The sequence below is a fragment of the Luteibacter sp. UNC138MFCol5.1 genome, assembly GCF_900110505.1.
Taxonomy (GTDB): Bacteria; Pseudomonadota; Gammaproteobacteria; order Xanthomonadales; family Rhodanobacteraceae; genus Luteibacter.
This window is the reverse complement of the sequence record NZ_FODZ01000006.1, coordinates 1-54,821: the sequence shown is the minus strand read 5'-3', so window position 1 is coordinate 54,821 and position 54,821 is coordinate 1. Positions and strand designations below refer to the sequence as shown.

Annotated in this window: 56 protein-coding genes (1 of these 56 running past the window's edge); 40 read left to right on the top strand and 16 right to left on the bottom strand. The window is 68.0% G+C overall.

Annotated features, from left to right (window positions below):
- Window positions 1-891, top strand: partial view of a potassium channel beta subunit family protein gene (locus BMY69_RS16110; protein WP_090180140.1) — the 3' portion only. 75 nt of this gene lie to the left of the window's left edge; the window shows 891 of its 966 coding nt (coding positions 76-966); the start codon falls outside the window, past its left edge; its stop codon occupies window positions 889-891.
- A 99-nt stretch (window positions 892-990) separates the two neighbouring features.
- On the opposite strand, the gene BMY69_RS16105 is transcribed toward BMY69_RS16110, so the two are convergent.
- Complete coding sequence (locus BMY69_RS16105; protein WP_090180138.1) at window positions 991-1,725, bottom strand: 16S rRNA (uracil(1498)-N(3))-methyltransferase; 735 nt, start codon at window positions 1,723-1,725, stop codon at window positions 991-993.
- 84 nt (window positions 1,726-1,809) lie between these two features.
- Here BMY69_RS16105 and BMY69_RS16100 point away from each other — a divergent pair, with 84 nt between their 5' ends.
- The gene (locus BMY69_RS16100) at window positions 1,810-2,436 is read left to right on the top strand and encodes a 2-hydroxychromene-2-carboxylate isomerase (RefSeq protein ID WP_090180135.1); all 627 of its coding nucleotides are present in this window, start codon (window positions 1,810-1,812) and stop codon (window positions 2,434-2,436) included.
- Here the strand turns inward: BMY69_RS16100 and BMY69_RS16095 are convergent.
- Window positions 2,433-3,803 (bottom strand): adenosylmethionine--8-amino-7-oxononanoate transaminase, encoded by a 1,371-nt coding sequence (locus BMY69_RS16095; RefSeq protein ID WP_090180133.1) that lies wholly within the window; start codon window positions 3,801-3,803, stop codon window positions 2,433-2,435. The two genes, BMY69_RS16100 and BMY69_RS16095, sit on opposite strands and share 4 nt — an antisense overlap.
- A gap of 56 nt (window positions 3,804-3,859) precedes the next feature.
- On the opposite strand from BMY69_RS16095, the gene gspN reads away from it, so the two are divergent.
- From gspN to mazG, 5 genes are read left to right on the top strand one after another with little or no spacing between them, the layout of a single operon-like run.
- The gene (gene gspN, locus BMY69_RS16090; protein WP_090180130.1) at window positions 3,860-4,633 is read left to right on the top strand and encodes a type II secretion system protein N; all 774 of its coding nucleotides are present in this window, start codon (window positions 3,860-3,862) and stop codon (window positions 4,631-4,633) included.
- A complete protein-coding gene (locus tag BMY69_RS16085; RefSeq protein ID WP_090056961.1) occupies window positions 4,630-5,418 on the top strand; it encodes an inositol monophosphatase family protein in 789 nt (262 codons plus the stop codon). The genes gspN and BMY69_RS16085 overlap by 4 nt, the downstream gene beginning before the upstream one ends.
- Window positions 5,415-5,972, top strand: coding sequence for an ADP compounds hydrolase NudE (gene nudE / locus BMY69_RS16080; RefSeq protein WP_090056962.1), 558 nt, complete (start codon window positions 5,415-5,417; stop codon window positions 5,970-5,972). Before BMY69_RS16085 ends, nudE begins: the two co-directional genes overlap by 4 nt.
- A complete protein-coding gene (gene cysQ, locus BMY69_RS16075; protein WP_255364588.1) occupies window positions 5,969-6,787 on the top strand; it encodes a 3'(2'),5'-bisphosphate nucleotidase CysQ in 819 nt (272 codons plus the stop codon). Before nudE ends, cysQ begins: the two co-directional genes overlap by 4 nt.
- Window positions 6,784-7,575, top strand: a complete 792-nt coding sequence (gene mazG, locus BMY69_RS16070; RefSeq protein ID WP_255364587.1) for a nucleoside triphosphate pyrophosphohydrolase — start codon at window positions 6,784-6,786, stop codon at window positions 7,573-7,575. Before cysQ ends, mazG begins: the two co-directional genes overlap by 4 nt.
- Before the next feature lie 80 nt (window positions 7,576-7,655).
- Here the strand turns inward: mazG and BMY69_RS16065 are convergent, their stop codons facing one another.
- Window positions 7,656-8,171 (bottom strand): hypothetical protein, encoded by a 516-nt coding sequence (locus BMY69_RS16065; protein ID WP_090180128.1) that lies wholly within the window; start codon window positions 8,169-8,171, stop codon window positions 7,656-7,658.
- A gap of 167 nt (window positions 8,172-8,338) precedes the next feature.
- On the opposite strand from BMY69_RS16065, the gene BMY69_RS16060 reads away from it, so the two are divergent.
- Together BMY69_RS16060 and BMY69_RS16055 are read left to right on the top strand one after the other, a co-directional pair.
- Entirely contained in the window at window positions 8,339-9,109 is a 771-nt protein-coding gene (locus BMY69_RS16060; protein WP_090056968.1) for a DUF4097 family beta strand repeat-containing protein, read from the top strand.
- A 73-nt stretch (window positions 9,110-9,182) separates the two neighbouring features.
- Window positions 9,183-10,286, top strand: a complete 1,104-nt coding sequence (locus BMY69_RS16055; RefSeq protein WP_090180125.1) for an SLC13 family permease — start codon at window positions 9,183-9,185, stop codon at window positions 10,284-10,286.
- A gap of 6 nt (window positions 10,287-10,292) precedes the next feature.
- Here BMY69_RS16055 and phaZ read toward each other — a convergent pair whose 3' ends face one another.
- From phaZ to BMY69_RS16030, 5 genes are all read right to left on the bottom strand, one after another.
- The gene (gene phaZ, locus BMY69_RS16050; protein WP_090056972.1) at window positions 10,293-11,576 is read right to left on the bottom strand and encodes a polyhydroxyalkanoate depolymerase; all 1,284 of its coding nucleotides are present in this window, start codon (window positions 11,574-11,576) and stop codon (window positions 10,293-10,295) included.
- An 84-nt stretch (window positions 11,577-11,660) separates the two neighbouring features.
- Window positions 11,661-12,425, bottom strand: a complete 765-nt coding sequence (locus tag BMY69_RS16045; protein WP_090180122.1) for a class I SAM-dependent methyltransferase — start codon at window positions 12,423-12,425, stop codon at window positions 11,661-11,663.
- A 26-nt stretch (window positions 12,426-12,451) separates the two neighbouring features.
- Entirely contained in the window at window positions 12,452-14,728 is a 2,277-nt protein-coding gene (locus BMY69_RS16040) for a xanthine dehydrogenase family protein molybdopterin-binding subunit (protein WP_090180120.1), read from the bottom strand.
- On the bottom strand, window positions 14,725-15,276 hold the full coding sequence (locus BMY69_RS16035) for a (2Fe-2S)-binding protein (RefSeq protein ID WP_090180117.1): 552 nt from the start codon (window positions 15,274-15,276) through the stop codon (window positions 14,725-14,727). Before BMY69_RS16035 ends, BMY69_RS16040 begins: the two co-directional genes overlap by 4 nt.
- Before the next feature lie 47 nt (window positions 15,277-15,323).
- On the bottom strand, window positions 15,324-16,637 hold the full coding sequence (locus BMY69_RS16030; protein ID WP_090180114.1) for an APC family permease: 1,314 nt from the start codon (window positions 16,635-16,637) through the stop codon (window positions 15,324-15,326).
- A gap of 375 nt (window positions 16,638-17,012) precedes the next feature.
- Between BMY69_RS16030 and BMY69_RS16025 the strand changes: the two genes are divergently transcribed.
- The 7 genes from BMY69_RS16025 (at window position 17,013) to BMY69_RS15995 (ending at window position 25,907) form a co-directional block, all read left to right on the top strand.
- On the top strand, window positions 17,013-19,625 hold the full coding sequence (locus tag BMY69_RS16025; protein ID WP_255364586.1) for a bifunctional aspartate kinase/diaminopimelate decarboxylase: 2,613 nt from the start codon (window positions 17,013-17,015) through the stop codon (window positions 19,623-19,625).
- Window positions 19,622-20,971, top strand: a complete 1,350-nt coding sequence (gene murL, locus BMY69_RS16020) for a UDP-N-acetyl-alpha-D-muramoyl-L-alanyl-L-glutamate epimerase (protein ID WP_090180112.1) — start codon at window positions 19,622-19,624, stop codon at window positions 20,969-20,971. Before BMY69_RS16025 ends, murL begins: the two co-directional genes overlap by 4 nt.
- Complete coding sequence (gene murD / locus BMY69_RS16015) at window positions 20,958-22,310, top strand: UDP-N-acetylmuramoyl-L-alanine--D-glutamate ligase (protein ID WP_090180110.1); 1,353 nt, start codon at window positions 20,958-20,960, stop codon at window positions 22,308-22,310. The genes murL and murD overlap by 14 nt, the downstream gene beginning before the upstream one ends.
- A 288-nt stretch (window positions 22,311-22,598) precedes the next feature.
- Window positions 22,599-23,855, top strand: coding sequence for a hypothetical protein (locus BMY69_RS16010; protein ID WP_090180107.1), 1,257 nt, complete (start codon window positions 22,599-22,601; stop codon window positions 23,853-23,855).
- Entirely contained in the window at window positions 23,855-24,619 is a 765-nt protein-coding gene (locus BMY69_RS16005) for a hypothetical protein (protein ID WP_143070497.1), read from the top strand. Before BMY69_RS16010 ends, BMY69_RS16005 begins: the two co-directional genes overlap by 1 nt.
- A gap of 326 nt (window positions 24,620-24,945) precedes the next feature.
- Window positions 24,946-25,143 carry a hypothetical protein gene (locus BMY69_RS16000; RefSeq protein ID WP_090180100.1) on the top strand — a complete coding sequence of 66 codons (198 nt, stop codon included), beginning with the start codon at window positions 24,946-24,948 and terminating at the stop codon, window positions 25,141-25,143.
- Window positions 25,140-25,907, top strand: a complete 768-nt coding sequence (locus BMY69_RS15995) for a hypothetical protein (protein WP_143070496.1) — start codon at window positions 25,140-25,142, stop codon at window positions 25,905-25,907. Before BMY69_RS16000 ends, BMY69_RS15995 begins: the two co-directional genes overlap by 4 nt.
- An 85-nt stretch (window positions 25,908-25,992) precedes the next feature.
- On the opposite strand, the gene BMY69_RS15990 is transcribed toward BMY69_RS15995, so the two are convergent.
- Together BMY69_RS15990 and BMY69_RS15985 are read right to left on the bottom strand one after the other, a co-directional pair.
- On the bottom strand, window positions 25,993-26,256 hold the full coding sequence (locus BMY69_RS15990; protein ID WP_090056991.1) for a hypothetical protein: 264 nt from the start codon (window positions 26,254-26,256) through the stop codon (window positions 25,993-25,995).
- Entirely contained in the window at window positions 26,253-27,407 is a 1,155-nt protein-coding gene (locus BMY69_RS15985) for a flagellar hook-length control protein FliK (protein WP_090180094.1), read from the bottom strand. The genes BMY69_RS15990 and BMY69_RS15985 overlap by 4 nt, the downstream gene beginning before the upstream one ends.
- Window positions 27,408-27,563: 156 nt before the next feature.
- On the opposite strand from BMY69_RS15985, the gene tgt reads away from it, so the two are divergent.
- From tgt to secF, 4 genes are all read left to right on the top strand, one after another.
- Window positions 27,564-28,694 carry a tRNA guanosine(34) transglycosylase Tgt gene (gene tgt, locus BMY69_RS15980; protein ID WP_090180092.1) on the top strand — a complete coding sequence of 377 codons (1,131 nt, stop codon included), beginning with the start codon at window positions 27,564-27,566 and terminating at the stop codon, window positions 28,692-28,694.
- 143 nt (window positions 28,695-28,837) lie between these two features.
- Window positions 28,838-29,185, top strand: coding sequence for a preprotein translocase subunit YajC (gene yajC, locus BMY69_RS15975; protein WP_089974384.1), 348 nt, complete (start codon window positions 28,838-28,840; stop codon window positions 29,183-29,185).
- 63 nt (window positions 29,186-29,248) lie between these two features.
- On the top strand, window positions 29,249-31,123 hold the full coding sequence (gene secD / locus BMY69_RS15970; protein WP_090180090.1) for a protein translocase subunit SecD: 1,875 nt from the start codon (window positions 29,249-29,251) through the stop codon (window positions 31,121-31,123).
- A 13-nt stretch (window positions 31,124-31,136) separates the two neighbouring features.
- Complete coding sequence (secF, locus tag BMY69_RS15965) at window positions 31,137-32,099, top strand: protein translocase subunit SecF (RefSeq protein ID WP_090180087.1); 963 nt, start codon at window positions 31,137-31,139, stop codon at window positions 32,097-32,099.
- Between the two features lie 80 nt (window positions 32,100-32,179).
- Here secF and BMY69_RS15960 read toward each other — a convergent pair whose 3' ends face one another.
- Window positions 32,180-32,419: a hypothetical protein gene (locus tag BMY69_RS15960; RefSeq protein ID WP_090057001.1), complete on the bottom strand. Its 240-nt coding sequence runs from the start codon at window positions 32,417-32,419 to the stop codon at window positions 32,180-32,182.
- A 204-nt stretch (window positions 32,420-32,623) separates the two neighbouring features.
- On the opposite strand from BMY69_RS15960, the gene BMY69_RS15955 reads away from it, so the two are divergent.
- From BMY69_RS15955 to BMY69_RS15935, 5 genes are all read left to right on the top strand, one after another.
- Window positions 32,624-32,902 carry a hypothetical protein gene (locus tag BMY69_RS15955; protein WP_090180085.1) on the top strand — a complete coding sequence of 93 codons (279 nt, stop codon included), beginning with the start codon at window positions 32,624-32,626 and terminating at the stop codon, window positions 32,900-32,902.
- Between the two features lie 91 nt (window positions 32,903-32,993).
- A complete protein-coding gene (locus tag BMY69_RS15950) occupies window positions 32,994-34,307 on the top strand; it encodes a two-component system sensor histidine kinase NtrB (protein ID WP_090180083.1) in 1,314 nt (437 codons plus the stop codon).
- Window positions 34,308-34,388: 81 nt separating this feature from the next.
- Window positions 34,389-35,243: a flagellar motor stator protein MotA gene (motA, locus tag BMY69_RS15945; RefSeq protein ID WP_090057007.1), complete on the top strand. Its 855-nt coding sequence runs from the start codon at window positions 34,389-34,391 to the stop codon at window positions 35,241-35,243.
- Window positions 35,244-35,249: 6 nt separating this feature from the next.
- The gene (motB, locus tag BMY69_RS15940; RefSeq protein ID WP_090180080.1) at window positions 35,250-36,260 is read left to right on the top strand and encodes a flagellar motor protein MotB; all 1,011 of its coding nucleotides are present in this window, start codon (window positions 35,250-35,252) and stop codon (window positions 36,258-36,260) included.
- 77 nt (window positions 36,261-36,337) lie between these two features.
- Entirely contained in the window at window positions 36,338-36,565 is a 228-nt protein-coding gene (locus BMY69_RS15935) for a hypothetical protein (protein ID WP_139206110.1), read from the top strand.
- 8 nt (window positions 36,566-36,573) lie between these two features.
- Here BMY69_RS15935 and murU read toward each other — a convergent pair whose 3' ends face one another.
- Both murU and BMY69_RS15925 read right to left on the bottom strand, forming a co-directional pair.
- Entirely contained in the window at window positions 36,574-37,251 is a 678-nt protein-coding gene (gene murU, locus BMY69_RS15930; protein ID WP_090180077.1) for an N-acetylmuramate alpha-1-phosphate uridylyltransferase MurU, read from the bottom strand.
- Window positions 37,248-38,258 (bottom strand): aminoglycoside phosphotransferase family protein, encoded by a 1,011-nt coding sequence (locus BMY69_RS15925; RefSeq protein WP_090057016.1) that lies wholly within the window; start codon window positions 38,256-38,258, stop codon window positions 37,248-37,250. Before BMY69_RS15925 ends, murU begins: the two co-directional genes overlap by 4 nt.
- 253 nt (window positions 38,259-38,511) lie before the next feature.
- On the opposite strand from BMY69_RS15925, the gene BMY69_RS15920 reads away from it, so the two are divergent.
- The 3 genes from BMY69_RS15920 to BMY69_RS15910 are packed head-to-tail and all read left to right on the top strand — an operon-like array spanning window position 38,512 to window position 41,017.
- Window positions 38,512-40,116 carry a flavin monoamine oxidase family protein gene (locus tag BMY69_RS15920; protein WP_090180075.1) on the top strand — a complete coding sequence of 535 codons (1,605 nt, stop codon included), beginning with the start codon at window positions 38,512-38,514 and terminating at the stop codon, window positions 40,114-40,116.
- Window positions 40,113-40,523, top strand: coding sequence for a c-type cytochrome (locus BMY69_RS15915; RefSeq protein ID WP_090180072.1), 411 nt, complete (start codon window positions 40,113-40,115; stop codon window positions 40,521-40,523). Before BMY69_RS15920 ends, BMY69_RS15915 begins: the two co-directional genes overlap by 4 nt.
- Window positions 40,524-40,525: 2 nt before the next feature.
- Entirely contained in the window at window positions 40,526-41,017 is a 492-nt protein-coding gene (locus tag BMY69_RS15910; protein WP_090180070.1) for a RidA family protein, read from the top strand.
- 52 nt (window positions 41,018-41,069) lie between these two features.
- On the opposite strand, the gene BMY69_RS15905 is transcribed toward BMY69_RS15910, so the two are convergent.
- Together BMY69_RS15905 and BMY69_RS15900 are read right to left on the bottom strand one after the other, a co-directional pair.
- Complete coding sequence (locus BMY69_RS15905) at window positions 41,070-42,383, bottom strand: ammonium transporter (protein ID WP_090057024.1); 1,314 nt, start codon at window positions 42,381-42,383, stop codon at window positions 41,070-41,072.
- The gene (locus tag BMY69_RS15900; RefSeq protein WP_090057026.1) at window positions 42,373-42,711 is read right to left on the bottom strand and encodes a P-II family nitrogen regulator; all 339 of its coding nucleotides are present in this window, start codon (window positions 42,709-42,711) and stop codon (window positions 42,373-42,375) included. The genes BMY69_RS15905 and BMY69_RS15900 overlap by 11 nt, the downstream gene beginning before the upstream one ends.
- Window positions 42,712-43,042: 331 nt before the next feature.
- Here BMY69_RS15900 and BMY69_RS15895 point away from each other — a divergent pair, with 331 nt between their 5' ends.
- The 7 genes from BMY69_RS15895 (at window position 43,043) to BMY69_RS15865 (ending at window position 49,326) form a co-directional block, all read left to right on the top strand.
- Complete coding sequence (locus BMY69_RS15895; protein ID WP_090057028.1) at window positions 43,043-43,495, top strand: SUF system Fe-S cluster assembly regulator; 453 nt, start codon at window positions 43,043-43,045, stop codon at window positions 43,493-43,495.
- A gap of 14 nt (window positions 43,496-43,509) precedes the next feature.
- Complete coding sequence (gene sufB, locus BMY69_RS15890) at window positions 43,510-44,970, top strand: Fe-S cluster assembly protein SufB (protein WP_090057137.1); 1,461 nt, start codon at window positions 43,510-43,512, stop codon at window positions 44,968-44,970.
- Between the two features lie 84 nt (window positions 44,971-45,054).
- Complete coding sequence (gene sufC, locus BMY69_RS15885) at window positions 45,055-45,840, top strand: Fe-S cluster assembly ATPase SufC (RefSeq protein WP_090057140.1); 786 nt, start codon at window positions 45,055-45,057, stop codon at window positions 45,838-45,840.
- On the top strand, window positions 45,837-47,162 hold the full coding sequence (gene sufD / locus BMY69_RS15880) for a Fe-S cluster assembly protein SufD (protein WP_090180067.1): 1,326 nt from the start codon (window positions 45,837-45,839) through the stop codon (window positions 47,160-47,162). The genes sufC and sufD overlap by 4 nt, the downstream gene beginning before the upstream one ends.
- A 17-nt stretch (window positions 47,163-47,179) precedes the next feature.
- Window positions 47,180-48,427: an aminotransferase class V-fold PLP-dependent enzyme gene (locus tag BMY69_RS15875; protein WP_090180065.1), complete on the top strand. Its 1,248-nt coding sequence runs from the start codon at window positions 47,180-47,182 to the stop codon at window positions 48,425-48,427.
- Window positions 48,428-48,466: 39 nt separating this feature from the next.
- On the top strand, window positions 48,467-49,015 hold the full coding sequence (locus BMY69_RS15870) for a GNAT family N-acetyltransferase (protein WP_177191203.1): 549 nt from the start codon (window positions 48,467-48,469) through the stop codon (window positions 49,013-49,015).
- A complete protein-coding gene (locus BMY69_RS15865; protein ID WP_090180062.1) occupies window positions 49,012-49,326 on the top strand; it encodes a non-heme iron oxygenase ferredoxin subunit in 315 nt (104 codons plus the stop codon). The genes BMY69_RS15870 and BMY69_RS15865 overlap by 4 nt, the downstream gene beginning before the upstream one ends.
- Window positions 49,327-49,333: 7 nt before the next feature.
- Here the strand turns inward: BMY69_RS15865 and BMY69_RS15860 are convergent, their stop codons facing one another.
- On the bottom strand, window positions 49,334-50,098 hold the full coding sequence (locus BMY69_RS15860) for a MipA/OmpV family protein (protein WP_090180060.1): 765 nt from the start codon (window positions 50,096-50,098) through the stop codon (window positions 49,334-49,336).
- Window positions 50,099-50,232: 134 nt separating this feature from the next.
- Between BMY69_RS15860 and BMY69_RS15855 the strand changes: the two genes are divergently transcribed.
- From BMY69_RS15855 to BMY69_RS15835, 5 genes are all read left to right on the top strand, one after another.
- Window positions 50,233-50,949, top strand: a complete 717-nt coding sequence (locus BMY69_RS15855; RefSeq protein WP_255364585.1) for an MtnX-like HAD-IB family phosphatase — start codon at window positions 50,233-50,235, stop codon at window positions 50,947-50,949.
- On the top strand, window positions 50,946-52,349 hold the full coding sequence (locus tag BMY69_RS15850) for an aspartate aminotransferase family protein (protein ID WP_090180055.1): 1,404 nt from the start codon (window positions 50,946-50,948) through the stop codon (window positions 52,347-52,349). The genes BMY69_RS15855 and BMY69_RS15850 overlap by 4 nt, the downstream gene beginning before the upstream one ends.
- A gap of 17 nt (window positions 52,350-52,366) precedes the next feature.
- The gene (locus BMY69_RS15845) at window positions 52,367-53,431 is read left to right on the top strand and encodes a GNAT family N-acetyltransferase (RefSeq protein WP_090180052.1); all 1,065 of its coding nucleotides are present in this window, start codon (window positions 52,367-52,369) and stop codon (window positions 53,429-53,431) included.
- Window positions 53,409-54,266, top strand: coding sequence for an arginase family protein (locus BMY69_RS15840; RefSeq protein WP_090180049.1), 858 nt, complete (start codon window positions 53,409-53,411; stop codon window positions 54,264-54,266). Before BMY69_RS15845 ends, BMY69_RS15840 begins: the two co-directional genes overlap by 23 nt.
- Before the next feature lie 276 nt (window positions 54,267-54,542).
- The coding region (locus BMY69_RS15835; RefSeq protein ID WP_090180046.1) for a transposase at window positions 54,543-54,821 on the top strand (279 nt) is incomplete at its 3' end.

The window sequence follows — 54,821 nt, the reverse complement described above, 5'->3', positions numbered from 1 at the left end:
CGGCAGGTGGGCCGCTCGGAGGCGCGCGAGCTGATCGCGCTGGCGTACGACCATGGCGTGAACTTCTTCGACAACGCCGAGACGTACAACGCCGGCGACGCCGAGCGGCTGATGGGCGACGTGATCGCCGACCTGCGACTGCCGCGCGACGCTTACAGCGTTTCCAGCAAGGTGTACTTCGGCGCGACGACCGACCCGAAGCCCACGCAGCGGGGGCTGTCGCGCAAGCATGTGTTCGACGCCTGCCATCAGGCGTTGCAGCGACTGCGTGTCGATTACCTCGACATGTATTTCTGTCATCGCGCGGATCCGGAGACGCCGGTCGAAGAGACCGTGCTGGCGATGGACGCGCTCGTGCGCCAGGGCAAGGTGATGTACTGGGGCACGAGCGAGTGGTCGGCCGAGCAGATCGAGGAAGCCCACCGCGTCGCGCGCCAGCGCAACCTGATCGCGCCGTCGATGGAGCAGCCGCAGTACAACCTGCTGCACCGCGAACGCGTCGAGCGCGAATACGCGTCCCTGTACGAAACCTATGGCATGGGCACCACGATCTGGTCGCCGCTGGCCTCGGGCCTGCTCACCGGCAAGTACAACGATGGCGTGCCAGACGATTCGCGGCTGGGTCATCCGGATTACGCGTGGCTGCGCGACGCGTTGCTCGAAAACGATGGCGCGCGCCTGAAGGCCGTGCGGGTGCTGGCGCCTATCGCCGCCGACCTCGGCATCCCCCTTGCCCGCCTCGCACTCGCGTGGTGCCTGAAGAATCCGCACGTCTCCACGGTGATCCTCGGCGCGAGCCGCACCGCCCAGCTCGAGGAAAACCTCAAGGCGCTGGATGCCGTGCCGCTGCTGGACGACGCGGTGATGGCGCGTATCGCCGCGGCGCTCTGAGCTGCCCTGCCTACCGAAGGGTGGGAGCCGATCGCATCGGCGATCCCCGCGCGAGCACCCCGTCGCCGATACGATCGGCTCCCACCCTTCGGTAGCGAGTCAGATATCGCCGTAGATCGCCTGTAGCGCCGCGATCGCCGCGAGTCCGGCCGTTTCGGTGCGCAGGATGCGTGGTCCGAGTCGCAAACCAGTGAACCCGGACGCGTCGAGTGCCGAGCGGTCGCGCTCGCCGAAACCGCCTTCCGGGCCGATGGCGAGGATGGCGGCGTCCACGGTTCCGAGTTTCGACGGTCGCGTCGTGCCTTCCGGCAGGAGGGCGAGGCGCATCGGGCCGCCCTCGTCGAGTGATTTGAGCCACGTCGCCAGCGGGATCGCGGGCTCCACCACCGGTACCGTCGCGCGTCCCGACTGCTCGCACGCGCTGGCGGCCACGGCGCGCCAGTGGATCAGGCGTTTCTCCGCGCGCGCCGCGTCGAGCTTCACTTCCGAGCGCTCGGTGACGATAGGCACGATCCGGGCGATGCCCAGCTCCGTCGCCTTCTGCACGATGAGATCCATCTTCTCGCCGCGCGCCACGCCCTGTGCGAGCGTGAGGCGAAGGGGCGACTCGTTCGTCACTTCACGACCCACGCCGACCGAAGCCACGACCTCGCGCTTGCCGACGCTGGCGAGCGTGGCGTCGTATTCCATGCCGTCGTGTCCGGAGAAAAGCACCACCGGCGCGCCCGCTTCCAGCCGCAGCACGCGTGCGACGTGCTCGCCGGCCTGGGCGGGCAGGGTGATGTCCGCGCCGCTCGCGAGCGGTGCGTCGACGTGGATGCGGATGGTGCGCATGGCGGAACCTTCTGTCACGGAACGTGCATTGTAGCCAGCGACCGCGGCCGTTATCGTCGGGCGGTACGCCTGATGGAGTCCCCCATGCCGATCGTCTGGTACTTCGATTTCGTATCGCCGTTCGCGTGGCTGCAATGGCCGTCGGTCCGCGAGCTGGCCGCGACGCGCGAGGTATCGCTGCGTCCGATCCTCTTCGGCGCGCTGCTGAAGCAGATGGACCACCGGGGCCCCGCCGAAATCCCGCGCAAGCGCGAGTTCACGTACCGCTACGCGCACTGGCGTGCCCGGCAGGCGGGCATGCCGCTGACGTTTCCGCCGACCCATCCCTTCAACCCGCTGCCGGCCCTGCGCCTCGCGATCGCGGCGGGTACCACCATCGGGGCCGTCGGCGCGATCTTCGACTGGATCTGGGCGCATGGCCGCGCCGCCGACACGCCGGAGGCGATCGCACCCCTCGCGGCGTCGCTCGGCATCGACGATGTGCGCGGGGCGCTTTCGACACCCGAGGTGAAGGCGGCGCTCCAGGTCAATTTCGAACACGCGACGCGCCAGCAGGTGTTCGGCGTGCCGACGCTCGCGATCGGCGAGGAGCTGTTCTGGGGCGCCGACGCGCACGCCTTCGCGCTGGATTACCTCGCCGACCCCGGCCAGTTCGACGAGGGCGAGATGGCGCGCCTCGGCACGCTACCCGTCGGTCTCTCCCGACTCTAGGCCACCGCTTTCGCGATGCCCGCGATCGCCGTATCGACCATGAAGTCGATCTCGTCCTCCGTGACGACGTAAGGCGGCATGAAATAGACGATGTTGCCGAGCGGACGTAGCAGCGCGCCGTGCTCGAGACCGTGGCGGTAGACGCGAAGACCGCGCCGGTCGGCGGCGGGGAACGGCGTGCGCGCGGCCTTGTCGGCGACGAGCTCGATGGCGGCGATCATGCCCGTCTGGCGCACGTCGCCGACGTGCGGATGATCCGCCAGCGGCGCGATGCGCGCGGCCATGTGCGCGGCGAGCGCGCGGTTGCGCTCCAGCACGGGGTCGTCGCGAAAGATCTTCAGCGTCGCCGTCGCCGCGCGGCACGCGAGCGGGTTGCCGGTGTAGCTGTGCGAGTGCAGGAATGCCTTGCCGGCCGCGTATTCGGCGTAGAAGGCCTGGTAGACATCCTGCGTCGTCAGGACCGCCGAGAGCGGGAGGAATCCGCCCGTGAGCCCCTTCGACAGGCACATGAAGTCGGGCGAGACGCCGGCCTGCTCGCACGCGAACAGGGTGCCCGTGCGGCCGAAGCCCACGGCGATCTCGTCGGCGATGAAGTGCACGCCGAACTCGTCGCAGAGCGCGCGCAGGCCGGTGAGATACGACGCGTCGTACATGCGCATCCCGCCCGCGCACTGCACCAGCGGCTCGACGATGACGGCGCAGGTCTCGTGTGCGTGCTTTTCCAGGATCGCGCGCATCTCGCCGAGGCGCCGCGCGGCGATCTCGCTCGGCGATTCGCCGGGTTCGCCTTCGTACGTGTCCGGCGAGGGCGCGAGTTCCGGCGTGAGGAGCAGCGGAGCGTAGGTCTTGCGGTAGAGCGCCACGTCGCTGACGGAGAGCGCGCCCAGCGTCTCGCCGTGGTAGCTGCCCGTGAGCGCGATGAAGCGTGTCTTCTCGCCATGGCCGCGATTGAGCCAGTAATGGAAGCTCATCTTCAGCGCGACCTCGATGGCCGCGGAGCCGTTGTCGGCGAGGAACACGCGCTCGAGGCCGGGAGGCGTGATGCGCACGAGTTCCTCGGCGAGTTCGACGGCGGGCTCGTGGGTGAACCCCGCGAAGATCACGTGCTCCAGGCGGTCGAGCTGGTCCTTGAGCGCCGCGCCGATCCGGGGTTCGGCGTGGCCGAAGAGGTTCGTCCACCACGAGCTCACGGCGTCGAGGTAGCGCTTGCCGTCGGCGCCCACCAGCCACGCCCCTTCGCCGCGCACGACGGGTACCATGGGCAGGGTTTCGTGGTCGTGCATCTGGGTGCACGGGTGCCAGAGGACGGAGAGGTCGCGGGCGACGAAGGCGTCGCTCGCCGGGGACGTGAAAAGGGCATCGGTCATCCGCCCATGATCGCCCCGCGTTCTTCCGTGCTCAAGTCGAGAGGTGAGGTGATGGTTTGAGAGGGTTTCGTTGGTTCGCCGCGATCGTCGTGCTCCTCGTGGCCGCCGCGGGTGTCTTCTACTGGTTCCTGCCGGCCGGGATCGCGGTGCCGCTGCTGGCGCGCAAGGCGCCGGGCCTGGTGCTGGGCGACCTCTCCGGCACGCTGTGGGACGGCCGCGCGGGTCGCGTGGCCACGGCCGACGGGCGGGAACTCGGTGCCGCGACCTGGCGTCTCGGGCGTGACGCGATCCTGGGCCGCATCCACCTCGATCTTCACCTGGACGGCCGCGCCGGCCGGTTCGACGGCCACCTCGACCGCACCGGACCGGACGTCGTGACATGGTCCGCCGTCGATTTCCGCCTCGACGCGGCGGCGGTGGCCGGCGCCATGTTGCCGGCCGGCACGGTGCCCGCGGGTGTCGTCGAGGGGCGCGTTCCCCGCGCCGAGCTGCAGGGCAACTGGCCCGTCGCGCTGGACGCGGACGTCGCGTGGCGCAAGGCCTCCGTGCGCACGCCCGAAGGGGACGTGACGCTCGGCGGCATCGCCCTGAAGGCGAACGTCGCCTCGGGCGTCATGCGCGCCACCGTGGGCGACGATGGCTCCGGCTCGCTGGCCGTGGACGCGGTGCTCGCCGCGTCGCCCCTCGGCTGGCGGATGGAAGGAAAGCTCGTCCCCCGCGTGTCCGACAGCGCGCTGACGCGCCTGATCGCCCGTTTCGGCCCCGTGGCCCGGGACGGTTCCGTCAACCTGCAACGCAAGGCGGGCCTCGCGCCCCGGATCGAGCCATGACCGACATTCTCGACAAGGCGCTGGGCGCCGCGCGCGACGCGGCCGGTGCGGCCGCGGAGATCATCCTGCATTACTGGCGCGCCGGCGTGGACGTGATCGTCAAGGGCGACGACACGCCCGTGACCGTCGCGGACCGCGAAGCCGAGCTCGCGATCCGCGGCATCCTCTCCGCCGCTCTGCCCGAGGCGGGCATCTACGGCGAGGAGTACGGCGCGGACGATACCTCGCGCGAGTACCTGTGGCTGGTCGATCCGCTCGACGGCACCAAGAGCTTCGTGCGCAGGACGCCGTTCTTCTCCACGCAGATCGCGCTGATGCATCGCGGCGAGCTCGTGCTCGGCGTGTCGTCGGCGCCGGTCTACGGTGAACGCATGTGGGCCGTGCGGGGGCGCGGCGCCTACTTCGACGGCGAACGCGTCCAGGTGGCCTCCACGGCGGCGATGCGCGACGCGTCCATCTCCACCGGCAATGTGAAAACGCTGACCGGCGACGCGCGCTGGAACGCGCTCGGCGCCATGATCCGCGACAGCAACCGCATTCGCGGTTACGGCGATTTCTGCCACTACCACCTGCTGGCGCGCGGCGGCCTCGACCTCGTGGTGGAATCCGACGTGAGCATCCTCGACGTGGCGGCGCTCGCGGTCATCGTGCGCGAGGCGGGCGGCGTCTTCACCGATATCCACGGCGGGGCACTGACCCTCGAATCGCGCAGCGTGCTCGCCGGAACCCCGGCCATCCACGCGGAAGCGCTCGCGAGGCTGACCGGCGCTACAATCGACCGATGAACAAACGACCGACGATCCTCGCGACGCGCGACGCGCCCGACAGTGCCCTCCGCAAGGCCGAAGAGGTGGACCTGGAGTTCTCGAACGGCGAGCGCCGCACGTACCAGCGGCTGAAGGGCAGCGGGTTCGGCGCGGTGCTGATCGTCGCGATGCGCGACCCGGAAACGGTGTTGCTGGTGCGCGAATACGGCGTGGGTGTCGATCGCTACGAGCTGGGCGTGCCGAAAGGCCGCCTCGACCGCGACGAGACGGCCGAGCAGGGCGCGGATCGCGAACTGAAGGAAGAAGTCGGCTACGGCGCGCGCAAGCTGAAGATCCTCGGCACGCTGTCGATGTCGCCCTCGTACATGACCCATCTCGCACACGTCGTGCTGGCCGAGGATCTCTATCCGGAGCGGCTACAGGGCGACGAGCCGGAAGAGCTCGAAGTGGTGCCCTGGCGCATCGACAACCTGCATGAACTGATCGCCCGCGACGACGTCACGGAAGGCCGCTCCATCGCGGCGCTGTTCATGGCTCGCGAGTATCTCGCCGGCCGCTACCGCCCCGCGTGAGCGTGCCGCTCGACCAGTGGCTCGATCCCGTCTGCGCGATCGCGCGCCGCGCGGCCGACGCGATCCTCGCCGTCTACGCGCAGGAGTTCGAGGTGATCTGCAAGGAGGACGATTCGCCGGTCACCGCCGCCGATCTCGCCGCCCAGCGGGTCATCGAGGAAGGCCTGCACGCCCTGGCGCCGGGCATTCCCGTGATTTCCGAGGAAGCCCTCGCGGCGCCGTGGTCCGAGCGCCGCACGTGGCGACGGCACTGGCTGGTGGATCCCCTCGACGGCACGCGCGAGTTCGTCAAGCGCAACGGGGAGTTCACCGTGAACATCTCGCTCGTCGAGGATCACCGCAGCGTGCTCGGCGTGGTGCTCGCGCCCGTCACCGGTGATCTGTACGCCGCCACGCGTGGCGCGGGCGCCTGGCGCCAGCGCATGCCGGAAGGGCGGCGCGAGCGCCTCGCCACGCGACGTGCCGACGGCCTGCTGATGGTGACCGGAAGCCGTTCCTACGGTACGGGTCGCACGATGGCGCTGCTCGACCGTCTCGGCGAGCATGAAACCTTCGCGCTGGGCTCGTCGCTGAAATTCTGCGTGATCGCCCGCGGCGACGCCGACATCTACCTGCGCCTCGGCGCGACGTCCGAATGGGACACCGCGGCGGCGCAGTGCGTGCTGGAAGAAGCCGGCGGCGCGGTGCTGGATCTCGCGGGGCGTCCGTTCCGTTACAACACGCGCGATTCGCTCATCAATCCGGAATTCATCGCCTGCGGCGATACGACCGTGGACTGGGCCGCGCGACTCATCGATCCCGAGGACGACGCGTGACGCGACACGTCGAGGAACTGATCGCCATCATGGCCCGTCTGCGCGATCCGGTGAACGGATGCCCGTGGGACGTTCGCCAGTCCTTCGCCACCATCGCGCCCTACACGATCGAGGAAGCGTATGAAGTCGCCGACGCCATCGATCGCGGCGACATGCACGACCTGCGCGACGAGCTCGGCGACCTGCTGCTGCAGGTGGTGTTCCACGCGCGCATGGCGGAAGAGGCCGGCGATTTCGCGTTCGGCGACGTCGTGGCCGCGATCTGCGACAAGATGGAGCGGCGCCATCCGCACGTGTTCGGCGACGTCACGCACGAGAGCGACGCGGCGCGTTCACGCGACTGGGATCGCCTGAAAGCCGAGGAGCGCGCCGCGAAGGGCGGCGAAGATACCAGCGCCCTGGCCGGTATCTCGCGCGGCCTGCCGGAATGGCAGCGCGCGGTGAAGCTGCAGAAGCGCGCGGCCAACGTCGGCTTCGACTGGCCGGACCACCGGCCGGTGCTCGACAAGATCGCCGAAGAAATCGAGGAAGTGCGCCACGAGTTCGATCATGGTGCCGACGAGGAGCGCCTCGCGGACGAGATCGGCGACGTACTGTTCGTCGCGGCGAATCTCGCGCGGCATGCGAAGGTGGACGTATCGCGCGCGCTGCGCGGCGCCAATGCGAAGTTCGAGCGTCGCTTCCGCGCGATGGAGGCGATCGCGGCATCGGAAGGGCGTGAGCTGTCGTCGTATTCGCTTGAAGCGCAGGAAGCGCTGTGGGTGCGGGTGAAGCGCGAGGGTGCGTGACCTCGCCGATGCGACCGGCTCTCGCCGTTCGGTCGGCTGGATGAAAGAACGGGGCCCGAAGGCCCCGTTCCTGTCACGTCTTACTTGCTGGACGTGCCGCCCGCCGAAGCGCGCTGCTGCATCCGCTGCCTGAAGGCTTCCATCGCCTGGTGACGCTTCTGGTCCTGGGCGAGGCTCTCGTCCAGGCTCTTGCGCATCGTCGCGATCGCCGCGTCGACGTTCTGCGGCTGCATCTGCGCGCGTGCCAGGTGGCGATAGGCGTAGTCGCGGACCTTCGGGTTCTGCGACTTGGCCAGCACCTCGTTGTAGAGCGCCGGCAGTTCCTTGCTGCGGCCGCTCGTCACGTACAGGCGCTCCAGGGCGCGAAGGTCGCCGATCACGCCACCGCGCTCGCCGTCGCGGCCGTGACGGGCCCAGCCGCCGTGGTCGCGGTCGCCGTGGCCCCACTTCGGGCCCTGCTGCGGCGGTGCCGGCTGGCTGCTACGGGCGGTCGGTGCGGCGGGGGCCTGCGGGGCGGCATCCTGCGCATACGCGAAGGCGGCCGAGCCGGCGAGGAGGAGGGAAGCGGCACTGGCGAGAAGGGTCTTGCGTTGCATAGGGTGTCTCCCGGTTGGACTTGCACGGGGAAAAACGTGCCGGCCCGGACGCGGTTGACGACGCCGTTGCCATCCGCTCAGGTTCGTGAGGACGTGCGGTTGCAACCTTTTCCTGCGTAGCGGCATCCATCACCGGCACACCGCCTTCCACGATAGGGGATCACCTAATGCGTTCTCTGCTCCTCGCTTCGCTCCTGCTGCTGCCCGCCGTCGCCATGGCCGACGAGCCGCCGTGCAAGTTTTCCGCCGACCGCAACCTCGACCTGGACCTGCGCGACGTCCGCTCGGTCCGCTTCGCCGTCAACAGCAACGACCTGCACGTGACCGGTGGCGCGGCGTCCGGCAAGGGGACTGTACGTGGCAAAGCCTGCGCGTCCGACCAGGAGGCGCTCGGCGATCTGGTCGTGACGCAGAGCAAGGAGGGCGATGCGCTGATCGTCGAACTGACGAACAAGCACAACGGCTGGTCCGGCTTCGGCGACCACTATGCGAATCTCCGCGTGGAGGCGAGCGTGCCGGCGAACATGCCCGTCTACGTGCGCGTGGGATCGGGCGACGCGAAAGCCCGCGGTGTGCAGCTGGCGGAAGCCAGCGTCGGATCGGGCGACTTCGAGGCGCGCGATACCACCGGTTCCTTCCGCGGCAAGGTCGGGTCGGGCGACATGACGCTGGAGGGTTCCGGCCCGGTCCAGATCGATACCATCGGCTCGGGCGATTTCGCCGCCCGTCGCGTCAACGGCGACGTACGCATCGGTTCGGTCGGGTCGGGCGAGGCGAAGCTCGCCGACGTCACGGGCAACGTCGAGGTCGGCACGGTCGGCTCCGGCGACGTGGACGTCGACGGCGTGCGCGGCAACTTCACGGTGCGCAGCCTGGGCAGCGGCGACATCGACCAGAAGGGCGTGACGGGCCGCGTCGACATTCCGAAGGAGCGGTAAGGAACCGCGCCGTTCGACGAAATCTGCATCCTCGTGACGCTATGATCCGCCATCCCCCGGCAGGATCCGTTCGATGACGTGGTTGCCCGATTCGCTGCGTCACCTGCGCCGCGACCTTCTGTTCCTCGTGCTGCTCGGCCTCGCGATCGTCTTCGCGATCGCGTTGCCGGGCCGGCTGCGCGAGTGGCCCGGCCTCGTGGACTGGCCGACCATCGGCGCCCTGACCGGCCTGCTCGTGCTGACCAAGGGCGTGGAAAGCAGCGGCGCGCTGGACATCGCGGGCCGCTGGCTGATCGATCGCACGTCGACGCGACGCGTCGCGGCGCTCGGGCTCGTCGCCGCGACGGCGCTGCTGTCGATGCTGCTCACGAACGATGTCGCGCTGTTCGTGATGGTGCCGCTGACCTTGAGCATGTGCCGCATCGCGCGCATGCCCGCGACGCGGCTCGTCGTCTTCGAGGCGCTCGCGGTGAACTCCGGCTCGATGCTCACGCCGATCGGCAATCCGCAGAACCTGTTCCTCTGGCAGCAGTGGAACAACGGGTTCGGCGCGTTCGTCTGGACGATGCTCCCGCTGTCCGGGATCGCGCTGGCGTTGCTGCTGGCGCTGACCGCGGCGGCGTTTCCGTCGTCGCCGCTCGAAGTGCACGAACGCGCCGACGACGGCGTGGATCGCACCATGCTTCTCGCGGCCGCCGTGCTCTACATACCCTTCATCCTGCTCGCGGACCTGCGCCACGTGGGCTGGGGACTGGCCGGCGTGCTGGCCGTCTTCCTCGTGCTGCGTCGGCGCGTCGTCGCCAGCATCGACTGGGGTCTGCTGCTGACCTTCGTCCTCATGTTCATCGACCTGCGCCTGCTCGCGGGCCTCGACGCCGTGCGCTCGTTCGTGGCCGGCCTGGGGCTGGACCAGGCGACGCACCTCTACGCCACCGGTGCGCTGGCGTCGCAGGCCGTGAGCAACGTGCCCGCGGCGATCCTGCTCGCGGAGTATTCGCACGACTGGCGCGTGATCGCGTTCGGCGTGAACGTGGGTGGCTTCGGCCTTCTGCTGGGATCGCTCGCGAACCTCATCGCCCTGCGGTTGCTCGGCGAGCGCAAGGCGTATGGCAGCTTCCACCTGTGGTCGCTGCCGTTCTTCGCGGTGATGGGGCTCGTCGGCTGGCTCCTGCTCTAGGAGCCCTCAGGCCTTGCGCGTGCCCTGCGCGCCGGTGTTGCTGTTGCCGCGGTCGTACGCCTTGATGAAGTCGCGCACGTCCGGGTAGACGATGTCGCGCCAGCGGCGGCCGCTGAAGATGCCGTAATGCCCGGCGCCTTCGACCGTGATGTGCTTGCGACGCTTCTTCGCGATGCCCTTGCACAGCCCGTGCGCCGCTTCGGTCTGGCCCGGACCCGAGATGTCGTCGAGCTCGCCTTCGATGGTGAGGAGCGCGGTGTCCTTGATCTTCGCCGGCTGCACCAGCTCGCCGTGGACTTCCCACGTGCCCTTGGGCAGGCGGTGTTCCTGGAACACGGTTTCGATCGTGTCGAGGTAGTACTCGGCGGGCATGTCGAGCACCGCGTTGTACTCGTCGTAGAACTTGCGATGCGCCTCGGCGTCGTCGAGGTCGCCCTTGCGCAGGTTCTCGTAGAAATCCCAATGCGACATCACGTGGCGGCTGGGATTCATCGCCAGGAAGCCCGCGTGTTGCAGGAAGCCCGGATACACGTCGCGGCCGGCACCGGGGTACTGGTACGGGACCTTGTGGATCAGCTGGTTGCGGAACCACGACAGCGGGCGCGTGGTCGCGAGGTTGTCGACGCTGGTCGGGCTCTTGCGCGTGTCGATCGGGCCGCCCATCAGCGTGAGCGTGGCGGGCGTGGTCTCGCCGCGCGCCGCCATCAGCGACACGGCGGCGAGCACCGGCACGGTCGGCTGGCAGACCGACACCACGTGCGCGCGATGCGCGCCCACGTGGCGGATGAATTCCTCGATGTACGACACGTAGTCGGCGAGCGAGAACGAGCCTTCGTCGAGCGGAATCATGCGCGCGTCGACCCAGTCGGTGATGTACACCTTGTGGTCGCGCAGCAGCGTGCGGACGGTGTCGCGCAGCAGGGTGGAGTGGTGCCCGGAAAGCGGCGCCACCACCAGCACGGCCGGGTCGTTCTTCATCCGGTCGACGGTGGCCTGGTCGTCGGAGAAGCGCTTGAAGCGCTTCAGCGTGCAGAACGGCTTGGCCATGGAGACCTGCTCGACGATCGCGACGTCATGCCCGTGCGCATGGACGCTGTGGATGTCGAAGGCGGGCTTCTCGTACGCCTTGCCGAGCCGGTACATGAGTTCGTAGCCGGCGGCGGCTCGGTCGGCACCCGGGACGCGGGCGAAAGGGCTGGCGATATCGCCGAACATCTTCGCCCCGGCCTCGGCCCAGTACGACAGCGGGCTGAGCATGGAGCGTTGCCATTCGTGCATCAGATAGAGCATGCCGCGTGCTTCCGGGGACGGGAAAGGTGGCGCATCATAACCAGTTGCGCCGCGCCATGTGTAAAGCCCCTGTTTTTGCTCGATTTAGGTTCCGGTCTTGCGGCAGACCAGCAGTACCTCGTCGACCCCGGGGCCCGGCGCGAAGCCGGGTGTTAAGGTCAGCGGCTTCTGGAAACGGACCCCGAGCGGCATGAACACCCGGTTGTACCACCACATCGCGCGCGCGCGCTGGTGCGTGAGGAAATACTGGCCGAGGTCGAGCAGCCGGGAGGATTTCGGCTGCATGCCGTACACGGCGCTGCGCTCGATGACGAACCCGTGGCGGGCCAGCAGGTCGCGGATCGCCTCCGGCTCGTACCGGCGGTAGTGCCCGACGAATTCGTCGAAGGCGGTCCAGGCGTTCGGGTCCAGCGGCACGGAGAGAAGCAGGCGCGCATCCGGTTCCGCGACGCGGGAAAGTTCGCCCAGCGCGCCTTCGTCGTCCACGACGTGCTCGAGGATGTCGAACGCGCACACGAAGTCGAACGACGCGTCGCGAAACGGCAGGGCGCCGATCATCGCGTTGGCGACGCGCGCGCCGTGCCGGCCGAGTTCGGCGAGCGCGGGCAGGCTCAGATCGACGAACTGCGTGCCGGGGAGGGGCAGGCGGGGACGCAGGCCGGGCGCGACCTCCAGCCGGCGCGACGTTTGCGCGGCGATCTCCGCCACCAGCGGCCAGGTGTTGAAGCGCTCCGGCGAGAACAGCTTCGCGTCCGACCACAGCGCGTCGTAGAAGCGCTTGTTGCTGCCGATGAGGTCGGCGTCGGTCCGCGGCGCGGGCTTCTCCGAGGTGAACGATGCGATGGTCATGCGATACCTCGGATGGATGGGACGAACTAGCGCAGTCGCGCCAGCTCGCGCAGCAGGGGAAGCCGGCGGACGCGGACCGCGGTGGCGCGGAACACGGCGTTGGCGAGCGCGGGAGCCGCCGAGGGTACACCGACGACGCTCGCACCGGACGGATCCGCGGCGGACGACACGATCACCGTCTCGACCTCGTACGGCAGGGGCGCCGTCGGGGCGATGGGATAGTCGCGGAATCCGGTCTGCTGCACCTTACCGTCCTTCACCGTGATGGCGAGGTTGAGGGCGGTGGACAGCGCATCCATGGTGGCGCCCTGCAGCTGGGCTTCGAGGCCCAGCGGATTGATCGCGCGGCCCACGTCGGCCACGCACACGACCCGGCGGATGTCGATGCCGTCGTTGGTCGGCGCGACCTCGACGGCATGCGCCACGTAGGCGCCGAATACGTACGCGCAGGCGATGCCCAGGCCGTTCTCGCTGCGCAGCCAGCGGCTCCAGTCGAGTTTGTCTGCCGCGAGGCGCAGCACGTTGGCCATGCGTGCGGTATCGATCGGGCCGCCGCGGCCGCCGTAGGGCAGCTGGCGTGGATCGCCGAGCAGCGCGAGGCGGAAGTCGAGCGGGTTGGCCTTCACCGCGTGCGCGAGTTCGTCGATGAAGCTCTCGCTGGCGAACGTCGGCGTGACGTGCGGTGAACCGCGCCACTCGCCGCGCTGGAGCTTCGACGGCAACGGATACCAGTCGCTGCGGAAGTTCGGCACGAGGCCGGCGGGCAGGGCGTCGGCGACGAGCTCCGACTGCCACAGGCGGTTCTCCGGCGTGCCGCGCCCCGCGAGCGCCGAGGGGCTCGCCATGCGCTGGTGCCAGCCGACGATGGCCTTCTTGCGGTCGAGCGACGCGTTGAGGCGGTGCACGGCCATGGGTCGGTAGTAGTCGCGTGCCAGGTCGTCGTCGCGCGTCCAGAGCACTTTCACCGGGCGGTTGCGGATCTCGTCGGGCTTCTTCGCCAGCGCGATCGCCATGGCCTCCGCGACGTAGTCGGCTTCGAGCCTGCGCCCGAAACCGCCGCCGCCGCGCGGCACCTGGATGTCGATCTGTTCCGGGCGGAACCCAGTCATGCGCTGCACCACCGCGTAGACCTGGCGCGGCGACTGCGTCGCGGCGATCACGGTCACGCTGGTGTCGGGGTCGAGACGCACCACGCAGTTGGGCGTTTCCGCCGTCGCGTGGGCGATCCACGGCTGGAAGTACGTGGCTTCCAGCGCGCGGGCCGCTTTCTTGCGCGCGGCGAGCACATCGCCGTCGTTGCGCACCGTACTCGGCACGACCGCTTCGTCCGCGAACGCTTCGAGTGCCTTCTGTTCGAGCGCGGACGTCGCGGGTTCCGGCTCGTCGCCGGCTTTCCAGGTCGCCTTCAGCGCGGCGCGTCCGGACAGCGCGGACCAGGTGTCGCGGGCCAGCACCGCGAGGGCGGGGGCCTGCGCCGCGAGTCCGGCGGCTTGCCCCGCTTCCGGCGTGATGTCGATGACGTCGTAGACGCCCGGGATCTTCTTCGCGGCCTCGCGATCGGCGCTGTCGAGCGTGCCGCCGGGATACGGGCAGCGCGCGAGCACGGCGATCACCGGGTCGCCGATCGTCTCGTCGAACGCGTAGCGCAGCGTGCCCGTGACGGCGGCACGCGCGTCGACGTCGCCGGCCGGCTGGCCGACGAGGCGGTAGCGATCGGACGACTTCAGCGGCGGTGGCGTGGACGGCGCGTCGATGGTGGCGGCCGTCGACGCGAGGTCGGAGTAGGAGAGGCGGCGGCCGTCGGCGGTGATGGCGAAGCCGTTTTCGCCGCGCAGCTGGTCGGCGGGAAGGCCGAGCCGGCGCGCGGCGGCCTGCAGGAGCAGCCAGCGGCCGAGGGCGCCGGCCTGGCGCAGGTCGGCCCAGGCGGCCGGGATGCTGGTGGCGTCGCCGCTGCGCTGGCGGCCGTAGGTGAAATTCGGCTGGCCATTGCCCGGCGTGATGCCCAGGCCGAGCGGTTCGACGATCACTTGCGACCAGTCGGCGTCGAGTTCCTCGGCGATGATGCGGGCCAGGGAGGTGGCGGTGCCCTCGCCGTTGTCGGGATCGCGCACGCCGATGTAGATGCGCCCGTCCGCGGCGATGCGCAGGTAGGGGCCCACCTGGGACCACGCGTCGCCGAGCAGTCCGAGCGGCGGCGGCCGATCCACGGCGCCGACCGTGCCGACGCCGATGACGAGCGCGCCAGCGGTGCCGGCGGCGTACTTGAGGAAACGGCGACGCGAGAGACGGACCTCGCCGCTCATGCCTTCGGTTCCTTCATGGCGGAGGCGGCGCGCTTTATCGCCTTGCGGATGCGGCCATAGCTGCCGCAGCGGCACAGGTTTCCGATCCGGTCGATGTCGGCGTCCGAGGGATTCTTCTGGCGCGAGAGCAGGTCGACGGCGGCCATGATCTGGCCGGGCTGGCAGAAGCCGCACAGGATGGCGTCCTCGTCGATCCACGCCTGCTGCACCGGGTGCAGCGTGCCGTCGTCGGCGGCGAGGCCCTCGACGGTAGTGACGCGCTTGCCGGGCAGTTTTTCCATCTTCGTCTGGCAGGCGGCGACCGCCTTGCCGTCGATGATGACGGTGCAGAAGCCGCAATCGCCCTGGTCGCAACCGTACTTCGCGCCAGTGAGGCGCAGGACGTCGCGCAGGTACCACAGCAGCGGCATGTCCTTCGCGCCGGTGTGCCGGTAGCGCTTGCCGTTGACGATCAGGTCGATACCTTCACGTACCGCGTTGGGCGCCGGCTGACTGGCGTCCTGGCGGGTCGGGGCGGGTACGGGCGACGTCGGGCCTTGCTGTGCCATCTGCTTTCCTCAGCTGAACCGGGCCATTGTGGCATCCGTGCCCGGGATCAGCGAGCGACTTTACTGAACAGGCGTCGCCACACCGCGTAGACGGGGAGTCCTGCGAGCACCACGGCGCACACGACGGCCGCGCTCGCGGGCTTGTCCCAGGCATAGGCGACCACCACCGCGATCACCACGGCGAGGAAGGTCAGCGGCAGCAGCGGGTAGGCGGGAGTGACGAACGCGGGGCGCCCGGCCGAGTGGCGGCGATACCAGAAAAGCGTGGCGATGGTGACCGCGTAGGCGGCCCAGTCGCCGAAGGTCGCGAAATCGAGGAGCTGGCCGTAGTTGGCGACCAGCACGAGGACGATGGCCCAGACGGAGAGCGCCATCAGCGCGATATTCGGGGTGCGGTAGCGCGGATGCAGCTTCGCGACGCTGGCGAAGAACAGGCCGTCGTCGCCCATCACCTGGAGCACGCGCGCACCGGCGACGAGCGTGATGTTGCAGAAGCCGAGCGTCGAGATCGCGATGCCGATGGCGATGAGCTTCGCGCCCGCCCCGCCGAACACGCGGCTCATCACGTCGGCGGCCGGCGCCTGGCTCGTGGCGAGGCCGTCGTGACCGAGCACGGCGAGGTACGCGTAATTGGTCAGGACGTACGCGGCGATCACCACCAGCATGCCGAGGATCAGCGCGCGCGGCAGCGTGCGCTGCGGGTCGCGCACCTCGCCGGCGAGGTTGTTGAGGTAGCTGAAGCCCGAGAAGGCGAAGAGCACCGGAAGGAGCGCCCCGGCGAGGCTTCCCGCCAGGTGCTCCGGCGACGGCGTCATCGCCTGGGTGGTGCCGGCCCCGGCGAAGGCGAGGCCGGTGACCACGAGCACCGCGATCGCCGTCAGTTTCAGGATCGCGAAGACGTTCTGCACCTGGGCGCCGAAGCGGATGCCGAACAGGTTCAGGCCGGTGACGAACACAAGCGCGCCGACCGCGAGCGGCTTGACCAGCGTGGGCGACAGGCCGAAGACGTTGGTCGCGTAGCTGCCGAAGATCGTCGCCACCGCGGCCGCGCTGCCGCTGTAGATCACCAGCAGCATCGTCCAGCCGAAAAGGAAGCCGGCGAGCTTGCCGAACGCCTCGCGCAGGTACACGTAGCTGCCGCCCGCTTCCGGCCGCCGCGCGCCGAGCTCGGCGTAGCAAAGACAGCCGATCAGCGTCAGGAGGCCGCCGCCCACCCACAGGGCGAGCAGGACCAGGCCGGAGTCGGTGCGCTGCGCGGCGATGCCGGGATTGAGGAAGATGCCGCCGCCGATGATGCCGCCGACGACGATGAGGGCCGCGTCCATGAGCGTGAGGCGTCGGGCGTAAGTGGTGGTTTCCATGCGGGCGTTCGTTTGGGGCAGGCGTGGAGGATGGCGTGCGGCGCGAGGGATGGGAAGGGGGCGATGAGCGGGAGGTGGGGATGGGAGTTGGGAGGTGGGGGATGGGAGTTGGGAGGTGGGAATTGGGGGCGCGACGAGCTGGGAGATGGGGGTTGGGAATTGGGGGCGTATTTCCGGCGCGCGCCCGAGGGGGCCGGAGACGTGTCGAACTGCGCAAGGCAGGCGCTGTGTTTCCAGCCCCCTCGGGCGAACGCCGGAATCGCGCGCCCAATTCCCATCTCCCACCCCCGCTCGTTTGCCTTTTTCCCGTTGCGGCGCAACACTTCGGCGGATACGTCCCATCGATTCCTTCCCTCCCACGACACAAAGAGTCCCGTGAGCGAAATCGCAAACGCGCCGTTGCCCGTCAACGCGCCCTGGATCGTCATGAAGTTCGGCGGCACCTCCGTGGCCACCGCCGCACGCTGGCGAAATATCCTCGAGCTGGCCGCCAGCCGCCGCGCCGAAGGCGCACGCGTGCTGATCGTGGTCTCGGCCCTGTCCGGCATCACCGACGGCCTGAAACAGCTTTGCACGCACACGGATTCGAAACGCCGCTCGGACGCGGCCTCCGCACTGGCCGATCGCCATCACGCCCTGCTCGCCGAGATGTCCCTGGCGATGCCGGAGACGCTGGGCGCGCGGCTGGCCGACCTCGCGGAACTGGCCGCGTCCGGCGCCGCCGAACTGGGCGAGCTGGCCTGGCAGGCTCGCGTGCAGGCGCACGGCGAGCTGATGTCCAGCGCGCTGGGTGCCGCGTTCCTTTCCGCCCACGGGCTGCCCACCACGTGGGTGGACGCGCGCGAGTGCCTGCACTCGGTGGCGCTGCCCAACCAGAACGAACGTACCCGACTGCTCTCGGCGATGGTCGAGCCGCACCACGACGCCGCGCTGTCCGCGGCGCTGGCGTCGCGCGGCGAGGTGTTCATCACCCAGGGCTTCATCGCGCAGGACGAGGCCGGCCGCACCGTGTTGCTGGGCCGCGGCGGGTCCGACACGTCCGCCGCGTACTTCGGCGCGCTGCTCGCCGCCGCGCGCGTGGAGATCTGGACGGACGTCGCGGGCATGTTCAGCGCGAATCCCCGCCAGGTGGCCGGTGCGCGCCTCCTGCAACGCCTCGACTACGAGGAAGCCCAGGAAATCGCCTCCACGGGCGCGAAGGTGCTGCATCCGCGCTGCCTTTCGCCGCTGCGCGAACCCCGCGTGCCTCTGCTGATCAAGGACACCAACCGGCCCGAGCTGGAAGGCACCGCGATCGGTCCGGAGGTCCGCGAGCACGCGCCGAGCATCAAGGCGATCAGCGCGCGCAAGGGCATCACGCTGATCTCGATGGAGTCGGTGGGCATGTGGCAGCAGGTCGGCTTCCTCGCCGACGTGTTCGACGCGTTCAAGCGCCACGGCCTTTCCGTCGACCTCATCGGTTCCGCCGAGACGAACGTCACGGTGTCGCTCGATCCGACGGAGAACCTGCTCGATTCCGACGCCATCGCGGCGCTCGCCGCCGACCTGGCGCGCGTGTGCCGCGTGAAGGTGATCGCGCCCTGCGCCGCCATCACGCTGGTCGGCCGCGGCATGCGCTCGATGCTGCACAAGCTCTCGGGCGTGCTCGCCGAGTTCGGCCAGCTACGCGTGCACCTGATCTCGCAGTCGTCGAACAACCTCAACCTCACCTTCGTGGTCGACGAGGACGTGGTCGACGACATGCTCCCGCGCTTGCACGAACTGCTCATCGGCGCGGGAGCGTTGCGCACCGACGACAGCATGGTCTTCGGCCCGTCGTGGCAGTCGCTGTACGGCAGCGGCGAGACGGCCGCGCCGGGCGCGGCCTGGTGGCAGGGCGCGCGGGCGACGCTGCTGACGCTGGCCGACGAGCGCACGCCGCGTTACGTCTATCACCTGCCGACCGTGCGCGCGCAGGCGCGCCGCGTGAAGTCGCTCAAGGCCGTCGATCGCGCGCATTACGCGGTCAAGGCCAACACCCATCCGGGCATCCTCAAGGTGCTGGCGGAGGAAGGCTTCGCCTTCGAATGCGTGTCGCCGGGTGAACTCGCGGCCGTCTCCGCCGCCGTGCCGGACGACGTGCCGCTGCTGTTCACCCCGAACTTCGCGGCGCGCCGCGATTTCGAGGCGGCGCTGCGGACGCGCGCGACGATCACCATCGACGCCATGCATCCCATCGAGCACTGGGGCGACCTGTTCGCGGGCCGCGAGATCGTCCTGCGCGTCGACCTCGGTCGCGGCCTCGGCCATCACGACAAGGTCAAGACGGGCGGCACGGGCAGCAAGTTCGGCGTGCCCATCGAACACGTGGACCGTTTCCTTCGCCTCGCCGACGCGGCGGGCGCGAAGGTCATCGGCCTGCATGCCCATCTGGGGTCCGGCATCCTCGACCATGCGCACTGGGGCGAGGTGTACTCGCAGCTGGCGGCGCTGGCCGAGCGCATCGGCACGATCACGGTGCTGAACATCGGCGGCGGCCTCGGCGTGCCCTCGCATCCCGGCGAGTCCGCCCTCGACATGGCGGCGCTCGACCGCGTGCTCACCGCGGTGCGCCAGGCCTATCCGCAGTTTCAGCTGTGGATGGAGCCGGGCCGTTACCTCGTGGCCGATGCCGGCGTGCTGCTGGCGAAGGTCACGCAGGAGAAGGAGAAGGGCGTCAACGTGCGCTACCTGGGCCTCGACACGGGCATGAACAGCCTGATCCGTCCGGCGCTCTACGACGCGTGGCACGAGATCGCGAACCTCTCCCGCCTCGACGAGCCGGCGACCACCATGTACCAGGTGGTCGGCCCGATCTGTGAGTCAGGGGATATCCTCGGTTCGGACAGACGGCTGCCCGAGTCGAAGGAGGATGATGTGGTCCTGATCGCCCAGGGTGGTGCGTACGGCGCCGTGATGTCGTCGCGCTACAACCTGCGCGACGAGGCCGACGAGGTGCTGCTGCCGTGACGTCACCGCTTTCCGATCCGCGCCAGAGCCGCACGTTCCGGTTCGTTCGCCATGCGTACGCCGATGGCGTCGCCGAACTCGCTTACGCGTTCGACGACGGTGCCGAACTGGTCGAGCGCATCACGTTCCCCGGCGCGCCCGCGGTGCCCGCCGGTCGCGAGGCCGCCTTCGCGGCGGCGCTGCGCCTGCTGCACCTCGTCGCCGGCGTCAGCTACTACAAGGCGGGCATCCCGGAGACGATCGTCGTCGAAGGCGAGCCGCTCGACGAGGAGAGCGCGACGCTGGCCGACGCGCTCTACCTCCACGGCCTCGCCGAGTTCGCCTATCGCAACGGCCTTGACCTGCGCGGCCGCATCCGCTTCCCGTTCTCCGCGCCGCGCCCGGCGCCGCCGGCGTCCATCGGCCTGCCGAAGCGTTCGCTGCTGCCCATCGGTGGCGGCAAGGATTCCGTGGTCGCGGTCGAGGCGGTGAAGTCGATCGGCGCCGACGCGACCGCCGTCTGGGTCGGCAATTCGCCCCTGATCGCGGAGTGCGCGGCGCGCACCGGGCTGTCGACGCTCAACATCTCGCGCGAACTCGCACCGGGCCTGTTCGAACTGAACCGGCTCGGCGCGTGGAACGGCCACATTCCGGTCACGGCGATCAACTCGGCGATCCTCGCGCTGGCGGCCATCCTCTACGGCTACGATTCGATCGTGTTCGCGAACGAGCGCTCGGCGTCGGTCGCCACGCTGGAATACGAAGGCCAGCAGGTGAACCACCAGTGGAGCAAGGGCTTCGGTTTCGAGAAGACCCTGCACGACTACCTGCATTCGCACGTGGCCGCCGATCTCGATTACTGCTCGCTGCTGCGGCCGTGGTCCGAACTGGCGGTGACCAGCGCGTTCGCGCGCCTGGGCGGCGATTATTTCAACGTGTTCTCCAGCTGCAACCGCAACTTCCGCATCCTTGGGCCCAAGCCCGCGGATCGCTGGTGCGGGCAGTGTCCGAAATGCCACTTCGTTTTCCTCGCGCTCGCGCCGTTCATGGCCAAGCCGCGGCTCGTGTCGATCTTCGGGCGCAACCTGCTCGACGACGAGGCGCTGGCCGGCGCTTTCGACGCGCTGCTGGAGTACAAGGACCACAAGCCGTTCGAGTGCGTGGGCGAGGGCGCGGAAGCGCGTGCCGCGCTCGCCGCGCTCGCCGAACGCCCGGAGTGGCGCGAGGACGCGCTCGTCGCGCGCTTCCGCCGCGAGATCCTGCCGCAACTCGACAAGGCCGAGCTGGCCCTCGAGCCGTGGCTGACCCCAGGCGCATCGCACCTCGTGCCGGAGCGGTTGCGCGGAGCGCTGGATGCGCTGGGCTGATCTGGAAGGACGGCGCATCGCCGTCTGGGGCTTCGGCCGCGAAGGTCGCGCCGCGTTGCACGCGCTGGCTCGCCGGCTGCCGGGGCAGCGCGTCGACCTGTATTGCGCCGCCGACGAGGCCGGTGCGGCGCGCACGGCGTTTCCCGATGTCCTGGTGCACGAGGTCGCGCCAGACGCCGACGCGCTGGCGAGCTACGACATCGTCGTGAAGTCGCCGGGCATCTCGGCGTACAAGCCCGAACTGCTCGCGGCGAAGGAGCGCGGCACGCGCTTCACCTCGGGCAGCGCGCTCTGGTTCTCGGGTCACGTGGACGCGCGCACCATCGCGGTGACGGGCACCAAGGGCAAGAGCACGACCTCGGCGCTGATCGCGCATCTCGCGCGGTCGCTCGGCGTCCGCACGGCGCTCGCCGGCAACATCGGCATGCCGCTCCTCGAACTCGACGAGTCGCACGCCGATCTGTGGGTCATCGAACTGTCGAGCTTCCAGACCGGCGAGGCCTTCGGCGTCGATCTCGGCGTGGTGACGAGCCTGTACGAAGAACACCTCGACTGGCACGGCTCACGCGAGCGCTACGTCGACGACAAGCTCAAGCTCCTGGCGGCGAGCGCGCGCGTGCTGGTCAACGCCGGGCAGCCGCATCTGCTGGCGCGGGCCGAGCGGCACCCGGGCCTGCATACCTTCGGCGATGCCGCCGGCTGGCACGTGCACGACGGCTGGATCCAGCGGGGCGACGAGCGGATCATCGAAGCGCGTCGCGTGTCGGCTCCCGGTCTGCACAACGCGACCAACGCGTGCGCGGCGCTCGCCGCGCTCGAGATCATGGGATTCGACGCACGCGCGGCGGCTCCCGCGCTGTCCACCTTCGTGCCCCTGCCGCATCGCCTGCAGCCGCTCGGCACACGCGATGGCGTGGCATGGATCAACGACTCGATCAGCACCACGCCGCTGGCCAGCCTCGCCGCGCTGGAAAGCGTCGGCGCGAAACGCGTGGCCCTGATCGTCGGCGGTCACGACCGCGGCCTCGACTGGACACCCTTCGTCGAGGCGATGCGCGCGCACGCGCCAGCGGCGATCGTGTGCCAGGGCGCGAACGGCGGCCGCATCGCCGACGCGCTCGATGCCGCGGGCATCGGCGGAGTCCACCGCGTGAACGATCTCGCGGAAGCCGTGAATACGGCACGCCGGGCGCTGGCCGACGACGGCTGCGTCGTGCTTTCGCCGGGCGCCCCGAGCTTCGACCAGTTCCGCGACTACGCCGAGCGCGGCAAGCGCTTCGCGGAGCTCGCGGGCTTCGAAGCCCATGCAGCAGGCATCCGCGGACTGGGCGTCGAGTAGGAATCGGCGCGACCCCAATCTGGTGGGAGCCGATCGCATCGGCGATCCCGCGGCAGCGGGCAACCTCGCCTCAGTCTGGCGGGAGCCGATCGTATCGGCGATCCCGCGACAGCGGGCAATCTCGCCTCAGTCTGGTGGGAGCCGATCGCATCGGCGATCCCGCGGCAGCGGGCAATCTGGCGACAGCGCAGCGCGGGCGACCCGCAGCCCGCTCACGCGCCGTCGCCCGACATACCTGAACACCTCCGCCTCCTACGTTGCTGGTTCCTGTCCCACGAGGAGCCTTCAATGCAACGAAATATTCTTTGGAGCGGCGTCGCGCTGCTCATGCTTACCTGCACCTGCGGCGCCCACGCACAGTCCGCGATTACCGGCGCAACGTCCCCACCGGTTCCCGGCTGCGAAACCATGGCCATCGGCCCGGTGTACGACGCGTCGATCGACGCGAACGCGACCACTGCCTGCTTCCAGATGGTCACGCCCGAGGCCCTCGCGTCGATCAAGCTCGACGTCAACATGGCCGGTTTCCCCCAGGGCGCGCTTCACGACATCAGCCTCGTACGCGTGGATGCCGACGGCACGACACATGCCGTGGCATCGGATGCCTCGACCGACTCGTATCGCATCGTGCAGGCCATGAGCGCTCCGTCGACGCGCTGGCTACTCCTCGTGGGCCGGCCTGCCGGTGGTGCGACGGTGCCGTTCCAGCTTCAGGCCGCGCTATCGGAAGGAAGCGACCGCTTCGAGCCGAACGACGCGTTCGCAAAGGCGACGACCCTCCAGGGGAGTCAGGTGATCGCGGCCAACCTCGACAACCCGGGCGATGTCGATAACTACCTGGTTTCGTTCCGCAGTGACCAGCGAGAGGCCATTCTTTCGCTGGAGGGGCCCGGTTCGATCTCGGCGGACATAGTCGACGGTGCGAACCGCACAGGCACCCTCGGTGCGGGCCGACAGTTGCGGGTAGACACCTCGCGGCCCGTGTTCGTCAGCGTCCGTGGTGAACAAGCGGAAGCCAACTCGGCGTACACGTTGCGTGTCAGTGATCCGAAGGCGAATGCGGTCGTGTCGTCGTACTACAGCAATGAAAACATCAGCCACCTCGCACCCGGTCTGATACCGGGGGTGCGAGGCGCGGCGAACGTAGCGCGCGAGATGCAGGTCGAAGTCACGGCCTTCGAGGGTGATCATGAAACGCGGCTTGGGGCGGGTCATCGAGTGAGGATCTACGCTCACGACAGGGCATTCGCAGGCAACACTGGAACCAGCTGGGAGGTTGGTGTCATCGATGCTGTGACGGACGAGCACGGCGTCGCTCGCGCGACGATGTCCATATCGGAGTGTCGTGGTGGGGTCGTCGGACCGATACGCGTTCAACCACGCCTCGAGCATCCCGACGTCTGGTACATCACTTACAACCCGATATCGTTGGTCCACGCAGTGGTGCTCGGCGCCGACCCGGACGCCCAGATAAAGGCAATCGAGCGAAATCAGACGTTTCAACACGTCTGCAAGGAGACTGTGACTCTCGAGAGGAACCACTGATGAACGTGAACTTTTCAGGACACTGCAAAGGTGCGGAGACTTCGCTTGTGCCCACGAAGGGAACGGTCTTCGACACACTCGCTGCCCGCGCTGGCGCCGCGCCAGGCCAACTGGTCGCGATTGATGGGAAGACGTACGAAGATGCTCTGGACGAGCGGTATGAGGCGCAAGGGCATGATCCGGACATCATGGTTAATGACCAGGTGCGAATGGGCGACGCGTTCACGCGCTTCGCGGAAACTTTGGTCCCGATGCTGGCTCGGCTCGCTGTCGAACGGCCCGATGTGATGGCGAAGTCGTTCGATCTGCGAAAGGAAGGGCAGTCGCTCAAGGTGATCGATGCCGACATGGACGGCGAAGAAGCAGCGTGGCTCGAGGCGCGTCTCAACGATAAGCCAGAGCTGATCAGCCTCGTGTCGGAATTCAATCGCTCGGTCGCATACGCATACGGTGACGGGAGTCGCGACTATTACCTGACCGAGACGGTAACCGGACACATCGGCCATCCGCCGGTGGCGAACCTCGACGCGACGGTCGATCGCGACGTGCGGTTCATGTCCTTGTTGCGCAGTGTCCGCGATGCGGATGTCGATAACGAAAACGTGTACCTGCTGCGCGACCACTACAAGACGAACCCGTATGCCCTCGCGGCGATCAAGGTTCGCGATTTCGTGATTCCCGCCGACACCTATCGGCCTGTGCCGGGTGGCGGTCTCGCCGTCTCGAAGGCGGTCGCCGGTCCGATGCTCTCGACGATGGCGTAAAGCGTCATTGGGATGTGCGCTCGCGGCGAGCACCCGTTCGCGCGCGAGCGCGCTTCCCACAGGATCAAGAAATCCCTTGGGTGCCAATCCGTCGCTGGAGGCGACTACGTCGCGATCGGCGGGTCTAGCTGCGGTGCGACCTTCTCGTCCGAAGAGGCCTGGCCCCAGTCTGGTGGGAGCCGATCGTATCGGCGATCCCGCGGCAGCGGGCAATCTGGCGACAGCGCAGCGCGGGCGACCCGCAGCCCACACGCGCGCCGTCGCCCGACATACGCGAACACCTCCGCCTCGTACGTTGCTGGTTCCTGTCCCACGAGGAGCCTTCGATGCAGCGAAATATCCTTTGGAGCGGCGTCGCGCTGCTCATGCTGACCTGCACCTGCGGCGCCCATGCACAGTCCGCGACTGCCGGCGCAACGTCCCCACCGGTTCCCGGCTGCGAAACCATGGCCATCGGTCCGGTCTACGACGTGTCGATCGACGCGAACGCGGCCTTGGTAACCCGCGAAAGGAGCCAGTCATGAATGTCACCTGTTCAGGCCAATGCAAAGGTCCTGATACGTCACTTGTCCCGACCAAAGGTACGGTCTTCGCTGCACTCGCGATGCGGGAAGGGCGGCGACCAGGCGACACGCTGATGACCGTGGACTCGAAAGCGTACGCGGAGGCGCTTGACGAGCGCTATGAAGCGCAGGGACATGATTCTGCGATCATGGCTAACGATCAGCTGCGGATGGGGAGTGCCTTCACGCGATTCGCGGAGGCCCTCGTTCCTATGCTGGCCCGACTGGCTGTCGAGCGCCCGGATGTGGTGTCGAGGACGTTCGATCTTCGAAAGGACGGCCAGTCGCTCAAGGTCGTCGATGCAGATCTGGATCCGGACCAAGCGGCTTGGCTCGAGGCGCGCCTCAACGAGTTACCTGATCTCCTCTGCCTGGCAACGGAGTTCAATCGCTCGGTCGCATACGCTTACGGGGACGGAAGTCGCGACTATTACCTGACGGAGACGGTAACCGGATACATCGACCATCCACCCGTCGCGAACCTCGACGCAACGGTCGATCGCGACGTGCGGTTCATGTCCTTGTTGCGCAGCGTCCGCGATGCGGATGTCGATAACGAAAACGTGTACCTGCTGCGCGACCACTACAAGGCGAACCCGTATGCCCTCGCGGCGATCAAGGTCCGCGACTTCGTGATTCCCGCCGACACCTATCGGCCTGTGCCGGGTGGCGGTCTCGCCGTCTCGAAGGCGGTCGCCGGTCCGATCCTCTCGACGATGGCGTAATGCGTCATTGGGATGTGCGCTCGCGGCGAGCACCCGTTCGCGCGCGAGCGCGCTTCCCACCGGATCAAGAAGTCGCCGGTCGCGCCTATCCGTCCGTGGCGGCGAGCAACGTCCCGACCACGGCCGACAGTGCCGCGTAGAGTTCCGGCGGCACGTCGTCACGCAGGCGTACCGCGGCGAGCAGCGTCGCGATCTGCGGATCGAGCTGCGGTGCGAGGCCTAGTGCCTGCGCGCGTTCGAGCATCGTCTTCACGCCGTGGGCGTCGATGCGCTGGCTGTTGCCGTTGCTCGTGGGGGACGCGAGGCGCAACGTGACGCTGCGCCGGGGCGAGGGGAGGGCCGTTGTCATGCGCGAGCTTCCAGCAGGACGGCGCTGTAGGCGCTGCTCGGCGTCGGCAGGCCGTGCATGCAGCTGAAGTGGTCGAGGATGAGGCCGCTCTTTTCGAGCAGGCGGCGCAGCACGACGAACGCGTTCTCGAGATGCGCGACCGTTTCGGGACGTTGTGCCCACAGGCGCACGGAAACGCGCGGCACGCGGAGCTGGATCTCGCCCTGCACGGCGCCGAGCGACGGCGGGTCGATGGCGAAACCCACCGTCCATGGGCCGTCGGTGTCGCCCGGCAGCGGCTGGCCTTCCTCGATACGAATCTGCAGCACGTCGTAGCCGCGCCCGGCGGCGAGCGGCACTTCGATCATCCACACGCCCGCCTGCGGGTGCGATTCGAGCTGCGCGATCTCGACGCGCGACAGGGCCGCGCGCGTGTCCGTGCGCAGCTGGCCGACGACGGCCTCGATGTCGTCGTCGCCGAGGCTGAGTTCGGGGGCTCGCGGCTGGGCGACGAGCGCCCGCTGCACGAGCGGCGGTGGCGTGTCGCTGGCTGGCCGGGCGAGCTGGGTGCCCGGCCGGCCGGTGGGAATATCGGCGAGCGCGCGGCGCAGGGCGAGCAGCGCCGCCTTGAAGTCGTCGGCGGCGGGCGTCTCGTGCTTCGGCTCCGCGAGATGGGCTTCGAGGAACGCGCCGCTTTTCGCGATCGCCTCCTTCATGCCAAGCGGCGAACTGACGTCGGACGGTTTGCTGATGGCGGCTTCGAGGGTGGCCAGCGCGGCGCGCAGCGGTGCCGGAAGCATCCGCGCGACGGGGCGGCGACCGAGCGCCGCGAGGACGCCGAGCAGAGGCGCGTAGCCGTTCTGCAGCGGCAGGCGCTCACGCAGGCCCTGCATGGCAACGCGTTCGTCGGTGTTGCCCGGGACGATCTCGAGCTGCGGCTGCGCGCCCTGGGTCAGCACGCGCACCTGGAACTGCTGTGGCAACTGGCCGCCGGGCGCATCGGCCTCGACGGTCATCCCGCCGATGTCGAGCAACAGCTTGCCGATGTCGGTCTGCCCCATGATGCGCGCCGACAGCAGGGTCCCGACCCGCCAGCTGTCCGCTGCGGCCGTGGTGCCCGCGGCCGCGCCGGCCCAGAGCTGGGCAGCGAGACTGGTCGGCTGGATGATCAAGGGGGATGCCCTCCCGGCGCCAGGCGCACCCTCGGTGGGCACGCTCCTGTGTCCCAAGGAATCGGCGGGTTTTTACGAAACTTTAGGTCGGGCGCGCCCTTGGGCCATGCCTTATCGGCAAACCTGCGCTCCACGCGGGCAGGTTAGAATGGGCGGATGACCCAGCTTCCTTTCGACCTCCTCGCCACCGATGGCGCGGCCCGGCGCGGCCGTCTCCGTTTCGGCCGCGGCACCGTGGAAACGCCGGCCTTCATGCCCGTGGGCACCTACGGCTCCGTGAAAGCCATGACCCCGCGCGATGTCCTCGACACCGGCGCGGAGATCATCCTCGGCAATACCTTCCACCTGTTCCTGCGCCCGGGCCTGGAGATCGTCGGCGAGTTCGGTGGCCTGCATAAGTTCATCGGCTGGGACAAGCCGATCCTTACCGATTCCGGTGGCTTCCAGGTCTTCTCGCTGGCGCACAAGCGCAAGATCACCGAAGAAGGCGTCACGTTCGCCTCGCCGGTCGACGGCTCGAAGGTGTTCCTCTCGCCCGAGGAATCGATGCGGATCCAGAAGGTGCTGGACTCCGACGTCGCCATGATCTTCGACGAGTGCACCCCGTATCCCGCGACGGAGCGCGTCGCGTCGGACTCCATGGAGCTGAGCCTGCGCTGGGCCGAGCGTTCGCGGCAGGCCTTCGACGACCTGAAGAACCCCAACGCGCTGTTCGGCATCGTCCAGGGCAGCACATTCGAGAACCTCCGCCGCCGCTCGGCCGAGCGCCTGATCGAGATCGGCTTCGACGGCTACGCGGTGGGTGGCCTGGCCGTGGGCGAGCCGGAAGCCGAGCGCAACCACACGCTCGATTTCACCCTGCCGATGTTGCCGAAGGACCGCCCCCGTTACCTCATGGGTGTGGGCCGGCCGGAAGACATCGTGGAGGCCGTGCGCCGCGGCATCGACATGTTCGACTGCGTCATGCCGACCCGGAACGCCCGCAACGGCTTCCTCTTCACGGCCGCCGGCACCCTGCGCATCCGTAACGCGAAGTTCGCGACGGATACCCGCGTGATCGAGGAGGGCTGCGACTGCTACGCCTGCGCCAACGGTTTTTCCCGCGCCTACCTGCGCCACCTCGACCGTTGCAACGAGATCCTCGGCAGCCAGCTGGCGACGATGCACAACCTTCGTCATTACCAGAGGCTCATGGCCGGACTGCGTGGCGCCATCGAGGCCGGCGGTCTGGAGGACTTCGTGGCGGCGTTCTATGAGGCGCGTCGCAAGGGCGCCACCGACGGCTGATCCGGCCTTGCAGGGGTGCCCTGGCGCCCCCAACCCCTTGACGGGGTGCGGTACATAACCGCCGGGGTGCGTGGCATAATCCACGATCTTTTTACGTGAACGGCAGCTTTTCCTTGGCCGTTCCATGACTTGCGAGAAATCCGATGAGCCTTCCGACGTTCGCTGCCATTGCCCAGGCCACCGCTCCCGCCGCGGGCGCCGCTCCGCAGGGGGCCTTTGGCTTCTCGCCGCTGATCATGATGGCGGTGCTGTTCGGCATCTTCTATTTCATGATGATCCGGCCGCAGATGAAGCGGCAGAAGGAGCACCGCGCGCTGCTGGCCGCCCTGGCCAAGGGCGACGAGGTGGTCATGAGCGGCGGCATGGCCGGCCGCATCGAGGACGTGGGCGAGTCGTTCGTCCGTGTCGAGATCGCCCCGGGCACCGTCGTCCAGGTGCAGAAGGGCTCGATCACCCAGGTCCTGCCGAAGGGCAGCCTGAAGAAGTCGTAAGACTTTCCTCTTCCATAGCGTCAGCCGCGGCCGGTGCACGGCCGCTTTCACGGAATGTAAGGCATGAGTGATTTTCCACGCTGGAAGTACGCGCTGGTCGTGATCGTGTTGCTGTTCGGCATCGTGTATGCGTTGCCGAACGTCTTCCCGCCGCAGCCCGCCGTGCAGATCTCGGGCAACCGCGGGGCCGCCGTCGACGCCGCGCTGAAGACCAAGGTCGAGGGCATGCTGGCCACCGCGAAGGTGCCGGCGACATCCCTGGAGCTCGACGAAAAGGGCACGCGCCTGCTGGCGCGCTTCCCGAGCGTGGACGCGCAGGCCAAGGCGTCCGACGCCCTGCGCACGGGCCTCGGCGAGAACTACACCGTGGCGCTGAACCTCGCGTCCACGGTGCCGGGCTGGCTGCGATCGATCAACGCGAACTCGATGCCGCTCGGCCTCGACCTTCAGGGTGGCGTGCACTTCCTGATGGAGGTCGACCAGAACGCCGTGATCGACGCGCAGGAAACGCGCTACGCCGACGACATCCGCTCGCTGCTGCGCGACAAGAACGTCTCGTACGACGCGGTGAACCGCAATGCGCGCGGCCAGGGCGTCAGCGTCGTGCTGCGCTCGGACGCCGACCGCCAGCAGGCGGCGACGCTGATCGGCACCGATTACCCGGACCTCGCCGTCAACGACGGTCCGACCACCGGTAACCGCTTCATCCTCAACGCCACGGTCAAGCCGGCGAAGCTGCGCGAACTGGCCCAGAGCACCATCACGCAGAACGTGACCACGCTGCGCCAGCGCGTGAACGCCCTGGGCGTGTCCGAGCCGCTGATCCAGCAGCAGGGCCCGAACCAGATCATCGTCGACCTCGCCGGCGTCCAGGACACCGCCGAGGCCAAGAAGATCATCGGTGCCACCGCCACGCTCGAATACCGTGCCGGCCTGTACACGCCGCAGCAGGCCGTGGACGCCGCCCGGTCGGGCAGCGTGCCGCCGGACGCCAAGCTGTACTACGGCCGGGACGGCCGTCCGTACCTGCTGAGCAAGAAGGTGATCGCGAAGGGCGACGAGCTCACCAGCGCGGTTTCCGGTCGCGATCAGCAGAACGGCACGCCGAACGTGAGCGTCTCGCTCAACAGCGCCGGCGCGCGCAAGATGCAGGAGTTCACCAACGACAACGTCGGCAAGCCGATGGCGGTGCTCTACATCACGCGCACGGTCGAGACCAAGACGGTCGACGGCAAGGAGATCAAGACGCCGAAGATCACCGAGGAGGTGATCAACTACGCGAACATCAGCTCGCCGTTCGGCAAGCAGTTCTCGACCAACGGCCTGCCGAACGACCAGGAAGCCTCCGAGCTCGCGCTGCTCCTGCGTGGCGGTTCGCTCGCGGCGCCCGTCGACATCGTCAGCGAGAGCGTGATCGGTCCCAGCCTGGGCGCCGACAACATCGACAAGGGCTTCAAGGCGGTGATGCTCGGCCTCGGCCTCGTGCTGGTGGCCGCGGCGATCTACTACAAGCTCTTCGGCCTCGTCGCGGACATCGCGCTGTTCTTCAACCTCGTGCTGCTCGTCGCCGTGATGTCGCTGGTCGGGGTCACCCTGACCATGCCGGGCATCGCGGGTATCGTGCTCACCCTCGGCATGGCGATCGACGCCAACGTGCTGATCTGCGAACGCATCCGCGAGGAACTGCGCAACGGCTCGTCGCCGCTGGCGTCGATCCGCACGGGTTACGACAAGGCGTGGGCGACGATTCTCGATGCCAACGTGACGCATCTGCTCGCGGCGCTGGGTCTCATGACCATGGGCTCGGGTCCGATCAAGGGCTTCGGCGTCACGCTGTTCATCGGTATCCTCACGTCGATGTTCACGTCGGTGACGGTGACCCACGCCATCACCGCGCTGATTCACGGCGGCCGCAAGCTCAAGACCCTGTCGGTCTGACGGGAGGGACGCCATGGAAATCTTCAACCACAATTCGAACTTCAACTTCCTCGGCCTGCGCAAGTACAGCATCGGTCTGGCGATCCTGCTCATGATCGGCTCGGTCGCGCTGATCCTCACGAAGGGCTTCAACTACGGCCAGGACTTCCTCGGCGGCGTGGCCGTCGACGTGCAGTACGCCTCGCCGGCCGAAGTGAACGACGTCCGCGCGGCGCTCGAACACGCCGGCCTGGAGAATCCGCTCGTGCAGGCCGTCGGCGGCGCGCGCGAATTCTCCGTGCGCCTGCAGCCGAAGGACGACAAGGGCGCGGCGAACCTCAGCAACGACGAGGCCGCGTCGCGCGTGGCCGGGGACGTGGTCGCGGCGCTCAAGGCCACCCGTCCCGACGTCACGATGAAGAGCCGCTCGTTCGTCGGCCCGCAGGTCGGCGAGGAGCTACGCAGCGACGGTATCGTCGCGGTGATCTTCGTCATCGTCGGCATCATGGGTTACCTGTGGATCCGCTTCGAGAAGCGCTTCGCGATCGCGGCGCTGGCGACGGAAGTGCACGACGTCCTCGTCACGCTCGGCATCTTCGCGCTGACGCAGCGCGAGTTCGACCTCACGGTGCTCGCCTCGGTGCTCGCGGTGGTGGGCTACTCGATCAACGACAAGGTCGTCGTGTTCGACCGCGTGCGCGAACTCTTCCGTTCCAGCCGCAACGCCACGCCGGAAGAAGTGCTCAACCGTTCGATCAACAGCACGCTGTCGCGTACGATCATCACGTCGCTGTTCACCGGCATCACGATGGCCGCGCTGTTCTTCATCGGCGGTCCGGTGGTCCATGGCTTCGCGATCACGATGCTGATCGGCATCCTGGTCGGTACGCTCTCGTCGATCTTCGTCGCCAGCCCGATCCTCCTCTGGCTGGGCGTGTCGAAGCAGGACCTGATGCCGCGCAGCAAGGAAGACCCGGAGCTCGAGCGTCGCCCCTGATCCGGCGAGGCTCCCGCGCCAGAAAAAAAAGGCCCGTCGCGAGACGGGCCTTTTTCTTGAGCCATCCCTCATCCCTGGGATCAGAAATCGTCACCGTCCTCGGTGGCGCCTTCGGCGTCGTTGGCCAGAGTGACCACGACGTACGCGGAGCCGACCAGTGATGCGCAGAGCCAGGCGTAGACCATCTGGATGCCCGTCCTCGGGATCGCGGCCGCCACCTGCGGCGCGAGTGCCAGGCCGACGATGCCGGCCAGGGCGAGTACGGATGCGACGGCCCACGCAAGACGCCGGGACGGCGACGCGGTGGTGATGAGGTTCATGCTGCGGTGCCCCTTTGTTTCCCCTGTTTCGCGACGCCGTGAAGACGGCGTGACGTCGCTTGACGTACGGAATACCGTAGAACGACGCATGAGGCAAGTGCGAGGTTGTTCAACATTGTATTGATTGATAAGGCTTTTTGTGCGGGAAATGGGCCAAGCCTCTGGCTGAGCTAGACTTTCCGTTCCTTACGAGGCATCGGCCCCATGGCAGCACGCGACTTTCCCCGTTTCACCCTCACCAGTGGCGCGACCCGAGAGGGTTCCCGCTATACCGCCCTGCTGATCTCGCAGCCCGCGGACGGTGGCTACCCAAGCTATTTCGCCGTCTACGAGAACCGCAGTTTCCGCGACGAGGCGAGCGCGGCGCAGGCGGCCGAGAAAGCCCTGGGACTGGTTCTCGGCGTCGAGGACGACGGGGCGCCCGTGTTCGCCGAGGGCGAAACCGGCTTCGATGACGATGTCGACGCCCAGGCGGAACGCTGATCCGGCGACCGTCGTGAAAATTCCGTCTTGACAGCGACCCGTGGCGCGGCGCGTCATATCCCTCATTCAGGGTGACGAGCGGCTATACGCCATGAGTGATTGGGACGGGCGGTACCGGCAGTTCGTGGAGGCTTCCTCCGACTGCATGAAGGAACTGGACCGTGACGGCGTGATTCGCTTCGTGGCGGGCCTCGGTTGCGCGGCCCTCGCGCCCGAGGGAGCCGATCGGCTCATCGGACGGCACTGGCTGGAGCTCTGGCCGCCCGAAGCGCAGGACATGGTCGCGCGCGTCCTCGATCGCGCGGCTGCCGGCGAGCGTGTCGACTTCGTCGGATCGCGCAACCCCGGCGCCGGATCCGCGCGCTGGTGGGAGGTGATGGTCGCGCCGGTCGTGGCCGACGACGAGCTCGATCACTTCATCGTCATCAGCCGGGACGTCACGGAGCGCGTCGAGCTGCAGGCGTCCCTCGAATCGATCATCGAGATCATGCAGGACCGCCTCAACCAGACGGTCGCGAGCACCGCCACCGCTTCCACCCGTTACGGCACGCTGATGGAACGGCTCGAGTCCGAGCACGGCGCGAGGCGGGATGCGGAAAGCCGGCTGGCGGGTGTTCGCGAGCAGCTCGACATGGCCAACCGGGCGCGGCAGCTGGCGGAGGCGGGCGCCCGGCAGGCCCAGAAACAGCAGGCCATCGGCCAGCTCGTCAGCGGCATCGCCCATGACTTCAACAACATGCTGCAGACGGTGATCGTGAGCCTCTCCGGCCTGCAGGACGACTGCGAGGAGCTCGCGCCGCGCCACCGCCGGATGGTCACCTACGCGGTGGAAGGCGCGCGGCACGCCACCGCGCTCACCCGCCGGCTGCTCGCCTTCGCCCGCAACCAGCACTCGCAACCCGAGGCGGTGGACCTCGGCGATCTGGTGATGGCCTTCGCCGACTTCGCCCGCCATGCGCTCGGAGGGCGCGTGGGGGTCGAGGTGTTCCGCCAGCCGGGGGCGCTACCCGTGTGGGTCGACCGTCACGGCCTGGAGCAGGCCCTGATGAACGTGTGCCTCAACGCGCGCGACGCGATGGACGGGTTCGGCCAGGTGGTGGTCGAGGTCGGCGAGCGCGAGGGAGGCCCCGTGCTATCCGAGTTCGCCCGGGACGCCGCGACGTACCGCCAGGTTTTCGTCAGCATCGCGGACACCGGCGGGGGCATGCCGGAGGAGGTCCGGCAGCGCCTCTTCGAGCCCTACTTCACGACGAAGGAAGGCGGCTCCGGGCTGGGCCTCGCCCAGGTCTACGGCACGGTGGCGCAGGCCGGCGGCGGTGTGGAGATCGAGAGCGAAACCGGCGTCGGGACGCGCATCCGGCTGGTCTTCCCGCGCTACCCCGGGCCCCTCGATGGCGAGGAGTGAAAGCTGCCAAAAAGACATGGTGCACCGCCTCAATTTCGTCCCGGCCCTGCCGATATGTGAAAGGACTGGGAGGAAGTAGTCATGTTGGTCATCATCGGTTCCATCGTCGTCCTGGTCTCCGTACTGGGCGGTTATGTGCTTTCGCACGGCGAAATCGCCGCGCTCTGGCAGCCTTACGAGCTGCTCATCATCTTCGGTGCCGCCCTGGGCGCGTTCGTGAGTGCGAACTCCATGGACGTGGTGAAGGGTTCGGCACGCGACGCGCTGGCCCTGTTCAAGGGCCCGAAGTACCGCAAGCAGGATTACATCGACCTCCTGTCCCTGCTCTATGACATCTTCACGAAGATGCGCAAGGAAGGTCAGCTGGGCATGGAGGCGCACATCGAGGATCCGGCGAACAGCTCGCTGTTCTCGGCGTACCCGCGCCTGGTCGCCGAACACCACCTGATCGACTTCATCACCGATTGTCTGCGCCTCATCGTCGGCGGCAGCATGGACCCGCACGAGCTCGAGCAGCTGCTCGAGGTCGAGCTCGAAACGCACCACCACGAGGCCATGGTGCCCGCGCTCGCGGTGCAGAAGATGGCCGACGCGCTGCCGGGCTTCGGCATCGTGGCCGCGGTGCTGGGCATCGTCATCACGATGAAGTCGATCGATGGCGACGCGGCCGTCATCGGCGAGCATATCGCGGGTGCGCTGGTCGGCACGTTCCTCGGCATCCTGCTGTCCTACGGCTTCATCGGCCCGCTCTCGGCGGCGATGGAAGCCCGCGTGAACACCGACGGCAAGGCCTTCGAGTGCGTCAAGGTCGCGCTCATGGCGAACCTGCGCGGCTACAACCCGATGGTGTCGGTGGAGTTCGCGCGCAAGTCGCTGAAGTCGAGCAGCCGCCCGTCCTTCCAGGACCTCGAAGCCCATCTCAAGGCGGCCCGGTAAACGGTCATGAGCGACCTGAAGCAGATCATCGTCGTCCGCAAGAAGCGGGGCGGGGGCCACGGTCACCATGGCGGGGCATGGAAGGTCGCCTACGCGGACTTCGTCACCGCCATGATGGCGTTCTTCCTCGTGATGTGGCTCGTCGGCGCGGGCACGAAGCAGCAGCGCGCCGCCATCTCGGAATACTTCAAGAACCCCAGCATGACGCCAGGTCAGTCGACCATGGCGCCTTCGGGCAAGATGGGGCCGGGCGGTGCGAGCACGAGCATGATCAAGCTCGGCGGCGCGCTCGACCTCCCCAAAGGCCCGGGCGACCAGCAGGCGTTCGCGAAGCCGAGCGCCGCCGAGATCGACAAGCAGGCGAAGGCGCAGGAGAAGCGCCGCCTCGAACAGCTGATGCGGGACCTTCAGGAGGCCATCGCGAAGAGCCAGGCCATGGCCCCGTACAAGGATCAGTTGCTGCTCGACATCACGTCGGAAGGCCTGCGCATCCAGATCGTGGACAAGCAGAACCGCCCGATGTTCGATACCGGCAGCGGCGTGATGAAGAACTACACCGTGCAGATCCTGCACGAGCTGGCAGGCTTCGTGAACCAGGTACCGAATGCGATCAGCATCTCGGGCCACACGGACAGCGCGCGCTACGTGAGCGCGGACAGCGCGTACGGCAACTGGGAACTCTCCGCCGATCGCGCGAACGCCGCGCGTCGCACGCTCGTCGAAGGCGGCATGCAACCGGACAAGGTCGCGCGCGTCGTCGGGTTGGCCGCATCGGTGCCCTTCGACAAGGCCGATCCGGCATCGGCGATCAATCGCCGCATCAGCATCGTCGTCATGACGAACGAAGCGCGGAAAGCCGCGTTGTCGTCCGACGTCGTGGCGGAGCCGGTGTCACCCGAGGCGCCGGCGCATCCGGCGGAGGCCGAGCATGTCGGCGCGGGCATGCCCGGCACGCCCGGGCCGGCGACGAATGCCGCCCCGGCCAACACGGTCGCCCACGTCGGCGACGGCGGTTAGGCCGGACAGCCATCGTCCGGTCACTTGCAACCGTCATCTTCCCCCGGCAGTATCGAGGCACAGGGGAGGGAGACGCAGTGGAAAATCACAGTAAGTACCGGGTAGTCGCCAAGGCGGTGAAGCACCATGGCGACGCGGGCGAGCAGCTCTACCGCAGCAGCTACCGCATCCTCGATCACATCGGCGAAGAAATCGAAGCGGGGACCGGGTCCCACGACTTCGCCGACATCACCAGCGCCTTCAACGAAGCTTTCACTCTCGGACACGAGCGCTTGCGCGAACTCGGCGTCGAGACGGTGCAGTAAGCGATCGTCTATCGACCGACGGCGCCGCGCAGCTCGTCGAGCTGCGCGGGTGTCCCGACATTTCGCCAGAAGCCGTCGAAGCGTTCGCCGGCGAGGCGGCCTTCCGCCATCGCCTTGCGATACATGGGCAGCAGCTTGAAGCGCCCGGGCGCTTCGTTTTCCACGATCTCACGGCGATACACGCCGACGTTGCCGAACGTCAGGCGCTCCGCGCCGTCCGGACCCTCGCCCTCGAACAACCGTCCCGCTGCCAGCGCGAAGTCGCCGGCCGGATGGAAATCCGGGTTGGGAACCATGACGAGGTGCGCGACGCCCGTTGGCTCGCGGGGAAGCGCGGCATAGTCGATGTCGCTCCAGATGTCCGCGCTCACGACGATGAACGGTTCCGGTCCCAGCAGGGGCAGGGCGGCCAGCATGCCGCCTCCGGTTTCCAGCGGCGTCGGACCTTCGTACGAATAACGGATGCGGACGCCCCAGCGCGAACCGTCGCCCAGCGCGTCGGGAAACTGATTGGCGAGATGCGACGTGTTGATCACGATGTAGCGCACGTCGGCGGCGACGAGCTTCTCGATGTGATGCACGATGAGCGGCTTGCCGGCCACCTTGAGCAGCGGTTTGGGTGTCCGTTCCGTCAGCGGACGCATGCGCTCGCCGAGCCCGGCGGCAAGGATCAGCGCGTGCCTCATGCGTCGCGCGCCACGGTGATGTCGCGACCGCCGATCTTCGCCTCGATGTAGTCGGCCAGCGGCGCGACGTCGGCGTGGCGGCGCGCGGTGTCGAGCACGTAGCGCAGCACGCGCGGCAGATCGGCGAGGTAGCCGGGCTTGCCGTCGCGGTAATGCAGGCGACAGAACAGTCCGAGGATCTTGATATGCCGCTGCAGGCCCGTGAGGTCGAACCAGCGACGGAAACGATCGGTGTCGACCGTCTCGTCGATCAGTCGCGCATCGAGCAGGCGCAGGCGGTAGGCTTCCACCCAGCCTTCCACGCGTTCGTTGTCCCACACGATGTACGCGTCGCGCAGCAGCGAGGCGAGATCGTAGGTGATCGGCCCGGACATCGCCCCCTGGAAATCGATGATGCCCGGCGAGCGCTCGTCCGTCACGAGCAGGTTGCGGCTGTGATAATCGCGGTGCATGAAGGCACGCGGCTGTTCGGCGATGACATGCATGATCGCGGTGAAGGCCTGCTCGACGACGTCCCACTCCTCGCAGGCGACGTCGACCCCGAGGTGCTCCTGCAGCAGCCAGCGCGGCATGATCTCCATCTCCATGGTCTGCCATTCACGGTTGAAGGCGGGCAGGCCTTCGGTGTCCATGTGCAGCTGCATGCGCAGGAGCGCGTCGAGCGCGTCGCCGTAGAGTGCGTCGACGGTGCCGTCGTTCAGTTCGGGCAGGTAGGTGCGCGTGCCCAGGTCTTCGATCAGCAGGAAGCCGCGCGCCGCGTCCGCCACCATCACCGTGGGGACGTGGAGGCCCGCGTCGGCGAGCCGCTTGCCGATGGCGATCCACGGCGCGGGATCTTCCTTCTCGGGCGGCGAATCCATGACGATGACCGGCTGGCCGTCGACGTGACCGCGCCAGTAGCTGCGGAAGCTGGCGTCGGAGGAGGCCGGTTCGAGGACGAGGGTGGCGTCGCCGGTGGCTTCGCGAGCCCAGGCGAGACGTGCGGCGGAACGGTCGGTGGCGGTCATGCGGTCTTCGCGTATGCGGTGCTGCGCACGAGCTTAGAGCCTTTGCCCGCAGGTGTCAGCGACGGTCGTGGGAGCGGACCTGGCCGCGACGCCTTTGAGGCCGTGAGCCACAGGGCCTGTTGTTCTTCGCGAAAAGCTGTCGCGGCCAGGTCCGCTCCCACAACGCTTCGACCGCCACATCTGCTCGAACCCCAGTTGTTCCGCAGCGCAACATCTGGGATGCTGCCGACAGGGGTTCCTTCGGGGTGATGCGATGGCGAACGAGACGAGCACGGCTTCCCTCACGCGCCGCGATCTGTTGCGCATGATCGGACTCGCCGGCGGGGGCGCGGTGATGTACCAGGCGATGAGCAGCCTCGGTATCGCCGCCGAATCGACCTACCAGCGGCCCCCACCGCTGCAGGGCACGGGGAAGGGCACCGTGCTGGTTCTGGGTGCGGGCCTCGCGGGTCTCGTCGCCGCTTACGAGCTCGGGAAAGCGGGCTACAAGGTCAAGGTGCTCGAATACAACGCGCGCGCCGGGGGCCGTACGTGGACGCTGCGAGGCGGCGACACCTTCACGGAGCTCGGTGGGCATCGCCAGGTTTGCCGTTTCGACGACGGCCTGTACTTCAACCCGGGACCCTGGCGGCTCCCGTATCACCATCACGGCATCCTCGATTACTGTCGACGCTTCGGCGTGACGCTCGAACCGTTCCTGCAGGTGAACCAGAACGCGTACATCTACGGCAAGGACGCGTTCGGCGGCAAACCCCAGCGCATGCGCGAAGTGCAGGCGGACTTCCATGGCGGTATCGCCGACCTGCTCGCCAAGGTCGCGGGGAAGGGCGGCCTCGACGACCTCGTGAGCAAGGAAGATCGGGAAATCCTCCTCGAATCGCTCCGCCAGTTCGGCGGCCTCGACGCGCAGTATCGCTACGTGCAGGGACCGGACAGCAGCGCGCATCGCGGGTACGCGAAAGACGCCGGTGGCGGCCCCGACGGCGCGCCGAAGTTCTCGAAGCCGGTGGGCTTGTCCGACGTGCTCAACGCCCGCTTGTGGACGGGACTGGGGATGGCCGAGATCTACGATTACCAGCCGACGATGCTCCAGCCGCGCGGCGGCATGGATGCGATCGCGAAGGCGTTCGTGCGCGAGATCGGCGATGGTGTGATCCAGTACGACGCGAAGGTCACGGCGATAGCCCAGGACGATCGCGGCGTCACGGTCAGCTACGAGGACACCAGGACACCGGGCGCCACGCGTCAGGAGAAGGCGGACTGGTGCGTCTGCACGATCCCGCTGTCGATCCTCAGCCAGATTCCGATCCAGGTCTCCGCCGCGAAGCAGGCGGCGATCGCGGCCGTGCCGTACATGTCGTCGTCCAAGGTAGGCCTCCAGTTCAAGCGGCGCTTCTGGGAGGAGGACGACGCGATCTATGGCGGCGTGACCATGACCGACCTGCCGATCGGCATGATGGCCTACCCGAGCCACGGCATCGGCACGAAGAAAGGCGTGATGCTGGCCTCGTACGCGTTCTTTCTCGAGGCCTACGAATTCACGTCGCTCGATCCGGAGACGCGCATCCGCAAGACCATCGAGTACGGCGCGAAGGTGCATCCGCAGTTCCCCGAGGCGTTCGAGAACGGGATGGCGGTGGCGTGGCATCGCGTTCCGTCGACGCTCGGCTGCTTCGGCTGGTGGACGGACGACGCACGCGAGAAACATTACGCGGACATCTGCTCGATGGACGGCCGCATCGTGCTCGCCGGCGAGCACGCTTCCTACCTGCCCGCGTGGCAGGAAGGAGCCATCCTTTCATCCCTCGCGGCCATCGACATGCTGCATCGTCGCGCCGTCAACGGAGCAGGCGCATGAAGCCGCTGGCATTCGTCCTACTCGCGGTCGCCTCGGGTGCGTCGGCGCAGTCCATGGATCCGACCTTCATCGACCAGAAGCACGCGGCGCAGGTCACCGGCGAGCAGATCTTCCAGCACATCTGCCAGGGCTGCCACATGCCCGACGCGAAGGGTGCGGTCGGCGCCGGGCACTATCCAGCACTTGCGAACAATCCAAAGCTGGCCGCGCGGGCCTATCCTGTCGCGATGGTCATGGGCGGCCGCGGCGGCATGCCGCCGTTCGGCATGCTGCTGACCGACGCACAGGTGGCCGACGTCGTGAACTACGTGCGCACGCATTTCGGCAACCACTACAGCGACGCCCTCACGGCCGACGACGTCAAGCCGTTCCGTCCACCGACCCCGACCCCTTCCCGAGGCCACTGACCATGACCCGATCGATTCTCGTCGCCGCCACGCTCATCGCCATGGCCGCGCCCGTCGCCGCATCCGATGTGGTGCGGCACAAGCTGCCCAACAGCAACTTCCCCATCGCCGGCGCCGTCGAAGTGCCCGCGGGCAAGACGCTGGTGTTCGTCAGCGGCGCCGTTCCTCCGATCGCCGATGCGAACGCGCCCAAGGACAGCATCCAGGCCTACGGCGACACGAAGACGCAGGCGCTCGGCGCGCTCGGCAATATCGAAAAGCAGCTCAAGGCCATCGGCCTGACCATGGGCGACGTGGTGAAGATGCAGGTCTTCCTCGTCGGCGATCCGGCGAAGGGCGGCAAGCTCGACATGGCCGGCTTCACCGCCGCGTACAGCCAGTACTTCGGCACCGCCGCGCAGCCGAACCTGCCCGCACGCTCCACCATGCAGGTCGCCGCCCTCGTCAGCCCGGCGTTCCTGGTGGAGATCGAGGTCACGGCCGTGCGGCCGTGAGCTTCTGGGCGAAACGCCCGGTCGCCGCCGGGCGTTTCGCGAGACGCATCGCTCAGGACAGGTTGTAACCACGTTCCTCGTGCAGCGCGATGTCGAGGCCGATCTGTTCCTGTTCCTCGTCGACGCGCAGGCCCATCGTCACGGCGATGCCCTTGAAGATCGCGTAGCTGAGCACGGCGCTGTAGACGACGGTGAACGCGACGCCCTTGAACTGGATCCACAGCTGCAGGCCGAGTTCGGTCACGGTGCCGAAGCCGCCGAGCGCGGGCGCGGCGAGCGGGCCGGTGAGCAGGGCGCCGAGGATGCCGGCGACCGCGTGCACGCCGAAGACGTCGAGCGAGTCGTCGTAGCCGAAGTAGCGCTTCATGCGCGTGGCGCAGAAGAAGCAGACCACGCCGGCGACGAGGCCGAGCACGAGCGCGCCGCCCGGTCCGCAGGTGCCCGCCGCGGGCGTGATGGCGACGAGGCCCGCGACCGCGCCAGAAGCGATGCCGAGCACGCTGGGGCGGCGATGCGTGAGCCATTCCACGACGGTCCAGCCGATCGCCGCGGCGGCGGTGGCGATCTGCGTCACGAGCATAGCCATGCCGGCGCTGCCGTTGGCCGCGACGGCGGAGCCGGCGTTGAAGCCGAACCAGCCGAGCCAGAGCATGCTCGCGCCAACCAGCGTGTAGCCGAGGTTGTGCGGCGGCATGGGCGTGGTCGGATAGCCGCGGCGCTTGCCGATCACGAGGCAGCCGACCAGGCCCGCGATGCCCGCGTTGATGTGCACGACGGTGCCGCCGGCGAAGTCGAGCACGCCCAGGTCGCCGAGGAACGAACCGGGGCCGCCCCAGACCATGTGCGCCACGGGCAGATAGACGAGCGTGAACCACAGCGCGGTGAACACGAGCAGCGCGGAGAATTTCATGCGCTCGGCGATCGCGCCGACGATGAGCGCCGGCGTGATGATCGCGAACGTCATCTGGAACATCACGAACACCGCTTCGGGGATCGTGTTGTAGAGGGAGCCGGGCGCGAGACCCGCGAGCATGGCGTGGCCGAAACCGCCGACGAACGAATGCAGGTTGGTCGTTCCGGCGCTCATGCCGCTGGCGTCGAACGCGACGGAGTAGCCGTAGACCACCCACAACACGGTGACGAGCGCGGTGATCGCGAAGCACTGCATCAGCACGGAGAGCAGGTTCTTCGCCCGCACCATGCCGCCGTAGAAGAGGGCGAGGCCCGGAATCGTCATCAGCAGCACGAGCATGGTCGCCGTGAGCATCCAGGCGGTGTCGCCCGAATCGAGCTTCGGCGTCGCGGCCTGCGCGAACGCGAGCGACGGGAGGAGGGCGGGCAGGGCGAGCAGCGATTTAGAGCGCATCGGCGTCGACCTCCTGCGTGCGGATGCGGATCGCCTGCTCGAGGTCGATCACGAAGATCTTGCCGTCGCCGATCTTGCCCGTGCGCGCCGCAGTGCCGATCGCCTCGACCGCGCGTTCCACCTGATCGTCGGTGACGGCGATCTCGATCTTCAGCTTGGGCAGGAAGTCCACGACGTACTCGGCGCCCCGATAGAGCTCGGTATGCCCATGCTGGCGCCCGAACCCCTTCACCTCCGTCACCGTCATCCCCTGGACCCCCACCTCGGCGAGCGCCTCGCGCACGTCGTCCAGCGTGAAGGGCTTGATGATCGCGTTGATCCATTTCATGGCTGCGTTTCCCCGTTGGCTGGCCTGGGAAGGTGAGAGCAGGATGCGTGCCAGCCGGCGGAGGCCTTGTGCGGTGCGGCATCCGGCGCCCGCAGCCGCCGACTTGCACCGCATCGATACCTCGATTACCCAAGACTGGTGCAATGTCGCGCTGTAGGAGCGGACCTGGCCGCGACGCCGTTAGCCTCGGTTTACAATCTCGCGCGCTAGCTCCAGGGCCTCCGCGAAAAGCCGTCGCGGCCAGGTCCGCTCCTACGAGCGCGAGCGCCGCGTTGCAACGCGGGAGCGAAAACAGTACCATTTTGGTCTGGTTTCCAAGACCCCTTCCCCGATGCTCCGTGTCAGCCGACTGACCGACTACGCGACGGTGGTGATGACCTGCATCGCCGCGCACCCCGACGACGTTCTGAGCACCGCCCAGATCGCCGAAGAGGCGCGCCTCGAACTGCCCACCGTCTCAAAGCTCCTGAAGCTGCTCGGCCATGCCGGGCTGGTGGAGTCGTTCCGCGGCGTCAACGGTGGGTACCGCCTCGCGCGGCCGGCGGAGGCGATCAGCCTCGCCGACATCGTGGTGGCGATGGAAGGCCCGATCGGCATGACCGAATGCAGCACGGCCCATGGCCAGTGCGATCGCCAGTCGCAGTGCGGCGTCAGCGGCAGCTGGCGGTCCGTCTCCGGCGCGATCGACAACGTGCTGCGCGGCATGACGCTGGCACAGATGCTGGCCGCGCGCCCCAAGGCGCCGGCCATGGACGCGGTCCCCACCGCGCAGGCGAACGTATGAACGAGAGCGAGAACATGACACGCGAAGTGGCAGCGCCGGTGCGCGACAACGCCGAGGTCGAAGCGGCACTCAACCGCCGTTACGAGGCCGGCTTCGTCACGGACATCGAGTCCACCAGCCTCCCGCCGGGCCTGAGCGAGGACATCGTCCGCCAGCTCTCCGCGATCAAGGGCGAGCCGGAGTGGATGACCGAGTGGCGCCTCGCCGCCTACCGCCACTGGCTGACCATGCCGGAGCCCGACTGGGCCAAGCTCGACATCGCGCCCATCGATTACCAGGGCGTCAGCTACTACTCGGCGCCCAAGGCGGGTCCGAAGTCGCTCGACGAGGTCGATCCGAAACTCCTGGAAACCTACGAGAAGCTCGGCGTGCCGCTGCACGAGCGCGCGAAGCTCGCGGGCGTGGCCGTCGACGCGGTGTTCGATTCCGTCTCGGTCGGCACCACCTTCCGCAAGGAGCTGGCCGAAGCGGGCGTGATCTTCTGCTCGATGTCCGAGGCCATCCGCGAGCATGGCGACCTGGTGCGCGAGTACCTCGGCAGCGTGGTGCCCGTCGGAGACAACTACTTCGCCGCGCTGAACTCGGCCGTGTTCTCCGACGGCAGCTTCGTGTTCATCCCCAAGGGCGTGCGCTGCCCGATGGAGCTGTCGACGTATTTCCGCATCAACGCGATGAACACGGGGCAGTTCGAGCGCACGCTGATCGTGGCGGAGGACGACTCCTACGTGTCCTACCTCGAAGGCTGCACCGCGCCGATGCGCGACGAAAACCAGCTCCACGCGGCCGTCGTCGAACTGGTCGCGCTCGAGCGCGCGCAGATCAAGTACTCCACCGTGCAGAACTGGTACCCCGGCGACGAGAACGGCGTCGGCGGCATCTACAACTTCGTGACCAAGCGCGGCGACTGCCGCGGCGCGGATTCCAAGATCAGCTGGACGCAGGTGGAGACCGGCTCGGCCATCACGTGGAAGTATCCCAGCTGCGTGCTGCGCGGCGACCGCTCGGTCGGCGAGTTCTATTCGGTGGCGCTGACGCATCACCGCCAGCAGGCCGATACCGGCACCAAGATGATCCACATCGGCAAGGGCACGAAGTCGAAGATCGTCGCCAAGGGAATCAGCGCCGGCCGCAGTTCGAACAGCTACCGCGGCCTCGTGAAGATCGAGAAGGGCGCGGACGGCGCACGCAACTACACGCAGTGCGATTCGCTGCTCATCGGCAAGAAGTGCGGTGCGCACACGTTCCCGTACATGGAAGTGAAGAACCCGGGCGCCATCGTGGAGCATGAGGCCACCACCTCGAAGATCTCGGACGACCAGCTGTTCTACTGCCTCTCGCGCGGCATCGGCGAGGAAGACGCCGTGTCGATGATCGTCGATGGCTTCTGCAAGCAGGTCTTCCGCGAATTGCCGATGGAATTCGCCGTCGAGGCGAAGAAGCTTCTCGAAGTATCGCTCGAAGGCGCGGTGGGCTGAGCCAGCCCATCCCTCGCCCCGTCACCGCGCTCGCAGCGCGTTCGTAAACCACGCCCCGATTTCCTGGACCGCCACGTCATGCACATGCTCAAGATCGACAACCTCCACGCCCGCGTCGAAGGCAAGGAGATCCTCAAAGGCCTCTCCCTCGACGTCCGTCCGGGCGAAGTGCACGCCATCATGGGCCCGAACGGCGCCGGCAAGTCCACCCTCGGCAACGTGCTGGCGGGACGCGATGGCTACGAGGTCACGCAGGGCTCGGTCGAATTCGCCGGTCGCGACCTGCTGGCGCTGGAGCCCGAGGAACGCGCGGCGGTCGGCGTCTTCCTGGCCTTCCAGTACCCCGTCGAAATCCCCGGCGTGAACAACACGTACTTCCTGCGTGCCGCGCTCAACGCGCAGCGGAAGTTCCGTGGCGAGGACGAACTCGACTCCATGCGCTTCCTCAAGCTCGTGCGCGAGAAGCTCAAGGTGATGCAGATCTCCGACGAGCTCCTGCACCGCGCGGTGAACGAAGGCTTCTCGGGTGGCGAGAAGAAGCGCAACGAGATCTTCCAGATGGCGGTGCTCGAGCCGAAGCTGGCGATCCTCGACGAGACCGACTCCGGCCTCGACATCGACGCGCTCAAGCAGGTCGCGGAGGGCGTGAACGCCCTGCGCTCGCCGGATCGCTCGTTCGTCATCGTCACCCATTACCAGCGCCTGCTCGACTACATCCAGCCGGACTTCGTCCATGTGCTGGCGGGTGGGCGCATCGTCGAAAGCGGCGACAAGGATCTCGCGCTGAAGCTCGAGGAGCAGGGCTACGCCTGGCTCGCCGAGAAGCACCCGGAACTGCGCAAGGCCGATCTCGCGGGAGAGCCGGCATGACGAGCGCGCCGTCCCCGTTCGTGCGGGCGGCGCTCGATGCCGCCGCCGCGCTTCCCGGTACCGGCATCGCATGGCTGGATGCCGCGCGTCGCGAGAATCTCGATGCATTCGCCGCGGGTGGACTTCCCGAAAGCCGTGAAGAGGCCTGGAAATACACGCCGCTGCGCGCGCTCGCGCAGCGCGGGCTCGCGCTTGCCGACCGCGAAGCCGCGGCCGCGCTCGCCGTCGACGCGGCGCGCCTCGCCCTGCCGGGTGTCGACGGCGACCGCGTCGTCTTCGTCGACGGCACCTTCCGCGCCGATCTTTCGTCGCTGACGGGCGCGACCGGCGTCTCGCTGGAGCCGCTCGCCGCCGCGCTGGCGCGGAATCCGGAGCCGTTGCGCTTCGCGCTCGCCAACCGTTACCGGCATGGCGCCGCGGACGCGTTCGCGCACCTGAACGCCGGTCTCGCCGTCGACGGCCTCGTGCTCCGCGTCGCGGACGGCGTCGCCGCCACGAAGCCCGTGCACGTCGTGCACGCGTCGAGCGGTACCCAGCCCGACACGTCCTGGCACGTGCGCCTGCTGATCGAGGTCGGCAAGGACGCCAGCGTGGACGTGATCGAGCACTACGTGACACTGGGCGATGCCAAGCAGCTGGGCACGGTCGTATCGGACATCGTCGTCCGGGAGAACGGCCGGCTTGGTTTCGTGCTGTTGCAGGACGCCTCGTCGGCGACGACGCTCGTCCGGCGCAACCATGCGCGTCTCGACGCGGGTGCCGCGGCGACCGTGCACGCGCTGGAACTGGGCGGTGCGCTGGTCCGCCACGAGCTTCAGGCCGAACTCAACGGCGACGGCGCGCGCTTCGATTCGCGCGGTGTGTTCGCCCTCGCGGGGCGCCAGCACGTCGATACGCAGCTCGAAGTGCGTCATCAGGCGCGCGATACGTCCTCCGACGCGTTGTGGCGCGGCATCGCCGACGGCCGTTCGCGCGGCGTGTTCCGCGGCGCGATCGTGGTCGCCGAAGGCGCCGACGGCACCGATGCCTCGTTGAGCAACAAGAACCTCCTCCTTTCCGGCCAGGCCGAGATCGACACGAAGCCCGAACTCGAGATCTACGCCGACGAGGTCAAGGCCGCGCATGGCGCGACCATCGGCCAGCTGGACGAGCGATCGCTGTTCTACCTGCGTTCGCGCGGTATCCCCCTGGTCCAGGCGCGCAGCCTGCTGACGCTGGCCTTCTGCCGCGCGGCGCTGGAGTCGCTGCCGAACGAGGCGCTGCGCGACCATCTGGGCGAATTGCTGGTGGCGCACCTGCCGACCGGCCCCGCCGCCGAATGAGCCCCACGGAGCCCGCCATGAACGCCAAGCCCGAGACCCTCGCCGCGCCGCTGGACGTCGAGCGCATCCGCGCCGACTTCCCGCTGCTGTCGCGCACCGTGCACGGCAAGCCGCTCATCTATTTCGACAACGCCAACACGGGGCAGAAGCCGCTGGCGGTGATCGAAGCCGTCGATCGGCATTACCGCGAGCACAACGCGAACGTGTCGCGCGCCGTGCACCTGCTGGGCGAGGAGGCGACGGCGGCCTACGAGGGCGCCCGTGACGCCATCGCGCGGTTCATCAACGCGCCGTCGCGCGACGAGGTGATCATGACCTCGGGCACGACGCAGTCGATCAACCTCGTGGCGTACAGCTACCTCATGCCCCGGCTGAAGGCCGGCGACACGATCCTGACCACGGTGATGGAACACCACGCCAACATCGTGCCGTGGCAGCTCGTAGCCGAGCGCACCGGCGCCACGGTCAAGGCGGCACCCATCGACGAGAACGGCGAGCTGATCGTCGAGGCCTTCGTCGAGATGCTGACGCCGGACGTGAAGCTCGCCTGCGTGACGCATGTATCGAACGCCCTGGGCACGGTCAATCCCATCCGCGAGATCGCCCGCGAGTGCCGCAAGCGCGGCATTCCGCTGCTGGTCGACGGCTCGCAGGCGGCGCCGCATCGCGCGATCGACGTGCAGGCGCTGGGCTGCGACTTCTACGCGATCACCGGGCACAAGATGCTCGCCCCGACCGGCACCGGCGCGCTGTGGGCGAAGCGCGAGCACCTGATGGCGATGCCGCCGTTCTTCGGTGGTGGCGAGATGATCCGCGAGGTGCGCTTCGAGGGCACGGTGTTCGCGGATCCGCCGCACCGTTTCGAAGCCGGCACGCCGAACATCGCGGGTTTCGCCGGCGTCTCCGCGGCCATCGGCTACCTGGAAGGCATTGGCTTCGAGCGCATCAAGGCGTACGAGCAGGAGCTGCTCGCGTACGCGACCGACGCGATGGACGCCATTCCCGGCCTGCGCATCTTCGGGCGCGCGAAGGAAAAGGAACCGGTGATCTCGTTCCTGATCGAGGGAGCGCACGCGAACGACATGGCCACGCTGCTCGATCTGCAGGGCGTCGCCGTTCGTTCGGGGCACCATTGCGCGCATCCCCTGATGCAGTTCTTCGGCGTGCCCGCCACGCTGCGCGCGTCGCTGGCGTTCTACAACACCAAGGCCGAGGTCGACGCGTTCGTCGAGGCGATCGCGCGGGTGCGCAAGCTGTTGCTCTGAGCGTCGTCGCTTCGGTCGATTCGCCGATCGTATCGGCGAATGACCTACAATCCGGCGATGGACCCCAAGCACACTTTCCGCCAGGCCACCGCCGCCGACGCCCCGCTCATCGCGGCGCTGGTCGAATCGGCCTACCGCGGCGACGCCAGCCGCGTCGGCTGGACCACCGAAGCCGACTTCCTCCACGGCCGTCGCACCGACGTCGACGAGATCGAAACCCTGCTGGCCGGCGAAACCGGCCGCTTCGTGCTTTTCGAACGGAACGGCGCGGTCCTCGCCTCCTGCTACATCGAACGACGCGAGCGCACCTGCTACTTCGGCATGTTCTCCGTGCATCCGCCCGCCCAGGGCACGGGCATCGGCCGCCTCGTGATCGAGGAGGTGGAGCGCATCGCCCGCGAGGAATGGACTTGCGGCCAGGTGGAAATGACGGTGATCGACATCCGCGCCGAACTCATCGCGTGGTACGAACGGCGCGGCTATCGCCGCACCGGACGCCACGGCGCGTTTCCGTACGGCGACGAACGCTTCGGCATTCCCCAGCGCGACGACCTGCGCTTCGAATACCTCGTGAAGGACCTCGCATGAACGGCTGGGTGAGGGTCGGCACGCGCAGCGAACTGCTGCCGGGCGAATTCCGGGTGGTGTGGGACGGCGACACGGCCATCGCCGTGTACAACGTCGACGGCGATCTCTACGCCATCGAGGACGTCTGCACGCATGACGGTGGCGAGCTCGCCGGTGGGCCGGTCGTCGGTCACGAGGTGGAGTGCGTGCGCCACGGCGCGCGTTTCGACCTGCGCACGGGCGCCGTGACCTGCCCGCCGGCCTATGAACCGGTGACCGTGTTCCCGGTCCGCGAATCCGACGGCGCCATCTGGACCCGTGACGACCGCTGAGCCGTCGTCAGAAGTGATAAACGAACGCCAGCGTCTCGGTCACCTGTCGCGTCGACCCGAAGCGGCGGACGAGCGGGCTGTCTCCCGCATCGCCGAATAGACGTCCATACGACACCGCCAGCGCGAATCCGGTGTGCTGCGACGTCGGAACGAAGGCGTCGTACTCCACGTTGGCGGATTGCCAGCCCGCACCCGGTCGCCAGGTGGAGGTGCCCAGCGCCGCGGCCTCGCCGGGCCTGACGCCGAAGAAACGCCGCATCGCGGGCCCGTTCATGCCTTCCACCTGCACCTCGAGCGAGTGCTGGATGTACCACACGTCCGGTAGCTGATAGTCGGCATAAACCGCGGCGTACCCGCCCGCGCCGTCCGTGTCGTGCGCGACGTGGGTCCCGACGCTGAAGCGCTTGTCGAACGCGTATTCGAGATACCCGCCGGCCTGGAAGCGGGGCGAGAGCGAGGCGACCTTGCCACCCAGCGGACCGAGGTCGCCGCGCGTGCGGCCCCAGAGCCAGTTGCCGTAGGCCCCGCCGTGCCAGTGCTCGCCACCGATCGCGTCGAGCGTGAGCCCGTCCGCCGTGGATAGCTCGCCGACGCCGGGGAGGTCGATGTCCACGTACGGGATCGCCTGGGTGCGCTGGTCCTTCGCGCCTTGCCACGACGGCATGCGCTGCGCGCCGGCGCCGAACGCGTAGGTCGGGGCGTCATCGTCGGCCGCGTGCGCGGCGAACGGGGCCAGGAGCAGGGCGGCGATGGCGGGGCAGGAACGACGCATGGGGGTGTTCAGCGCGGGGGACGAGCGCGAGCGTGGCACGCAAAGCCTTACGAAAGGCTTTCGAAAACGGGAAAGGGGTTCGAAAGGATGTACGCCTAGGCTCCGTCTCCATGTTGGCCGATGGCGCAGACGACGTGCTCACCACTCCTTCCTGGAACATCCTGTGCGATTTCGACGGCACGATCGCCGTCGAGGACGTGATCGACTCGCTGCTCGACCGCTACGGCCGCCCCGGCTGGGAAGTGCTCGAGCGCGACTGGCGCGCCGGGCTCATCGGCTCGGCCGCCTGCATGGCCGGACAGGTGGCGCTCCTCGACATGAGTCGCGAGGAACTGGCCGGTCACCTCGATGGCCTCCACATCGACCAGGGTTTCGCCGCCTTCGTCGCGGCGACGATCGAGCACGGTATCCCGATGGAAATCGTCAGCGACGGCCTCGATCACGCGATCCACGCCATCCTCGCGCGACACGGCATCGACGGCCTGCCGACCGTCGCCAACCGCCTCGCGCAGTCGGACACGCGCGCATGGACGCTGACCTCTCCCTTCGCCGCGGACGGCTGCCGCAGCGGTACGTGCAAATGCGCGCGCGTCGACGCCGCGCGCCGTCGCGGCGGGAAGACGCTCCTCATCGGCGATGGCGCGTCCGACTTCTGCGCCGCCGATCGCGTCGACTTCGTCTTCGCCAAGAACCGCCTGATCGAACATTGCCGCGCCGCCGGCATCCCATACGCCCCTATCGCCAGCTTCGACGAAGCGCTGTCGTTGCTTCCCGACCTTCTCGACGGGCGCCTGCCGCCGCGAACCGTCATGCCCCTCCACGCGGCGAGCATTCAGGAAATTCCCGCATGAACATCCTCACCAAGCAACCCGAACTGGTCATCGACGACGCGACGCTGCTCGCGGACGAGGCGAAGTACTGCTCGTTCGGCGACACGGTCCACTACGTCGACCCGCCGAAGATCTTCCGCCACGCGGAAGGCAGCTACATCTACGACAGCGAGAACATCCCGTTCCTCGACCTGCAGATGTGGTACTCGGCCGTGAACTTCGGTTACGGCAACAAGCGTCTGAACGATACGCTGAAGGCCCAGATCGACCTGTTGCCGCAGGTGGCCAGCCAGTACCTGCACCAGGGCAAGATCGAGCTCGCGAAGACGATCGCCGTGGACGCGAAGCGTAAGTTCGGCCTCGACGGCCGCTGCCACTTCAACGTCGGTGGCGCGCAGGCGGTGGAGGATTCGCTGAAGCTGGTCCGCAACGCGCGCGGCGGCAAGAGCCTGATGTTCGCATTCGAAGGCGGTTACCACGGGCGCACGCTCGGCGCGTCCTCGATTACGTCGAGCTATCGCTACCGCCGCCGCTTCGGCCACTTCGGTGAGCGCGCCCAGTTCATTCCGTTCCCGTATCCGTTCCGCCGCCCGAAGGGCATGACGCCGGAAGAGTATTCCGACGCGTGCGTGCGCCAGTTCGAGCGCCTGTTCGAGACCGAATACAACGGCGTGTGGGATCCGAAGGTCAACGAGGCCGAGTACGCCGCCTTCTACGTCGAGCCGATCCAGGGCACCGGCGGATACGTGATCCCTCCGAAGAACTTCTTCATCGACCTCAAGAAGGTGCTCGACAAGTACGGCATCCTGATGGTGGTCGACGAGATCCAGATGGGCTTCTGGCGCACCGGCAAGCTGTGGTCGATCGAGCATTTCGGCGTGACGCCCGACGTGATCGTGTTCGGCAAGGCCCTGACCAACGGCCTCAACCCGCTCTCGGGCATCTGGGCACGCGAGGAACTGATCAATCCGACGATCTTCCCGCCGGGTTCGACGCATTCGACGTTCAACTCCAACCCGCTCGGCACGGCCCTCGGCCTGGAAGTGATCCGCATGGGTGACGAGCTCGACTACGAGACGAAGGTGGCGGAGAAGGGCAGGCACTTCCTCGACGGTCTGCGCGATCTGCAGAAGCGTCACAAGGAGATCGGCGACGTCGATGGCCTCGGCCTGGCCCTGCGCGCCGAGATCTGCACGGACGACGGTTTCACGCCGAACAAGGCCCTGCTCGATCGCATGGTCGACATCGGCCTGGCCGGCGGTCTCACTCACGAAGGCAAGAAGATCGGTCTCGTGCTCGATGTCGGCGGCTGGTACAAGAACGTGATCACGTTCGCCCCGTCGCTCGACATCAGCCACGAGGAAATCGACCTCGCCATCGCGCTGCTCGACCAGCTCCTGACGCTGGCCAAGCGCGGCTGATACCCGGCAGCCAGCCGATGGCATTCGTGAACCAGCTCGAGCCGGATGGTTTGCTCGGGCACTTCGAGCGCCATCCGCCGCAGGGCTTCACGCCCGTTCGCGCGGCGGATGGCGCGCCACTTTTCGTGGCGCCCTTCGATCTTCTGACCACCGCCGACGACGACCTGCGCCGGCGCGTGGATGCGTCGCCCTTCCGCGGTTGGCTCCGCCGGTTGCTGACCCTGCGCACGTGCTTCGCGGGTACCACCGTTTCCGAGTACGCGTTGTTCGACGTCCGGCACGATCCCGCCGCGGTTCCGCGTGCCTGGGCGCGCGAGCAAGGAAGGCGGCAGCCGTTGTTCATCGTCAAGGACATCGCGCTGGACTCGCCGTTGACGTCGCCGGCCGAGCGCGCCTGGACGGCGCGTTTCGTGGACGCCGCGCGCGACGCCGGTTACGTCATGGTCGAAGGCCAGGCGCTGGCCTACGTGCCCATCGATTTCGCCTCGATCGACGAGTATCTGGCGCGGCTCTCGTCGTCCCGCCGGAAGAACCTGCGCCGCAAGCTGCGTTCGCGCGATGGCCTGCAGGTGGACGAGATGGCCACGGGGCCGGCGTTCGCGGATGACGGCATCGTGGATGCCTTCTACGCGCTCTTCGAGAACGTGCACGCGCAGAGCGACATCCATTTCGACAAGCCGACCCGCGAATTCTTCGCGGCCGTGCTGCGCGACGCCGGAGGGCTCGTCTTCACGTACCGCGTGAACGGCGAGCTGATCGGCTGGAACCTCTGCTATGAACATGCCGGCAAGCTGCTCGACAAGTACGTGGGCTTCGCCTATCCCGCCGCCCGGGACGCCGACCTCTACTTCGTCAGCTGGTTCGTGAACCTCGAGTACGCGCTGCGCCGCGGCCTGTCGCATTACGTCGCCGGCTGGACCGACCCGGCCGTGAAGGCGTCGCTCGGCGCCCGCTTCCACCTCACCCGTCATGCGGTCTACGTGCGCAACCCGTTGCTCAGGGCCGTACTTCGCCGCTTCGCGCACCGGTTCGAAGCGGACAGCGCCTGGGGAGCATCCGATGCGATCGCCGATCGTTCTTGATCTGGACGACTCCGTCGGACCGTTGCCCGGCGGATCGATCGTGTCCCTGCGCGCGTGGGAAGAGGCGATCCGTTTCGGTTGTTCGCTGCGTTCGCTGCGTCATCTCGTCACCGCGATCGGTCCGGTCCTTCCACGCGAGCACGGCACCGTGTTCCTGGGCAGCGGCGACTTCCATCACCTGACCTGGCCGCTGGTCGAGCGCGTGCCCGGTGACGGGCCCCTTCAGGTCGTGGTGCTCGACAACCATCCGGACAATATGCGCTTTCCTTTCGGCGTGCACTGCGGCTCGTGGGTCCGGCGCGTCGCGATGCTTCGCCGCGTGTCGCAGGTGCACGTCGTCGGCATCACGTCGCAGGACATCGGGCGCGCGCACGCGTGGGAGAACTACCTCGGCCCGCTGCGGTCAGGAAAACTCACCTACTGGTCGACCGGCGTCGACGTGAGCTGGGCTTCCCGGCTCGGCCTGGCCGCGCGTTTCCGTGCCTTCGCCGACGCACGGTCGCTCGTAGACGCGTTCGTGGGCAGCCAGCGCGGGCAGAAGGAACCGGTCTACCTGTCGATCGACAAGGACGCGTTCGCGCCGGAAGTCGCGATGACGAACTGGGACCAGGGCGTGATGACCGAAGCGGATGGCGCGGCGATCATCGGGGCGCTGCGGGATCGCATCGTCGCCAGCGACGTCACCGGTGAGATATCCCTCTACCGGTACCGCACCTGGTGGAAGCGCCGCCTCAGCGCGATGGACGGCCAGTCGGAACCGGACGCGGCCATGCTGCGCGAGTGGCAGGCGCAGCAGCATTCGTTCAACCTGCGGCTGCTATCCCTGCTCAAGTAGGAGCGCGCGGTGCGCGCGACATCTTTTGAGGCCGTGAGCCTCAGGTCCTGCGGCGGCTCGCGAAAACATGTCGCGCGCAGGGCGCGCTTCTACGGTGGATGAGCCCGAACGGCAGGCGTGTCACCCACACGTCGAGGCCGAGCAGGATCGTCGCGGTCCGGTGGAGGCGATGCCGAGAGACCGATGGCGGTCAGCACGCCCAGGTAGGAGCGCGCCTGTAGTGTCCGGGTATTTCTGGACCACCGAGTAGGAGCAAAATCTCCTGCGAGGTGATCCATGGGATACAAGAAGATTTCGTCGGCTCTGAAGGCCGAAGCGGTCCGACTGGTGGTCGAGGCGGGGCATTCCCCGCCTGAAGCGGCCCGGATGATGGGTATTGGCCCGACGGCGCTGCGTCGTTGGGTCGAGCAATATCGGGAACGACAGGCCGCCATGCCGTCCACGACGGCAGAGCAGCAGCTCCTTATCGAGCAGTTGCGAGGCCAGCTGGAGGCATCGGAGAAGGCGCGCGCGGCATTGGCTGAGGAGCGCGACGTTCTAAAAAAACAGTTGCCC

What these genes read in the sequence shown, in the direction of transcription:
- BMY69_RS16105 (WP_090180138.1), bottom strand. Translation starts at nt 1,725, where the DNA reads ATGCGCACCATCCGCATCCACGTCGACGCACCGCTCGCGAGCGGCGCG.
- BMY69_RS16100 (WP_090180135.1), top strand. Translation starts at nt 1,810, where the DNA reads ATGCCGATCGTCTGGTACTTCGATTTCGTATCGCCGTTCGCGTGGCTG.
- BMY69_RS16095 (WP_090180133.1), bottom strand. Translation starts at nt 3,803, where the DNA reads ATGACCGATGCCCTTTTCACGTCCCCGGCGAGCGACGCCTTCGTCGCC.
- BMY69_RS16085 (WP_090056961.1), top strand. Translation starts at nt 4,630, where the DNA reads ATGACCGACATTCTCGACAAGGCGCTGGGCGCCGCGCGCGACGCGGCC.
- nudE (WP_090056962.1), top strand. Translation starts at nt 5,415, where the DNA reads ATGAACAAACGACCGACGATCCTCGCGACGCGCGACGCGCCCGACAGT.
- BMY69_RS16065 (WP_090180128.1), bottom strand. Translation starts at nt 8,171, where the DNA reads ATGCAACGCAAGACCCTTCTCGCCAGTGCCGCTTCCCTCCTCCTCGCC.
- BMY69_RS16060 (WP_090056968.1), top strand. Translation starts at nt 8,339, where the DNA reads ATGCGTTCTCTGCTCCTCGCTTCGCTCCTGCTGCTGCCCGCCGTCGCC.
- BMY69_RS16055 (WP_090180125.1), top strand. Translation starts at nt 9,183, where the DNA reads ATGACGTGGTTGCCCGATTCGCTGCGTCACCTGCGCCGCGACCTTCTG.
- phaZ (WP_090056972.1), bottom strand. Translation starts at nt 11,576, where the DNA reads ATGCTCTATCTGATGCACGAATGGCAACGCTCCATGCTCAGCCCGCTG.
- BMY69_RS16045 (WP_090180122.1), bottom strand. Translation starts at nt 12,425, where the DNA reads ATGACCATCGCATCGTTCACCTCGGAGAAGCCCGCGCCGCGGACCGAC.
- BMY69_RS16040 (WP_090180120.1), bottom strand. Translation starts at nt 14,728, where the DNA reads ATGAGCGGCGAGGTCCGTCTCTCGCGTCGCCGTTTCCTCAAGTACGCC.
- BMY69_RS16035 (WP_090180117.1), bottom strand. Translation starts at nt 15,276, where the DNA reads ATGGCACAGCAAGGCCCGACGTCGCCCGTACCCGCCCCGACCCGCCAG.
- BMY69_RS16030 (WP_090180114.1), bottom strand. Translation starts at nt 16,637, where the DNA reads ATGGAAACCACCACTTACGCCCGACGCCTCACGCTCATGGACGCGGCC.
- murD (WP_090180110.1), top strand. Translation starts at nt 20,958, where the DNA reads ATGCGCTGGGCTGATCTGGAAGGACGGCGCATCGCCGTCTGGGGCTTC.
- BMY69_RS16010 (WP_090180107.1), top strand. Translation starts at nt 22,599, where the DNA reads ATGCAACGAAATATTCTTTGGAGCGGCGTCGCGCTGCTCATGCTTACC.
- BMY69_RS16005 (WP_143070497.1), top strand. Translation starts at nt 23,855, where the DNA reads ATGAACGTGAACTTTTCAGGACACTGCAAAGGTGCGGAGACTTCGCTT.
- BMY69_RS16000 (WP_090180100.1), top strand. Translation starts at nt 24,946, where the DNA reads ATGCAGCGAAATATCCTTTGGAGCGGCGTCGCGCTGCTCATGCTGACC.
- BMY69_RS15995 (WP_143070496.1), top strand. Translation starts at nt 25,140, where the DNA reads ATGAATGTCACCTGTTCAGGCCAATGCAAAGGTCCTGATACGTCACTT.
- BMY69_RS15990 (WP_090056991.1), bottom strand. Translation starts at nt 26,256, where the DNA reads ATGACAACGGCCCTCCCCTCGCCCCGGCGCAGCGTCACGTTGCGCCTC.
- tgt (WP_090180092.1), top strand. Translation starts at nt 27,564, where the DNA reads ATGACCCAGCTTCCTTTCGACCTCCTCGCCACCGATGGCGCGGCCCGG.
- yajC (WP_089974384.1), top strand. Translation starts at nt 28,838, where the DNA reads ATGAGCCTTCCGACGTTCGCTGCCATTGCCCAGGCCACCGCTCCCGCC.
- secD (WP_090180090.1), top strand. Translation starts at nt 29,249, where the DNA reads ATGAGTGATTTTCCACGCTGGAAGTACGCGCTGGTCGTGATCGTGTTG.
- secF (WP_090180087.1), top strand. Translation starts at nt 31,137, where the DNA reads ATGGAAATCTTCAACCACAATTCGAACTTCAACTTCCTCGGCCTGCGC.
- BMY69_RS15960 (WP_090057001.1), bottom strand. Translation starts at nt 32,419, where the DNA reads ATGAACCTCATCACCACCGCGTCGCCGTCCCGGCGTCTTGCGTGGGCC.
- BMY69_RS15955 (WP_090180085.1), top strand. Translation starts at nt 32,624, where the DNA reads ATGGCAGCACGCGACTTTCCCCGTTTCACCCTCACCAGTGGCGCGACC.
- BMY69_RS15950 (WP_090180083.1), top strand. Translation starts at nt 32,994, where the DNA reads ATGAGTGATTGGGACGGGCGGTACCGGCAGTTCGTGGAGGCTTCCTCC.
- motA (WP_090057007.1), top strand. Translation starts at nt 34,389, where the DNA reads ATGTTGGTCATCATCGGTTCCATCGTCGTCCTGGTCTCCGTACTGGGC.
- motB (WP_090180080.1), top strand. Translation starts at nt 35,250, where the DNA reads ATGAGCGACCTGAAGCAGATCATCGTCGTCCGCAAGAAGCGGGGCGGG.
- murU (WP_090180077.1), bottom strand. Translation starts at nt 37,251, where the DNA reads ATGAGGCACGCGCTGATCCTTGCCGCCGGGCTCGGCGAGCGCATGCGT.
- BMY69_RS15925 (WP_090057016.1), bottom strand. Translation starts at nt 38,258, where the DNA reads ATGACCGCCACCGACCGTTCCGCCGCACGTCTCGCCTGGGCTCGCGAA.
- BMY69_RS15920 (WP_090180075.1), top strand. Translation starts at nt 38,512, where the DNA reads ATGGCGAACGAGACGAGCACGGCTTCCCTCACGCGCCGCGATCTGTTG.
- BMY69_RS15915 (WP_090180072.1), top strand. Translation starts at nt 40,113, where the DNA reads ATGAAGCCGCTGGCATTCGTCCTACTCGCGGTCGCCTCGGGTGCGTCG.
- BMY69_RS15910 (WP_090180070.1), top strand. Translation starts at nt 40,526, where the DNA reads ATGACCCGATCGATTCTCGTCGCCGCCACGCTCATCGCCATGGCCGCG.
- BMY69_RS15905 (WP_090057024.1), bottom strand. Translation starts at nt 42,383, where the DNA reads ATGCGCTCTAAATCGCTGCTCGCCCTGCCCGCCCTCCTCCCGTCGCTC.
- BMY69_RS15900 (WP_090057026.1), bottom strand. Translation starts at nt 42,711, where the DNA reads ATGAAATGGATCAACGCGATCATCAAGCCCTTCACGCTGGACGACGTG.
- BMY69_RS15895 (WP_090057028.1), top strand. Translation starts at nt 43,043, where the DNA reads ATGCTCCGTGTCAGCCGACTGACCGACTACGCGACGGTGGTGATGACC.
- sufB (WP_090057137.1), top strand. Translation starts at nt 43,510, where the DNA reads ATGACACGCGAAGTGGCAGCGCCGGTGCGCGACAACGCCGAGGTCGAA.
- sufC (WP_090057140.1), top strand. Translation starts at nt 45,055, where the DNA reads ATGCTCAAGATCGACAACCTCCACGCCCGCGTCGAAGGCAAGGAGATC.
- sufD (WP_090180067.1), top strand. Translation starts at nt 45,837, where the DNA reads ATGACGAGCGCGCCGTCCCCGTTCGTGCGGGCGGCGCTCGATGCCGCC.
- BMY69_RS15875 (WP_090180065.1), top strand. Translation starts at nt 47,180, where the DNA reads ATGAACGCCAAGCCCGAGACCCTCGCCGCGCCGCTGGACGTCGAGCGC.
- BMY69_RS15870 (WP_177191203.1), top strand. Translation starts at nt 48,467, where the DNA reads ATGACCTACAATCCGGCGATGGACCCCAAGCACACTTTCCGCCAGGCC.
- BMY69_RS15865 (WP_090180062.1), top strand. Translation starts at nt 49,012, where the DNA reads ATGAACGGCTGGGTGAGGGTCGGCACGCGCAGCGAACTGCTGCCGGGC.
- BMY69_RS15860 (WP_090180060.1), bottom strand. Translation starts at nt 50,098, where the DNA reads ATGCGTCGTTCCTGCCCCGCCATCGCCGCCCTGCTCCTGGCCCCGTTC.
- BMY69_RS15850 (WP_090180055.1), top strand. Translation starts at nt 50,946, where the DNA reads ATGAACATCCTCACCAAGCAACCCGAACTGGTCATCGACGACGCGACG.
- BMY69_RS15845 (WP_090180052.1), top strand. Translation starts at nt 52,367, where the DNA reads ATGGCATTCGTGAACCAGCTCGAGCCGGATGGTTTGCTCGGGCACTTC.
- BMY69_RS15840 (WP_090180049.1), top strand. Translation starts at nt 53,409, where the DNA reads ATGCGATCGCCGATCGTTCTTGATCTGGACGACTCCGTCGGACCGTTG.